Annotated in this window: 62 protein-coding genes and 1 pseudogene (2 of these 63 running past the window's edge); 22 read left to right on the forward strand and 41 right to left on the reverse strand. The window is 30.3% G+C overall.

The window, feature by feature from the left end:
- The 20 genes from N508_RS03185 to N508_RS03275 form a co-directional block, all read right to left on the reverse strand.
- Nucleotides 1-509, reverse strand: partial view of a tetratricopeptide repeat protein gene (locus N508_RS03185; RefSeq protein WP_023274955.1) — the 5' portion only. Its footprint begins 211 nt before the window's first position; only the first 509 of its 720 coding nucleotides appear in the window; its start codon is at nucleotides 507-509; its stop codon lies off the left edge, out of view.
- Between the two features lie 15 nt (nucleotides 510-524).
- A complete protein-coding gene (locus N508_RS03190) occupies nucleotides 525-782 on the reverse strand; it encodes a YHS domain-containing protein (protein ID WP_023274956.1) in 258 nt (85 codons plus the stop codon).
- On the reverse strand, nucleotides 782-1,474 hold the full coding sequence (jag, locus tag N508_RS03195; RefSeq protein WP_023274957.1) for an RNA-binding cell elongation regulator Jag/EloR: 693 nt from the start codon (nucleotides 1,472-1,474) through the stop codon (nucleotides 782-784). Before jag ends, N508_RS03190 begins: the two co-directional genes overlap by 1 nt.
- 33 nt (nucleotides 1,475-1,507) lie before the next feature.
- Entirely contained in the window at nucleotides 1,508-3,040 is a 1,533-nt protein-coding gene (yidC, locus tag N508_RS03200; RefSeq protein WP_023274958.1) for a membrane protein insertase YidC, read from the reverse strand.
- Nucleotides 3,041-3,071: 31 nt separating this feature from the next.
- Entirely contained in the window at nucleotides 3,072-3,263 is a 192-nt protein-coding gene (yidD, locus tag N508_RS03205) for a membrane protein insertion efficiency factor YidD (RefSeq protein WP_040636497.1), read from the reverse strand.
- Nucleotides 3,253-3,591, reverse strand: coding sequence for a ribonuclease P protein component (gene rnpA, locus N508_RS03210; RefSeq protein WP_076654225.1), 339 nt, complete (start codon nucleotides 3,589-3,591; stop codon nucleotides 3,253-3,255). The genes yidD and rnpA overlap by 11 nt, the downstream gene beginning before the upstream one ends.
- 22 nt (nucleotides 3,592-3,613) lie before the next feature.
- Nucleotides 3,614-3,754, reverse strand: a complete 141-nt coding sequence (rpmH, locus tag N508_RS03215) for a 50S ribosomal protein L34 (protein WP_023274960.1) — start codon at nucleotides 3,752-3,754, stop codon at nucleotides 3,614-3,616.
- Between the two features lie 144 nt (nucleotides 3,755-3,898).
- Complete coding sequence (locus N508_RS03220) at nucleotides 3,899-5,539, reverse strand: hypothetical protein (protein ID WP_023274961.1); 1,641 nt, start codon at nucleotides 5,537-5,539, stop codon at nucleotides 3,899-3,901.
- Nucleotides 5,540-6,029: 490 nt separating this feature from the next.
- Nucleotides 6,030-6,794, reverse strand: coding sequence for an enoyl-ACP reductase FabI (locus N508_RS03225; RefSeq protein WP_023274962.1), 765 nt, complete (start codon nucleotides 6,792-6,794; stop codon nucleotides 6,030-6,032).
- A 94-nt stretch (nucleotides 6,795-6,888) separates the two neighbouring features.
- Nucleotides 6,889-9,900: a type I restriction endonuclease subunit R gene (locus N508_RS03230; RefSeq protein ID WP_023274963.1), complete on the reverse strand. Its 3,012-nt coding sequence runs from the start codon at nucleotides 9,898-9,900 to the stop codon at nucleotides 6,889-6,891.
- Nucleotides 9,901-10,021: 121 nt separating this feature from the next.
- Complete coding sequence (locus N508_RS03235) at nucleotides 10,022-10,573, reverse strand: restriction endonuclease subunit S (RefSeq protein ID WP_433962229.1); 552 nt, start codon at nucleotides 10,571-10,573, stop codon at nucleotides 10,022-10,024.
- 26 nt (nucleotides 10,574-10,599) lie between these two features.
- Nucleotides 10,600-11,220: a restriction endonuclease subunit S gene (locus N508_RS03240; protein ID WP_251930658.1), complete on the reverse strand. Its 621-nt coding sequence runs from the start codon at nucleotides 11,218-11,220 to the stop codon at nucleotides 10,600-10,602.
- 3 nt (nucleotides 11,221-11,223) lie between these two features.
- The gene (locus tag N508_RS03245) at nucleotides 11,224-12,243 is read right to left on the reverse strand and encodes a virulence RhuM family protein (protein WP_023274965.1); all 1,020 of its coding nucleotides are present in this window, start codon (nucleotides 12,241-12,243) and stop codon (nucleotides 11,224-11,226) included.
- A gap of 147 nt (nucleotides 12,244-12,390) precedes the next feature.
- Nucleotides 12,391-12,516 (reverse strand): hypothetical protein, encoded by a 126-nt coding sequence (locus tag N508_RS10910; RefSeq protein WP_023274966.1) that lies wholly within the window; start codon nucleotides 12,514-12,516, stop codon nucleotides 12,391-12,393.
- Nucleotides 12,517-14,082 (reverse strand): type I restriction-modification system subunit M, encoded by a 1,566-nt coding sequence (locus N508_RS03250; protein WP_023274967.1) that lies wholly within the window; start codon nucleotides 14,080-14,082, stop codon nucleotides 12,517-12,519. It lies immediately after the preceding gene.
- Between the two features lie 14 nt (nucleotides 14,083-14,096).
- Nucleotides 14,097-15,440, reverse strand: coding sequence for a DNA repair protein RadA (gene radA, locus N508_RS03255; RefSeq protein WP_023274968.1), 1,344 nt, complete (start codon nucleotides 15,438-15,440; stop codon nucleotides 14,097-14,099).
- Nucleotides 15,440-16,468 (reverse strand): Holliday junction branch migration DNA helicase RuvB, encoded by a 1,029-nt coding sequence (gene ruvB / locus N508_RS03260; protein WP_023274969.1) that lies wholly within the window; start codon nucleotides 16,466-16,468, stop codon nucleotides 15,440-15,442. The genes radA and ruvB overlap by 1 nt, the downstream gene beginning before the upstream one ends.
- On the reverse strand, nucleotides 16,468-17,040 hold the full coding sequence (ruvA, locus tag N508_RS03265; protein ID WP_023274970.1) for a Holliday junction branch migration protein RuvA: 573 nt from the start codon (nucleotides 17,038-17,040) through the stop codon (nucleotides 16,468-16,470). Before ruvA ends, ruvB begins: the two co-directional genes overlap by 1 nt.
- Nucleotides 17,041-17,062: 22 nt before the next feature.
- Nucleotides 17,063-17,551 (reverse strand): crossover junction endodeoxyribonuclease RuvC, encoded by a 489-nt coding sequence (ruvC, locus tag N508_RS03270; protein WP_023274971.1) that lies wholly within the window; start codon nucleotides 17,549-17,551, stop codon nucleotides 17,063-17,065.
- Nucleotides 17,552-17,557: 6 nt separating this feature from the next.
- Nucleotides 17,558-18,301, reverse strand: a complete 744-nt coding sequence (locus N508_RS03275) for a YebC/PmpR family DNA-binding transcriptional regulator (protein ID WP_023274972.1) — start codon at nucleotides 18,299-18,301, stop codon at nucleotides 17,558-17,560.
- Between the two features lie 531 nt (nucleotides 18,302-18,832).
- Between N508_RS03275 and N508_RS03280 the strand changes: the two genes are divergently transcribed.
- The 11 genes from N508_RS03280 to N508_RS03330 all read left to right on the forward strand — a co-directional run bounded on the left by N508_RS03280 (nucleotide 18,833) and on the right by N508_RS03330 (nucleotide 24,536).
- Nucleotides 18,833-19,132, forward strand: coding sequence for an HNH endonuclease (locus tag N508_RS03280; protein ID WP_023274973.1), 300 nt, complete (start codon nucleotides 18,833-18,835; stop codon nucleotides 19,130-19,132).
- Nucleotides 19,133-19,210: 78 nt separating this feature from the next.
- Nucleotides 19,211-19,660 (forward strand): hypothetical protein, encoded by a 450-nt coding sequence (locus N508_RS03285; RefSeq protein ID WP_023274974.1) that lies wholly within the window; start codon nucleotides 19,211-19,213, stop codon nucleotides 19,658-19,660.
- Between the two features lie 5 nt (nucleotides 19,661-19,665).
- Entirely contained in the window at nucleotides 19,666-20,262 is a 597-nt protein-coding gene (locus N508_RS03290) for a hypothetical protein (RefSeq protein ID WP_023274975.1), read from the forward strand.
- 20 nt (nucleotides 20,263-20,282) lie between these two features.
- The gene (locus N508_RS03295) at nucleotides 20,283-20,777 is read left to right on the forward strand and encodes a hypothetical protein (RefSeq protein ID WP_023274976.1); all 495 of its coding nucleotides are present in this window, start codon (nucleotides 20,283-20,285) and stop codon (nucleotides 20,775-20,777) included.
- Between the two features lie 24 nt (nucleotides 20,778-20,801).
- Nucleotides 20,802-21,311, forward strand: a complete 510-nt coding sequence (locus tag N508_RS03300) for a hypothetical protein (RefSeq protein WP_023274977.1) — start codon at nucleotides 20,802-20,804, stop codon at nucleotides 21,309-21,311.
- Between the two features lie 15 nt (nucleotides 21,312-21,326).
- Nucleotides 21,327-21,848, forward strand: coding sequence for a hypothetical protein (locus N508_RS03305; protein WP_023274978.1), 522 nt, complete (start codon nucleotides 21,327-21,329; stop codon nucleotides 21,846-21,848).
- An 86-nt stretch (nucleotides 21,849-21,934) separates the two neighbouring features.
- The gene (locus N508_RS03310) at nucleotides 21,935-22,537 is read left to right on the forward strand and encodes a hypothetical protein (protein ID WP_023274979.1); all 603 of its coding nucleotides are present in this window, start codon (nucleotides 21,935-21,937) and stop codon (nucleotides 22,535-22,537) included.
- Nucleotides 22,518-23,027 (forward strand): hypothetical protein, encoded by a 510-nt coding sequence (locus tag N508_RS03315; RefSeq protein ID WP_023274980.1) that lies wholly within the window; start codon nucleotides 22,518-22,520, stop codon nucleotides 23,025-23,027. Before N508_RS03310 ends, N508_RS03315 begins: the two co-directional genes overlap by 20 nt.
- A gap of 13 nt (nucleotides 23,028-23,040) precedes the next feature.
- The gene (locus N508_RS03320; RefSeq protein ID WP_023274981.1) at nucleotides 23,041-23,544 is read left to right on the forward strand and encodes a hypothetical protein; all 504 of its coding nucleotides are present in this window, start codon (nucleotides 23,041-23,043) and stop codon (nucleotides 23,542-23,544) included.
- Nucleotide 23,545: 1 nt separating this feature from the next.
- The gene (locus N508_RS03325) at nucleotides 23,546-24,088 is read left to right on the forward strand and encodes a hypothetical protein (protein ID WP_023274982.1); all 543 of its coding nucleotides are present in this window, start codon (nucleotides 23,546-23,548) and stop codon (nucleotides 24,086-24,088) included.
- Between the two features lie 76 nt (nucleotides 24,089-24,164).
- On the forward strand, nucleotides 24,165-24,536 hold the full coding sequence (locus N508_RS03330; RefSeq protein WP_023274983.1) for a class II SORL domain-containing protein: 372 nt from the start codon (nucleotides 24,165-24,167) through the stop codon (nucleotides 24,534-24,536).
- A gap of 283 nt (nucleotides 24,537-24,819) precedes the next feature.
- Here the strand turns inward: N508_RS03330 and N508_RS03335 are convergent, their stop codons facing one another.
- The 4 genes from N508_RS03335 to N508_RS03350 all read right to left on the reverse strand — a co-directional run bounded on the left by N508_RS03335 (nucleotide 24,820) and on the right by N508_RS03350 (nucleotide 29,152).
- On the reverse strand, nucleotides 24,820-25,716 hold the full coding sequence (locus N508_RS03335) for an IS3 family transposase (RefSeq protein WP_143815552.1): 897 nt from the start codon (nucleotides 25,714-25,716) through the stop codon (nucleotides 24,820-24,822).
- A complete protein-coding gene (locus N508_RS03340) occupies nucleotides 25,647-26,204 on the reverse strand; it encodes a hypothetical protein (RefSeq protein WP_023274985.1) in 558 nt (185 codons plus the stop codon). The genes N508_RS03335 and N508_RS03340 overlap by 70 nt, the downstream gene beginning before the upstream one ends.
- A 241-nt stretch (nucleotides 26,205-26,445) precedes the next feature.
- Entirely contained in the window at nucleotides 26,446-27,759 is a 1,314-nt protein-coding gene (locus N508_RS03345) for a hypothetical protein (protein WP_023274986.1), read from the reverse strand.
- 193 nt (nucleotides 27,760-27,952) lie between these two features.
- A complete protein-coding gene (locus N508_RS03350) occupies nucleotides 27,953-29,152 on the reverse strand; it encodes an ABC transporter substrate-binding protein (RefSeq protein ID WP_023274987.1) in 1,200 nt (399 codons plus the stop codon).
- 133 nt (nucleotides 29,153-29,285) lie between these two features.
- On the opposite strand from N508_RS03350, the gene N508_RS03355 reads away from it, so the two are divergent.
- The 8 genes from N508_RS03355 to N508_RS03390 all read left to right on the forward strand — a co-directional run bounded on the left by N508_RS03355 (nucleotide 29,286) and on the right by N508_RS03390 (nucleotide 34,505).
- Complete coding sequence (locus N508_RS03355; protein ID WP_023274988.1) at nucleotides 29,286-29,876, forward strand: epoxyqueuosine reductase QueH; 591 nt, start codon at nucleotides 29,286-29,288, stop codon at nucleotides 29,874-29,876.
- Nucleotides 29,877-29,956: 80 nt separating this feature from the next.
- Nucleotides 29,957-30,745 carry a cytochrome b5 domain-containing protein gene (locus N508_RS03360; RefSeq protein WP_023274989.1) on the forward strand — a complete coding sequence of 263 codons (789 nt, stop codon included), beginning with the start codon at nucleotides 29,957-29,959 and terminating at the stop codon, nucleotides 30,743-30,745.
- Nucleotides 30,746-30,754: 9 nt separating this feature from the next.
- A complete protein-coding gene (locus N508_RS03365) occupies nucleotides 30,755-31,606 on the forward strand; it encodes a DHH family phosphoesterase (protein ID WP_023274990.1) in 852 nt (283 codons plus the stop codon).
- Nucleotides 31,607-32,182 carry a ribosome biogenesis GTP-binding protein YihA/YsxC gene (gene yihA / locus N508_RS03370; RefSeq protein WP_023274991.1) on the forward strand — a complete coding sequence of 192 codons (576 nt, stop codon included), beginning with the start codon at nucleotides 31,607-31,609 and terminating at the stop codon, nucleotides 32,180-32,182.
- Entirely contained in the window at nucleotides 32,149-32,742 is a 594-nt protein-coding gene (locus N508_RS03375; protein WP_023274992.1) for a phospholipase D-like domain-containing protein, read from the forward strand. Before yihA ends, N508_RS03375 begins: the two co-directional genes overlap by 34 nt.
- Before the next feature lie 50 nt (nucleotides 32,743-32,792).
- Complete coding sequence (locus tag N508_RS03380) at nucleotides 32,793-33,335, forward strand: hypothetical protein (RefSeq protein ID WP_023274993.1); 543 nt, start codon at nucleotides 32,793-32,795, stop codon at nucleotides 33,333-33,335.
- A gap of 1 nt (nucleotide 33,336) precedes the next feature.
- Entirely contained in the window at nucleotides 33,337-33,870 is a 534-nt protein-coding gene (locus tag N508_RS03385) for a hypothetical protein (RefSeq protein ID WP_023274994.1), read from the forward strand.
- 134 nt (nucleotides 33,871-34,004) lie between these two features.
- The gene (locus N508_RS03390; RefSeq protein ID WP_023274995.1) at nucleotides 34,005-34,505 is read left to right on the forward strand and encodes a DUF1269 domain-containing protein; all 501 of its coding nucleotides are present in this window, start codon (nucleotides 34,005-34,007) and stop codon (nucleotides 34,503-34,505) included.
- A 627-nt stretch (nucleotides 34,506-35,132) separates the two neighbouring features.
- On the opposite strand, the gene N508_RS03395 is transcribed toward N508_RS03390, so the two are convergent.
- The 4 genes from N508_RS03395 to N508_RS03410 all read right to left on the reverse strand — a co-directional run bounded on the left by N508_RS03395 (nucleotide 35,133) and on the right by N508_RS03410 (nucleotide 40,247).
- Nucleotides 35,133-36,131: a hypothetical protein gene (locus N508_RS03395; protein ID WP_023274996.1), complete on the reverse strand. Its 999-nt coding sequence runs from the start codon at nucleotides 36,129-36,131 to the stop codon at nucleotides 35,133-35,135.
- 15 nt (nucleotides 36,132-36,146) lie between these two features.
- The gene (locus N508_RS03400; RefSeq protein ID WP_040636501.1) at nucleotides 36,147-37,661 is read right to left on the reverse strand and encodes a hypothetical protein; all 1,515 of its coding nucleotides are present in this window, start codon (nucleotides 37,659-37,661) and stop codon (nucleotides 36,147-36,149) included.
- Between the two features lie 76 nt (nucleotides 37,662-37,737).
- A complete protein-coding gene (locus tag N508_RS03405) occupies nucleotides 37,738-38,226 on the reverse strand; it encodes a hypothetical protein (RefSeq protein ID WP_023274998.1) in 489 nt (162 codons plus the stop codon).
- A 221-nt stretch (nucleotides 38,227-38,447) separates the two neighbouring features.
- Entirely contained in the window at nucleotides 38,448-40,247 is a 1,800-nt protein-coding gene (locus N508_RS03410; protein WP_251930660.1) for a polymorphic toxin type 44 domain-containing protein, read from the reverse strand.
- 278 nt (nucleotides 40,248-40,525) lie between these two features.
- On the opposite strand from N508_RS03410, the pseudogene N508_RS03415 reads away from it, so the two are divergent.
- Nucleotides 40,526-41,026 (forward strand): annotated as a pseudogene (locus N508_RS03415) (IS3 family transposase); the annotation flags it as partial.
- Between the two features lie 532 nt (nucleotides 41,027-41,558).
- Here N508_RS03415 and atpC read toward each other — a convergent pair.
- The 9 genes from atpC to gap all read right to left on the reverse strand — a co-directional run bounded on the left by atpC (nucleotide 41,559) and on the right by gap (nucleotide 50,692).
- Nucleotides 41,559-41,954, reverse strand: a complete 396-nt coding sequence (atpC, locus tag N508_RS03420) for an ATP synthase F1 subunit epsilon (RefSeq protein ID WP_023275002.1) — start codon at nucleotides 41,952-41,954, stop codon at nucleotides 41,559-41,561.
- A gap of 2 nt (nucleotides 41,955-41,956) precedes the next feature.
- Entirely contained in the window at nucleotides 41,957-43,363 is a 1,407-nt protein-coding gene (gene atpD / locus N508_RS03425; protein WP_023275003.1) for a F0F1 ATP synthase subunit beta, read from the reverse strand.
- Nucleotides 43,364-43,377: 14 nt separating this feature from the next.
- Nucleotides 43,378-44,235 carry an ATP synthase F1 subunit gamma gene (atpG, locus tag N508_RS03430; protein WP_023275004.1) on the reverse strand — a complete coding sequence of 286 codons (858 nt, stop codon included), beginning with the start codon at nucleotides 44,233-44,235 and terminating at the stop codon, nucleotides 43,378-43,380.
- A 62-nt stretch (nucleotides 44,236-44,297) separates the two neighbouring features.
- Complete coding sequence (gene atpA, locus N508_RS03435; RefSeq protein WP_023275005.1) at nucleotides 44,298-45,806, reverse strand: F0F1 ATP synthase subunit alpha; 1,509 nt, start codon at nucleotides 45,804-45,806, stop codon at nucleotides 44,298-44,300.
- A 57-nt stretch (nucleotides 45,807-45,863) separates the two neighbouring features.
- Nucleotides 45,864-46,406, reverse strand: coding sequence for an ATP synthase F1 subunit delta (gene atpH / locus N508_RS03440; RefSeq protein WP_023275006.1), 543 nt, complete (start codon nucleotides 46,404-46,406; stop codon nucleotides 45,864-45,866).
- A 3-nt stretch (nucleotides 46,407-46,409) separates the two neighbouring features.
- Entirely contained in the window at nucleotides 46,410-46,952 is a 543-nt protein-coding gene (locus tag N508_RS03445) for a F0F1 ATP synthase subunit B (protein WP_023275007.1), read from the reverse strand.
- Nucleotides 46,953-46,964: 12 nt separating this feature from the next.
- Entirely contained in the window at nucleotides 46,965-47,396 is a 432-nt protein-coding gene (locus tag N508_RS03450) for a F0F1 ATP synthase subunit B (RefSeq protein WP_023275008.1), read from the reverse strand.
- Nucleotides 47,397-48,440: 1,044 nt separating this feature from the next.
- Nucleotides 48,441-49,610 carry a phosphoglycerate kinase gene (locus N508_RS03455; RefSeq protein WP_023275009.1) on the reverse strand — a complete coding sequence of 390 codons (1,170 nt, stop codon included), beginning with the start codon at nucleotides 49,608-49,610 and terminating at the stop codon, nucleotides 48,441-48,443.
- An 83-nt stretch (nucleotides 49,611-49,693) separates the two neighbouring features.
- Nucleotides 49,694-50,692 carry a type I glyceraldehyde-3-phosphate dehydrogenase gene (gene gap, locus N508_RS03460; RefSeq protein ID WP_023275010.1) on the reverse strand — a complete coding sequence of 333 codons (999 nt, stop codon included), beginning with the start codon at nucleotides 50,690-50,692 and terminating at the stop codon, nucleotides 49,694-49,696.
- 218 nt (nucleotides 50,693-50,910) lie between these two features.
- Between gap and N508_RS03465 the strand changes: the two genes are divergently transcribed.
- Complete coding sequence (locus N508_RS03465; RefSeq protein WP_023275011.1) at nucleotides 50,911-51,603, forward strand: DUF2461 domain-containing protein; 693 nt, start codon at nucleotides 50,911-50,913, stop codon at nucleotides 51,601-51,603.
- Between the two features lie 82 nt (nucleotides 51,604-51,685).
- Complete coding sequence (locus tag N508_RS03470) at nucleotides 51,686-52,897, forward strand: ankyrin repeat domain-containing protein (protein ID WP_023275012.1); 1,212 nt, start codon at nucleotides 51,686-51,688, stop codon at nucleotides 52,895-52,897.
- Between the two features lie 562 nt (nucleotides 52,898-53,459).
- On the opposite strand, the gene N508_RS03475 is transcribed toward N508_RS03470, so the two are convergent.
- From N508_RS03475 to dapF, 4 genes are all read right to left on the reverse strand, one after another.
- Complete coding sequence (locus tag N508_RS03475) at nucleotides 53,460-54,947, reverse strand: methyl-accepting chemotaxis protein (protein WP_023275013.1); 1,488 nt, start codon at nucleotides 54,945-54,947, stop codon at nucleotides 53,460-53,462.
- Nucleotides 54,948-55,429: 482 nt separating this feature from the next.
- The gene (gene dapB, locus N508_RS03480; protein WP_023275014.1) at nucleotides 55,430-56,233 is read right to left on the reverse strand and encodes a 4-hydroxy-tetrahydrodipicolinate reductase; all 804 of its coding nucleotides are present in this window, start codon (nucleotides 56,231-56,233) and stop codon (nucleotides 55,430-55,432) included.
- Between the two features lie 14 nt (nucleotides 56,234-56,247).
- On the reverse strand, nucleotides 56,248-57,132 hold the full coding sequence (gene dapA, locus N508_RS03485) for a 4-hydroxy-tetrahydrodipicolinate synthase (RefSeq protein ID WP_023275015.1): 885 nt from the start codon (nucleotides 57,130-57,132) through the stop codon (nucleotides 56,248-56,250).
- Nucleotides 57,133-57,144: 12 nt separating this feature from the next.
- Nucleotides 57,145-57,671, reverse strand: partial view of a diaminopimelate epimerase gene (gene dapF / locus N508_RS03490; RefSeq protein WP_023275016.1) — the 3' portion only. Its footprint extends 286 nt past the window's final position; 527 of the gene's 813 nt are visible here — the last part of the coding sequence; its start codon lies off the right edge, out of view — the gene reads right to left on this strand; it ends in the stop codon at nucleotides 57,145-57,147.

A 57,671-nucleotide genomic window follows, 5' to 3' on the forward strand; every position in this document is an offset into this window, starting at 1 on the left:
ACATCCCCAGTTTCTGATAAGAAATAAGCATAAAGACACTGAGTAAAGCTGTCTTTTTTATTAGCCTTTGAAGCTTTTTCCATAACAGCTTTCATATTTGCATAATCTTTTTGACGATAATAATATGCAGCAAGCATACTCATTGCCATCCAGTTGCTTTTAAGTGATTTTTTAAGGTAAGGCAGAGCCTCATCAAACCTTTTATTAGCATATAATATTATACCTATTTGCGAATCTATCTGCTCTTTCACCAAAAACTGCCATTTAGAATATTTATAGCCTGTTTTCAATTTTTCTATTGCAATATCTGCTTTGCCTGCTTTAATATCTTTTTCTATTGAATTAAATACTTCAGTTAATTTTTTCATAAAATAGCGTCCCATGAAAAAATTAAACAATAATACACCTGCAATAAATGTTAAGCTTGCAAGCACATAACTTGGATATATTAAAAAACCTAAATAACCAGTGATGACACCAAATAATAATCCTATCAATAATGTATACATTATATCTCCTAAATCCTAATGATTTGTATTCTCATCTATAAATTGATTTTTGCATTCTTCTGAACAGAAATAATATATTTTATCATGCAGTCTTACTTTATATTTAGTAGTTTCTTCCACATAAGAGCCGCATACAGCATCCTGTTTCATTTCAACAGCTTTTACTTCCTCATTATCTGCATACTTCTGCTCGTCCTGCTTTTTATCTTTTATTTTAAAAAAGAAATAAATACCAGCAAGTATTGCGACCAGCACAAATATTTTCATAATCATTAGTTTTCTTCTCTATTATATCTATAATTTCTTCTCTTATTGTTAAATCTGCCCTTACCATTTCTTGGCTTATCTGGCACTATTGATACCTGTTTTAATGGACCTTCACCTGTAGAAATAGTTGTAATTCCCGGCACATTTTTCAATGCAATATGTATTTCTTTTCTTAATATGCTGCTCATTGGTGCCAGTTTAAATGGTCTGCCTGATTTTTTAACTTTTTCTGCCATTGCAAGTGATTTAGCAACATTTTCTTCTACTCTGCGTTTTCTGTAAGAGCCAACATCTACAATAATGCTTATTTCACTATCTTCTGATAAGTTTATCATTTTATCAAATATATACTGTAATGCATCAAGTGTTTGAGCAGATTTACCAATTAATAATTCTGGTGTTTCAGTTTCTATATTTAATAAAAGTCTTTTATCGTTTTCTTCTACACTGACATGAGCATCTGTAAAGCCTGCTTTTTCCAAAAGTTCATTAAGTATAAGTTTTGCTTTTTTCTTTACACACTCTGCTTCATTGTAAGTAATTTTTACTTTTGTATTTTTTTTGCCAATACCAAAAAGCCCTTTAGAGCCCTGCTCAATAACTTCATAGCTGATGTAATCAGCAGGAATATTCTGCTGTTTTGTAAACTGAGAGATAATCTCTTCTACACTATCTCCTTCCACTTCAAAAATTCTCATAATATAACCTCGTATTAAATACCAGTTTGTTCTTTATTTTCTTTTATTAATTACATACTGCTGAATAATAGACAGCACATTGTTTGTAAGCCAGTAAAGCACAAGACCAGACTGGAAGTTTATAAACAAAAATGTAAATATAACAGGCATAGCTAAAAATATTTTCTGCTGCATAGGGTCTGCTGTTGTTGGGGTCATTTTCTGCTGAAGAAACATAGTGATACCCATAACAATAGGTGTAATATAGTATGGGTCTTTTGCAGATAAATCTACTATCCAGCCAAAGAAAGGTGCACCTTTTAATTCTAATGATAAAAGTAATGCTTTATATAATGCAAAAAATATTGGTATTTGTAAAAGCAGTGGGAAACACCCGCTTAAAGGGTTTACTTTATGCTCTTTGTATAAATCCATTGTAGCCTGATTAAGTTTTGCAGGGTCATTTTTAAACTTTTCCCTTAATTCTAAAACTTTTGGCTGAATTTTTGTCATCTCTTTCATTGATACCATACTTTTCAATGTAAGTGGTAATGTTAACACTTTTACAATAATAGTAAGTATAATGATGGCTATACCATAGTTATGAAATATATCATTTAAAAAGTTCAAAACATAAAGCATAGGAATAGCTATAAAATAAAACCAGCCATAGTCCATACTTTTTTGCAGAGAAAGCCCTAAATCTTTTAACTGGTCATAATATTTAGGACCAACATAAAAATCAAAAGATGCCTGATGTCTGCTGCCCGGGTTTACTATAAAATCAGTATTAATAGAAGCAATGGCAGACTTATTTTCAGGAAATATTTCTGCTTTTTTAAATAAATCATTACTTGCTGCTGCAAATAAGAAATATTTTGATGTATAACCAGCCCATACTGCATTGTCTAAAACTTCGCTGTCAGTATCATTCATTTTCACTCTGTATGTTTTGCCACCATTAGTTATAACAGCTCCTTCAAATACATAAGATGATTCTTCAAAACCAGACCCAAGTTTTGGTCCAATATTTATTTTAACAGGAATATTTAATGAATTACTGCCTGTATTTGTAACATCTATTGTAGACTTTATTAAATATGAATTATCAAATAATTGATATGATTTATTAATTATTAAAGAGCCGCTTTGAGCTGTAAAAGTAATCAATTTACTGTCCTGCAGATTTATCACTTTTTTTGTATAGCCACTTGATACTGGTGTTAAAATTTTAGCATAATCTGATACACCATTTTTATTAAAAGTAACAAATCCGCCTTCTGTATCTTCCCATGCTGGAAGAGCAACACTTCTTATATCACCTGTTGCAGTATTAAAAGTTACTTCCATTAGTTTAGATTTTTCAGTAGTTAATTCTTCTGGAGCTGATACCTGTAATTCCTTATTTATATTAACAGGTGTTACATTATCAACTGCTGCATTTTCAACTGGTGCCTGTGGTATTTTTGAAACTGTTGTATTATCTGCAGCTGGCTGAACAGGTGAAAACATAGGTGCTATAAAGTAAGTCCAGCCTATCAATACTACAAAACTAAGCACAAAAGCTATAACGGTTCTTTTATCCATATATAAAAAATCCTTAAATATTTAATATTCCCTACTTAACAGGGTCATAACCACCCTTACAGAATGGATTGCAACGCAGAATACGCCATACAGTCAATAGAAACCCTTTAATAAAACCTTTTTTCTGAAAAGCCTCTATAGCATAACTTGAACAGCTTGGATAAAAACGGCAGTGGTTACCAAGGTATGGAGAAATACAGTATTTATAACATTTAACTAACATTACTGCTGTGTTCTTTGGATGCAATAACTTTAAAAAGCGAAAGAACTTCATTTTTAATTTCATTAAAATCAGCTCCCGCAGCTTGTGGCAGCACTCGTATAATTATAGATACACCTGCAGGCAGTAAATTTCTATTTTGCCTGTATATTTCCCTTAATCTTCTTTTAAGCTTATTACGCTTAACTGCTGATTTACTAACTTTTTTACTGACTGTAAAACCTGCTTTGCCTATACTGCCCAATATATTATAATAGATTATAAACATTGAGCCTGAAACTCGTTTCCCCGTATATATTGCCGTAAAATCTCTTGATTTACAAATATGCATGCTACGGGGAAAACATTCAGGTTTAAACTGCAAGGCGTTTACGACCTTTTGCGCGTCTTCTTTTAATAACAAGCCTGCCACCTTTGGTAGCCATTCTTGCACGAAAACCTTGTTTGCGAACTTTTTTTAAGTTGGTACGCTTTGCCAGAGTAAGCTGTGCCATCTTTTGCCTCCATAAATTTATAAGAGAATGTCTGATATACCAGACCCACTTTTTATACAATGAAAAATGATAATAAGAATTTTATGTAAAATTGTCAAACAAAATTTTAAATGTTTTTAAAATTTCTATCAAATTTTTCTTTTTCTATATAAACTCTACACCTATTTTTCCGTTTGGAAATATGGTAAATCTGCCTGCTTTATTATCATATCTGTATTTTGCATCATCAAATATAACTTGAATACTGCTTAATATATTTTCTACTATATCATTACCGTTATCAAGCACTTCTTCACCACTTAAAGATAAGCCTTTAACTTGACTGCATAATTTTATTTCATCATTATAAGATATATCAAAAGTTATATACATTAATGGTTTAGCAGTAAATTCCTGCTCAAAGGCATCTGCTGCTGCCATTAAAGCAACAGCTTCTGCACTTTCATATCCATCTTCTACTGCACAAAAAATATCAAAGACAAATTCTTTATAATAAAGTGTTGCAGCATCTACCTGATTTTCACCATTATTTTTAAAGTAAAATAATACTGAAAATAAATTAAGCTCATCTACTTTTTCTCCAAAGTAGTCATACATTGCAGGATAATATTTACCATACTGAGAACCTAATTCTTCCATATAGCTTTCATCGTTTATATCTTTATCAGTATCTTCTAAAATATTTATTTCTATAAATGGGTTAGCAGAAGTATTATAATAAGGATAAACCATTGTAAAATTTTCTGTATTTTGAATAAGCACCATACCATTATCCCATTTATCTACTGGGCTTAATATATCAGAGTGCAGGTTATTCATATAATTTAAAGCATATTCTTTTTCATTGCCATATTCAGGAAAATAGTCATTATCTTCATCATCATAATAATGCTCATGATTACAGTTTTCATCATGAATATGCTCATGTTCTCCATGAAATTCATCTTCTTCTATTGGATAATATGTTATACCATATCTGCCGTCTTTAAAAAGTGTAACTGTAAAACCTGAAATATCATAAGCAGAAATATTAGACAGAAGCTCCGCAATTTCATTTATAAATGATTTATCTTCTTTATATATTTCTGAAAAATCCATTTCTTTCACACCATTTTCAGAAAGCACTAAAAAAGATGTTTCCTGTTTTATATCAAGACTGCCATCAATAACCGAAAATGTGCAGTTTAATATCTGCCAGTTTATATCATAATCTACCATTAATTTTGCTGATAATTTTCTTAAAAGTTCTATTTCTTTATCCTGCGATTTACCTTTATTAATTGATGCAGGCACATCTTTTCTGTAAAATAGTCTGCTTGCTCCAGTCAGCTTTTCAAAAACAAACTCTACTTCATCATCACCAAACCCAGTAATCACATATCCATCTTTATTATCAGAAAGATAAAGACCATAAAAAATATCATATTTATTATCGTCTGTTTCATTACCACCAAGCACTTCAAGTCCATACATATCATCTATAATAACATCTCTTGCAGCATAAAGCTCAGATGATGAATTATCAAAAAGACTGTCAAAAATAACTTCCAGTTTGTTATGTATTTCATACTGAGAGCAGCTCTCTGCTTCCATAACTGCCATTAAATACTTGTTTGCATTATCTACCCATGAAAAACAAATACCATTTTCTGCCGCAGCTTCTATGGTTAAATACGCATCATCAATATTTTCTATTAAACTAAATTTCAAGTTAGTTTTATTTATATTTTCTTTTTTTAATGCAGGAAATGCTTTTTGTATTGCAGACAGCCATTTATTTGTCATATTATCAAATCCTTATATATTTTTTTTAAAAATTTTATCCATAAAATTTTTAAACTACGCTTGGTCGCAGTAAATGCTCCCATCACTTACGCTATGCGACGGCACTTCCTGTGCCTTATATATTTTTTTTAAAAATTTTGTCCATAAAATTTTTAAACTACGCTTGGTCGCAGTAAATGCTCCCATCGCTTACGCTATGCGACGGCACTTCCTGTGCCTTATATATTTTTTTAAAAATTTTGTCACACAAGTCATTTTGAGCCTGATTTTAATGGCGAAAAATCTATATTATTTATATTACAGCAGTGCATAATATATTTAAAGTATATTCTTTTTTAGATACTTCGCCTTGCAGGCTCAGTATGACCTAGCATAAATGCTAAATATAACATAATTTATTTAAATACTCTTGCTGCATTCATTGACAGTAATTGCTTTTAATAATACTAAAAAAGGCGATTAAATAATCGCCTTAAAATACTGATTAATTTTACATTGCTGTAATATTAAAGCCGCCATCTACATAGATAACTGAGCCTGTAATATTTTTAGCCTTTGGACTTAAAAGAAATGCTGCTAAATTACCGCAGTCTTCAATATCCACATTTCTGCCAAGTGGAATGCGCTGTTCATTTGATGATAGCAGAGATTTAAAGCCAGAGATACCAGCAGCAGACAATGTCTTAATAGGTCCAGCAGAAACTGCATTTATTCTTTTGCCATTTTTGCCTAAATCTACAGCTAAATAACGAACAGCTGCTTCAAGGGCTGCTTTTGCCACACCCATAACATTATAGTTAGGCACAACTTTTTCACTGCCATAGTATGATAATGTAACAACACTTGCATCATCACTCATAATTCTTTCAAACTTTTTCACTACTGCTATGAGAGTATATACGCTAATATCCATAGCAACACGAAAATCATCTCTTGTAACTTCCATAAATCTGCCAGAAAGAGCTTCTCTTGAAGCAAATGCAACAGAGTGGACTATAATATCAATTTTACCAAATTTTTCTTCATATTTATTTACAAGATTATCTATTTCATCATCGTTTGATAAATCACATTCTTCAACAAATGTGGAGCCTAATTCTTCTGCAATAGATTTTATTCTTTTTTCATGAACTGCAGCATAAGATAATGCAACGACTGCACCTTCTGCCTTTAACTGTTTTGCAATGCCGTAAGCAATACTTAAATTACTTGCAATACCAAAAACTAAAGCTTTTTTACCTTCTAAAATACCCATAGGATGCACCTTTATATATTAAATTAAAATTTCTTATTAGCAATATACCTGTAATCTGTAAAATATCAATAGTTTTTTTATATATATCTATTATTCAACTGATATTATAAAACTTTTCAAAAAATCTTATTAATTTATCTGCAATACTGTTTTTCTTTTCCTGCCTGTTTTCTTCCCTGCTGAATCTGGAAATCGGCGGAAGAAGCTTATCAAAATCAACTCCAAATGTTTTAATTTCTCCATCGCGAAAAGCATTATTAATATAACTTAAAGTATCTTTTTCTTTTAAATTTTCTGCTTTTATTATATCTGTAATTTCTTTTTCTTTTGTTTTATCTATATAATGCTCCCATTCTCTATAACCATCTTCTTCTTTATTAATATTTGTAATATTAATAAATTCTTCTATTAATTCTTTTTTATTTCTTAACATAATACTTGAATCAATTGATTTATATATTTTTAAAGCAAGTTCTTCATCTTGTTTATTTTTAAGTAAATATTCCATAACAAGTTTAAGAATATAGTCAATATTTACTTCAACCTGTTTTATAAGCTCAATTTCAAAAACAATATCATCAATTATACTTTCTTTTTCACTATTTGCTTTTTTTACTATTTTATTATACAAATCAATATATTTACTTTGATAGTCCTGCAAGTCTCTTTCTTTATTTTCTTTTTTAAATGGGTCATCATTATCAAATTGTTCAAAAGTAGATAAAATATTTCTTAACTTTAAAATAATTCCGTATAATGCAATAAAATCTTTTTCATTATGTTCCCCTGTAATTTCTTCATTAATAGGAAATTTACTATAAAGCTCTTCAATATAATCAATATATCCTTTTTCATGGTGTCCGTTTTTATCATATCCGTAAAAATAACTGTTATAATCTTTTAAAAGCACTATATTTTCAGCATCTTTATTGCCAAATAAAGCAACAGCATCTTCTACATCCTTTACTAAATTTCTAAAACAAACAATATTTCCAAAAGTTTTTACAGAGTTTAATATTCTGTTAGTCCTTGAAAAAGCCTGTATCAATGAATGATATTTTAAATTTTTATCTACCCATAATGTATTTACAGTTTTAGCATCAAAGCCGGTTAAAAACATATTTACAACAATCAATAAATCAATCTCTTTATTTTTTACTCTTTGGGATATATCTTTATAATAATTTTCAAACTTATCACTGCTTGTATCAAATGCTGTATTAAACATTTTATTATAGTCATTTACTGCATATTCTAAAAAATCACGGCTGCTTTTGTCTAAATCTGCTGTATCAAAACTTTCATCATCTATATATCCATTTTCTTCTTCATTAGGGTTATAAGTAAAGATGACAGCAATTCTTAATGGATTTGTATTTTTCTCTAATAATTTTTTAAAAGCCTTGTAATATTTAACAGCTGCAGGAATAGAGCTTACAGCTAAAATAGAATTAAAACCATTTACTCTTTTGCCATCTATGCTGTAACTGCTGTTTCTTTTAGTTTTTATATCAAAATTTTCTAAAATATATTTTACTATCAGCTCTATTCTTTTATCATTTATAAAAACTTCTTCTTTATTTATACCGGATACTTTTTTATCATCAATATTATCTTTATTTTTAAAAGTATCATGATATTCTATTTTAAATGGCAGCACGGTTTCATCATGTATAGCATCAACTATTGTATAAGTATGCAGTTTTTCACCAAAAACCTGCGGTGTTGTTTTGCCCTGTATTTTATTTATGCTTGATGCATTTTCTTTAAAAATAGGTGTGCCGGTAAATCCAAAAATACTGTATTTTTTAAAATACTTTATTATATTTGTATGCATTTCACCAAACTGAGACCTGTGGCATTCATCAAATATTAATACAACTTTTTTATTATAAATATTATGAAATTTATTTTTCTTTATAAAAGTAGAAAGTTTTTGAATAGTTGTAACTATTATTTTACTATCACCCTCTATCTGCTGCTGCAATATACGAGTGCTTTTATTAGATGATACACATCCTTTTTGATATTTTTCATACTCTTTAATAGTCTGATAATCTAAATCTTTCCTGTCTACCACAAAAAACACTTTATCTATATAATCTGTTTTAGAAGCAAGCAGTGATGTTTTAAATGAAGTTAAAGTTTTGCCGCTTCCTGTTGTATGCCATATATAGCCGCCTGCATCTATCCCGCCATATATATTTTTATTTTCCGCATACTTTATTTTATTTAATATCCTTTCACAAGCTGCTATTTGATAAGGTCTCATGATTAAAAGATTACTATCTTCTGTTAAAACACAGTATCTTATAATGATATTTAAAATTGTATGGCGGGCAAAAAAGTAGTTTGTAAAATTTACAAGGTCAGCTATTCTTCTGTTTTCTGCATCAGCCCAAAAAATTGTAAATTCAAACGAATTATTTGTTTTTTTAGCATTTCTTTTTACATGATTATATCTTGTAGTATTAGAATAATATTTAGTATGAGTGCCGTTTGATATTACAAATATTTGTATAAATTCAAAAAGAGAGCTTCCAGCCCAAAAGCTGTCCCGCTGGTATCTATTTATCTGACTAAAAGCAGTCTGTAAAGCAACACCCCGCCTTTTAAGTTCAATATGTATAAATGGCAGTCCGTTAATTAAAACAGTAACATCATATATGGATTTATATTTTCCATCATATTCTTTATACTGGTTTATAACCTGTAATTTATTATTATGTATATTATTTTTATCTATAAGATTTATATTTTTAATAACACCTTTGCTGTTTATAGTATTTGTGATACAGTCATCATTATGTATTATTTTTGCTTTTTCTAAAATACCTTCTTTCTGTATTTCTTTTTTTAAAAATATTTCCCATTCATCTTGTTCAAATTTATAATCATTTAACTTTTCAAGCTGTATTTTAAGGTTAGCTGTTAATTCTTTTTCATTTTTTATATTAATATATTCATATCCCAAATTTGTAAGATTATGGATAAATTCATTTTCCAACTCTTTTTCTGACTGATATGATTTATTATTTTTTCTTTTATCTTCATACCTTGCAACAACAGTATCATAATCTGTTTCGTATAAAATGTTATAATCCATTACTACACCTTTAAATATTGTTTTATGTATTATTTATCAGTCTGTTATACAGGCGAAGAATTTTATATTATGTTAATCAGTAAAATTTATACTATCTTATCTTTGCTCTGATAGACAAGTTTTAAAAACTCAATAATTTATCTCTGTAATATTCATACTGCTTTTTTCTTGCTGCTATCTCTGACGGAAGTCCTTCCGTTAAACTGTTACACATTCGCTCAAATTTATCAAGTATATTTACTATTTCTTCCTGCACTTCAAGGGGCGGGATAGAGATAAGAATATTGTTTAATTTATTAGGTGTTATTTCTATAACTTTTGTTCCGTGTGCTATTTTTATTTTTTGCTTTCTAAAATGTTCTGATGAAAACCAATAATTTATATATTTTCCATTTTGCTTTGTCTTGATTATTGCTGTATGCCCACCCGTAACAATTTTTTCATTACCTAACCATACTACACTTTTGCCTACATCATCAATATTTTCACTTGTTACTGCCATTATTATATCATTATAATATACTTTTTGTAATTTTGAAGCAATTTCATTATCAGTAAATGATATTGTCCTATCTGCATTTAATTTATAATAAGTATAAATTTGTCCATAATGTATGCAAGGAATACCTTTTTCTACAAACTCTGATTTTGATAAACCTTGCCCCCTAATAATATTTGCTACTTCACCTAATTTCTTAACTACCCCCCCCGTTTTAAAATATTGTCAAATGACAATAACTTATCTCTATAATATTCATACTGCTTTTTTCTAGCTTGTAGTTCAGCTTGTAAATTAGTTGATAATTCTACACAAGTATCTAATATACTAACTATTTCTGCTTGTATTTCTAATGGTGGAACAGGAATAAGAATAGAATTCCATCTATTAAAATCAAATCGGAATCTAGCACCTGATTCTGTTAAAGAAATAATTTTATTTAAAACAACAGATGATTGAAGTAAATATAATAAAAATTGTTGCATTAGCTTTGTAGTATCAATCTCAAAAACAACATACATAGGAGAAACTAATGCTTGATTATCTTTCAAATATGCAATAGAACCTATATTTAGCCGTGCAGGATTATAGGCAAACATACCTTTATACATAATAGTATAATTTGAAGTATCTTGACTATGAATTATATGTTCACGATATTCATCAGCAGGAATTAATCCTTCATTTTTACTAACACTATAAACTTTTATATCTGTAATATTTTTAGCTTTTTTGTTATAGCGTTTTATTAAGCTACCAATACTTCTAAACTCTATACCATCAGGACATAATTCTTTTACCATTTTTTCTATTTTATTCATATATTATATATCCTGTTTTTTACTTTTCAATATTTTCCTGCTGAATTTATCAAAATCAGAATTAATTTTTTGTGTTTTATTAAAAACATTATATTCCTGCTCTGCTTTATCTTTTGCCATATTCATTGAAATACTGCCTTTATTAGATAATATTTCGTATCTTCTAAAATTTAAAAATTCATTTATACTTGCAGAAAATTCTTCCATTGTAAAAGTATTTTCTCTCTCTATTAAATCTTCAATATAATCAAAATAGCCAGTTACTGCCCTTTCAAGCTGTCTTATTTCTTTTTCTGATAAATAATTTTTTGCAACTAATACATCAGATTTTAATATTCTTCCCAAAGGTGCATTCTTCCAAGTTGTTAAACCCATACTTTTTTTACTGCTGTCAGCACTTTTATATATTATCTCTGCAGCTGTTTGATGAGTAATTGCATAATGAAATTTGTTTTGAATAGCAGCAAAAAAATCTTTTGTTACAGAAGAATTTTTATTATAATCAATAGAGCATTCTGCAAAAATATCTGTTATCTGCTGCCATATTCTTCTTTCACTTGCTCTAATTGAGCGAACTCGTTCTAACAGCTCTTTAAAATAATCTTTGCCAAAAGTAGTTTTTCCCTGCTTTAATCTTTCATCATCTAAAACAAAACCTTTTTGTATAAATTCTTTTAAAACACCAGTAGCCCATATTCTAAATTTAGTAGCTTTTGTAGAGTTAACACGATAACCAACTGAAATAATTGCATCTAAATTATAAAAATTTACTTCTCTTATTTGCTCTTTTCCTGATATTGCTCCATGTTGAGTGGCTATTTCCATTTTGGAAATAACCACTTTTTCTGCCAATTCACCTTCTGCAAATATATTATTTAAATGTTTATTTATTGCTGGAACATTAACCCCAAAAAGTTCTGCCATAGATTTTTGAGTAAGCCATATTGTTTCGTCTTTTACTACAACATTTACAGATATATTTTCAGATATATCACTGTATAGCATAAATTCAACTGGTGTCATTTTATTATACCTACTCTCTTTATTAATAATTAATTGTTTTTACCATTCATTAATATAAACCAATAAAAATAGAAATCACACTTTCTATTTTTATTTCCTATGAAAATATTTTGTGGTGAACAAAATATTTTTGCATTCAGGGGAAAGCTAGAAAGGGGAAAAATTCCCCTTTCTAAATAGTTTAGTAAGCCATATTGTTTCATCTTTTACTACAACATTTACAGATATATTTTCAGATATATCGCTGTATAGCATAAATTCTACTGGCAGCATTTATATATCCCCTAACTCATTTATAATTTTATTAATATTATCTCTTAAAACCTGCTGTTTTTTTACTATTGCTTCTATTTCAGCATTAAGGACATTAACATCTATCTTCTCTCTTGTATCTTCAAGCTCTACATAAGTGTTTACTGATAAATTATAATTTTCTTCAACTACCTTTTCATACTTTATAAAAGATGAAATATATTCTATATTTTTTCTTTCTTCATAATATTTTAAAATATTATCAATATTTTTATCTGTAAGCTTATTATTATTTGTTACTTTTACATATTCTTTTGAAGCATTAATAAATAAAATGCTGTTATCTGATTTATTCTTTTTTAATACCATTATACATGTTGCAATAGATGTGCCGTAAAAAAGATTTTCTGGAAGCTGTATAATGCAGTCTATAAAGTTATTATCTACTAAATATTTGCGGATTTTCTGCTCTGCACCACCCCTGTAAAAAATACCGGGAAAACATACTATCGCTGCTGTGCCGCTGCTTGCAAGCCATGAAAGAGAGTGCATAATAAAAGCAAAATCTGCTTTTGATTTAGGTGCAAGCACACCGGCAGGGGAATATCTAGGGTCATTAATTAAGACAGGGTCTTCATCACCTTTCCATTTTGTAGAATATGGCGGGTTTGAAACTATTGCTTCAAAAGGCTCATCATCATAATGATATGGTTTTATTAATGTATCACCATGAGCTATGCTGAATTTATCATAAGGAATATTATGTAAAAACATATTAATACGGCATAAGTTGTATGTAGTAATATTTGTTTCCTGTCCAAAAAAACCTATTCGCACATTGTTATGTCCTAATATTTTAGCATATTTCAATAAAAGGGAGCCGCTGCCACATGCAGGGTCATACACTTTATTTACTTCCTTTTTACCTGATAATGTAAGCCTTGTTAAAAGCTCAGATACTTCCTGCGGTGTATAATATTCCCCTCCACTTTTGCCTGCATTTGATGCATACATTCCCATTAAAAACTCATAAGCATCACCAAAAACATCTATTGTGTTATCTCCATAGCTTAAAAGGTTCATAGAAGCTGTGCCGCTCATCAATTTTCTTAATTTTTCCACCCTTTCTTTTATTGATGCTCCCAGCTTTTTGCTGTTTACATCAAAATCATCAAACAAGCCTTTAAAGTTATCTTCGCTTTGCCTGCTGACAGCAGAATTTTCTATACTTCTAAATATATTATGAAGTGTTTCATTTAGATTTTCATCACTACCAGCCCGTTTATACACATTATAAAAAAGCTGACTTGGATATATAAAATAACCTTTTGTATCAATAAGTTCATCTTTTATATCATCAGTTATGCTGCTGTCATCCAGCTCTTGATAATTAAAACTGATATTGCCTGCTTCATGCTCGTTTTTATTAATATAGTCAGTAATATTTTCAGATATATACCTGTAAAAAAGCATACCTAATACATACTGCTTAAAATCCCAGCCGTCTACAGTCCCCCTTAAATCATCAGCTATATTCCATATTATTTTATGAAGTTCTGCTCTTTCCCGCTCTTTTTTATTATCCATATACTTCCTGCAAATTATAGTTTTAATAAATCATTTATGTTTTTCACATTAACTAATTTTATATTTTTACTTTTTTCATGTTTATTATTAGTATATAAAGTTTCCACTCCAAATTTAGAACATTCATTTATTCTGCCTTGTATATTGGAAACAGAGCGGATTTCTCCAGTCAAGCCAACTTCCCCTGCAAAAGCCATTGTATATGGCACTGGCTTATCTTTAAATGATGAAATAAGGGCAGCACATACTGCTAAATCTGCACTTGGCTCATTGATTTTAATTCCACCTGCAATATTTAAATAAACATCTGCACCAGATAAGTTTAAGCCGCCCTTTTTTTCTAAAATAGCAATAAGCATTGCAAGCCTGTTGTTGTCATAGCCTGTGGCATTTCTTTTAGGGTATTGAAAAAATGTTGGTGCAACAAGTGCCTGTATTTCTATTAAAAAAGGTCTTGTGCCCTCTAACACAGGGCATATTACTTTGCCGCTTGCCTGACTGCTGTCTTTATCAAAAAAGGCTCTGTCCCCTGCTTCTATTAAACCAGACTGGCTCATTTCAAAAATACCCACTTCATCAGTTGAGCCAAACCTGTTTTTAACAGAGCGGATTATGCGGACTCCCCTTGAATAATCGCCCTCAAAATAAAGAACAGTATCAACTAAATGTTCTAATACTTTCGGACCTGCAATATTGCCGTCTTTTGTTACCTGCCCTATAATAAAGACAGTAAGACCAGTGCTTTTTGCAAGCTCTACAAGCCTGTATGTAACATGGCGAATCTGCCCTACTGCACCGCCGCCTGAAATAATTTCTTCACTTGTAATTGTCTGTATAGAATCTATTATTAAATAATCATACTGTTTAATAGCTGTAGCAGAAAGCACATCTTCAAAAGAAGTAGTTGTTAAAAGCTCTAAATTATCAGCTGTAACATTTAGTCTGTCTGCCCGCATACGGATTTGTGATGGTGATTCTTCACCTGATACATAAAGCACTTTTTTATTTTTCTTATTTAATATGCCTGCAACCTGCAATATAACAGTAGATTTGCCAATACCCGGCTCGCCGCCTATTAAAACAACAGAACCTTTAACTATACCGCCACCTAATACCTGATCCAGCTCTTTTATGCCTGTTTCAAAGCGGTGAGTTTCTATACCTGCCACATTTGATAAAATAACAGGTGTGTTTTTAGGAATATAGTTTTGATTATAAGATGATTTTGATGATGACTGCTTTTCAATAACTTCTTCTACCAGCGAATTCCACTGATTACATTCTGGACATTTTCCCATCCATTTAGACTGGACTGCTCCACAGTTCTGGCATACATAAGTTGTTTTTAATTTTGCCATTATTCATCTTCCAAAAATTCTTCAATAGAAGTTTTATGATTATAACGGATACCTAAATGGTCATAAGTTATTTTTGATGCCACTCTGCCCCTTGGAGTTTTTTGAATAAACCCTTTATATATTAAAAATGGCTCTATAACATCTTCTATGGTATCTTTTTCTTCGCTTGTTGCTGCAGCTAATGTTTCTAAACCAACAGGGCCGCCATCATATTTTTCTATAATAGTCATTAAAAGCCGTCTGTCGTTTGCATCAAGCCCCGCATTATCTATTTCTAGCCGTTTCAGTCCGTCGTAAGCAATATCAAGAGATATTATGCCCTTATTAAATACATGGGCAAAATCTCTCATTCTTCTAAGTATTCTATGGGCTATCCTTGGAGTGCCGCGGCTGCATTTAGCTATTTCTAAAGCTGCTTTTTTTTCTATGGGAGTGTTTAAAAGACCAGCACCGCGGGTAATAATCTGGGCAAGTTCTTCATCTTGATAAAATTCAAGGCGGATAATCATACCAAACCTGTCTCTAAGTGGAGATGTTAAAAGCCCTGCACGAGTAGTTGCCCCAACAAGAGTAAATTTTGGCAAATCTATACGCATACTTCTTGCGCCCGGTCCCTGACCTATTAATAAATCAAGCTTAAAATCTTCCATAGCTGGATATAATATTTCTTCCACACTTGAATGCAGCCTGTGTATTTCATCTATAAAAAGCACCTGTCTAGGTGTCAGGTTAGTTAAAAGTGCTGCTAAATCACCAGATTTTTCTATGGCAGGTCCGCTTGTTACAGTAATATTTACACCTAACTCATGAGCTATTATATTTGCAAGAGTAGTTTTTCCAAGACCGGGTGGACCATAAAAAAGGCAGTGGTCAAGGCTGTCCCCCCTTTCCTTTGCTGCTTTTACATAGACTTTTAAGTTTTCTATGACTTTTTTCTGCCCTGTATAATCATCAAAACATTCAGGACGAAGTGCACCAAGCTTATCTTCATTTGTTTCTGATATGCTGTAAATATCTGTTTCTTTCATTATTTTTTACCTGATAAAAACTGCAGAGCATTTTTTAAAACTGTTTCAAAATCATCATTTGGACTGCATTTTTCAACAGCTTTTCTGCTTTCAGGCACTTTATAGCCTAAGTTCACTAATGCACCAACAACTTCTTCTCTTATATCCTGCGGTGCATAAACAACCTGCTGGTTTTCAAATTTATCTTTTAATTCCACAACTATTCTTTCAGCTGTTTTTTTACCAATACCCGGAATAGTTGAAAGCATTTGATGGTCTGATGATGATATGGCAGCAATAAGGCTTTCACATCCTATGCCACCAAGAATTTTTACTGCCATTTTAGGACCAATACTAGAAACTGATATAAGCATTAAAAATAACCGTTTTTCTTCTTTTGTTGCAAAGCCGTATAAATATATGCCGTCTTCTCTGACAGCCATATAAGTATAAAGCTCACATATTTCCCCCAAACTTCCAACAGATGAATATGTTGCAAGTGAACATACAGCTTCATAAGCTATGCCACCAGTATCTACAACAATCATATTCGTATCTTTTTCTAGTATTACCCCTTTTATTTTATAAATCAAAAGGAATACCCCCTTTATAAGACTATATTACAATGCTTCTCGTTTCATTATATGCAAGACATAAGGCACATGCAAGTGCATCTGTAACATCTAACGGCATTCCGCCTTTTACAACAATATTTAACTGCAATTCAACAAGTTTTTTTACCTGCTCTTTTTCTGCCTTGCCATAGCCTGTAACAGCTTTTTTTATCTGCAATGCAGTAAACTCTTTAACAGGTATATCGTGTGCTATCATAGCAGCAATTAAAGCACCGCGAGCCTGCCCTAAAAGCAATGCACTTTTTGCATTAACTGAATGGAAAATATCTTCTACTGCACCCATATCTGGCTTATATTCTAAAATAAGCTCTACCACACCACTGATTAATGCTCCAAGACGAAATGGCAGCGGGTCACTGGCTTTTGTTTTTATAAGACGATGGGCAATATATTCCACCTTTCCAATATCAGCATATACAATGCCCACACCTGTCTTATTAAGCCCCGGGTCTATTCCCATAAAAATCATATTATATTAAAGCTCATCAAATACAGAATCATCTATTTTATAATTGCCATATACTTCCTGAACATCATCTAAATCTTCTAATGCTTCAACAAGTGCAATTAATTTTTTAGCTGCTTCGCCTTCCACATCTATTGTAGTTTTAGGTTTCATAGAAAGCTCTGCAAAATCTATTTGAATATTGTTTTCTTCTAAATGTTTTTTTACATTTTCAAATTCAGCAGGCTCTGTGGTGATAGAATAAATATCCCCGTCTGTTACCACATCTTCTGCACCTGCTTCTAATACATAGTTCATAATATCATCTTCAGAGCATGCAGTAACTGGCACTTCTATAATACCTTTATTTTCAAACTGCCATGCAACTGAGCCGGCTTCTGCCATAGAGCCGCCCCTTTTTGTAATAACAGTGCGCACTTCCATAATAGTTCTGTTTCTGTTATCTGTAAGAGTTTTTACTAAAATACCAACACCACCGGGAGCGTATCCTTCATAAGTAATGTCTTCAAATATCTGGTCATTACCCTCACCTGTGCCTTTTTTGACAGCTCTTTCCACATTATCTTTTGGCATATTTGATGCTCGTGCTTTATCAAGAGCTAAGCGAAGACGAGAGTTAGAAGCAGGGTCGCCACCGCCAATTTTTGCAGCAACAGTCAACTCTCTTGCTATTTTAGTAAAAATTTTACCTTTTTTATTATCCTGTGCTTCTTTTCTATGCTTAATATTTGCCCATTTACTATGTCCTGCCATAGTGATATTCCTCCACTTTATATTAACTTTTTTTGCATTATAGACTATAAAAGATAACCTATATAGAAATTAAAATCAATAATATTATTTTAAGTTTATCATATTTTTTTTATGGCAGTGTATAATAAATTAAAGCTGCAGATTTACTTAGATACTTCGCCTTATAAGACTCAGGATGGCAGTGCAGCTTTCACATTTCAGTAAGACATGGAAGCATTTCCCGACCAAATAGGGAGGAAACAGAAATGCATAGTTGGACTTAATTTGAAAATAAAGGATAAATTTAGACACTTCGCTTAAAAATCAAGCTCAGTATAAACTTATGAATTTTAAAATCTCCTGCTATACTTATTATATGGCTTAGTTCAAAATTTTTGGGTAAGTCCACATATACATATAACTATTGACGATAACTCATATATTCTGTTATAACCAGTATCATATCTAGAAATCTCTTTTTAAGAGTTTCTATTTTCTATAACTTTTAAGTAAAAAAGAAAACTTTTTTCATAATTTAATGGTGGAACATCTATGCAGGATTTTTTTATACCTCAGGCAACTGAAAACGAAATAGCAAAAGAAAAAGCAAAGGCTAGAAAATTAAGAAAAACTAACTGGTGGCATGAAAAAATATCTCATGGAGAATGCTATTACTGTGGTAAAAATTTTAATCCAAAAGACTTAACAATGGACCATGTAGTGCCATTAATAAGAGGCGGTAAATCAACTAAAAATAATATTGTTCCTGCCTGTAAAGAGTGCAACAATGTTAAAAAACATAAACTGCCTGTTGAATGGACAGAATATTTAGAAAATATAAAGAAACAATGATTTTTATATATATTTGTGTTGTAAAAATTTTATGCTGCTGTTAAAATAACTATTAATTAATATATGAGAGTATTACTTATGAAAAAAATATCATTGTTAGCTTTTCTTTTGATTTTCACTTTTTCTTATGCTTATGCTGGAGAAAAAGAGTTCTTTCAAGAATCAATGCGGACTATTTTAGAAACTGGTGGTAAAATAAAAAATATTACAGATATTCTTAAACCAAATACAAGGCTTTATATATACAAACAGCTTCCAGCTATGAAAGAAACATTATCTACAAGTATAGAAACTATTAATAAAATTAGAACTCAAGCATTAGATGAAATCAATAATACAACTTTACAGACAGTGCTGCAGGACACTGCTTCTATACAAATTTTAACAATCAATGTTGCAACAGAATTACTTGAAATATATGAAAATAATGGAGCTATTACAGAAAGAGAATATAGAAGTGTAGTTTCAAAATATGAAAAAGAAGCAAAAAGACTGCAACGCTCATTAGAAAAATATAAAAATATGTGATAAAAATGAACGAACAGGAATTTAATCTATCTAAAATAATAGCAGAAGCTGGTGCTAAAAATGCAACAGGTGAAATTAAAAACTTTGCTGATGATATAGACCTTTTAAGCTCTGGGCTTGAAGCCCGCTTTGAAGATATTAATGACCAGATAGATAAAGTTGTTAAAATGCTTGATATTACAAAATATCAGCTTACAAGAAACGATGTTTTTAAAATGCGTAATACTTTAAAAAATCTTGAGCATAACTTGACTATTTTAAAAGCAAACTTTGCAGGGCTTAAAACATATAAAATGCGTGTTTTTATTAACCTTTTAGACAAACAAAACCGTTTTAAAATAGCAAAAGGATATGAAATTATTAAACGATTTTCAGAAAATGAAGCACTTACTTTTCAAGAGTATAAAGGCATTGTTACAAAATATGAAAAAATAGATGAAAAACTAGGCGAAGAAATTATGGACTGCCTTTACAACCAGTTAAGCAAAGAAGAATATAGAATGATTTTAAATAAATATGATGATAAAGAACAGACAGTAGGAAAACAGTTTATTAAAACCACTATGCTTGTGCTTGCTCTTGCAGGTGGAATGCAGGAATAGAGTCTTTGCAGGGAGAAAATATGAAAAAGTATATATATTTTTTACTTTTTATAATGCTGTCTTTTGGAACTGCTTATGCAGATAATAAGAAAGATTTGTTTGATGATTATGGCATATATACTAAAGAAATGGATGAGCAGATAATAACTGTAAAAAAAGAAGTATATACAGAAATATATAATATAAAAAAACTGATGCTTGAAAATAATCAAAAATCAGTTAATGAAAAGCTTAATATTATTCGCAGTAAAATTCAGCAGCTTGATAACTATATAAAAGACAGCAGTAAAACACTAAAAACAGAAAATATGAAACAAGCTCTTACATATCCTGTATATGAGCTTTCTTTTTATGAAAAAGTAATAAAAGAAACTGCAGGATATTATTATAAAAAAGGGTCAATTACAAAAAAAGAAATAAAAGAAATTGAAAAAAAATATAAAGACGAAGAAACAGCTGTAAAAAAACAGGCAGAAATTATACGAAATGATTTTTTTAAAGCTGTTTTTGAGTGATGTAATAAAAATTTAGGTAAAATAATGAAACGATTTTTAATACTTTTTATATTTTTATTTTCAGTATCAGGAATTTGTTCTGCAGCATCAGCAAAGTATGATGATATTGTTGCAGAATATATTGTTTACAGAGAAATAGAACAAAAAATTGAAGATGCACTTACAAAAATTGAGAAAATAATGATAAAAATAGATAGTGCATCAGAAAGTAAAAACAATAAAGATATAAAAGCAAATATCAAAACAGTTGAAAGTCAAATGAAAGTTGTTGAGAAACAAATAAAAGCACAAATAATGAAAATCAAAACAACAGAAGTAAAACAGTATTACGATGTAAAGTTTAGATATTTTCAGCTTTTTAATAACTTTGTAAAAGATACAGCAGATGTTTTTATTAAAAAAGGAAAAATCAGCGACATTGATAAAGAGACTTTAATAAAAAAATATACTCCACAATTTGATAAACTTAATAAAGAAGATTTAGAAATATCAGAAGTATTAATGGATATAATACGACCTGAACAATGTGAATAGAATAAGGAGAAAATAATGAAAAAAATTTTAATGTATTTACTTTTAGTATTTATTACAGCAGGATTATGTTTTGCTGCCTCATCAAAAGAAGAAATAACACAAGACCTTAATTTATATAACAGCGACATAAACCCAAAAATCGTAGATGCTCTTTCTAAAATAGAGCAGGAAATGGTAGAAATTGATAATATCATTGAAGGCAAAAGCAAAAAAGATATTAAAACCATCATAAAAATTGTTGATAACCAAGTGCAGACTATTGAAAAGCACATGAATGCTCAAGCTCCAAAAATTAAAACTCCAGAAGTTAAAAAATATCATAATGTAACCCTTGCCTACATTAAACTCCGCAATAATTTCCTAAAAGATGTTGCAGATGTGTTTACAAAAAAAGGCAAAGTAGATGAAAAAGATAAAGAAATTTTAACAAATAAATATGCAGGAGAATTTGACAGACTTAATAAAGAAAATGCAGAAGCATTAAAAGTTTTAATGGAAGTTATTCACCCTGCCCCTGCTGGAAATACTGCAAAATAAATGTAACCAGTTAATATTATGGCTTGAATATTTATTATTCAAGCCATATTCTTTATATAGTAATACTTAAACTATGTGAGGTTGATATGAAGAAAGCAACTGTTGGTATCATAATTTTATTAATTACAGTTATTTGTATTGCTGTCGCTGTTATTTTAACACCAAAAGAAGAAACTGCTGCTAACACTGAAAACTCTCAGCAAAATACTAATTATGATGAAGCATATTTAGAATTTAAAAGATATATTACATCTTCTAAAGAATTACAACAAGACACCAAATATTATATAAATCAAATAAGATATGATATTGTAAATACTTTTGATACATTAAACCATGAGACAGATGAACTGCTTGATATTATATTTGATAACAAAACTGCTGATATAGAAGAAAAATTAAAATCTATTAAAAAAGGTGACGCAGAATTATCTGAAAAAATAGATGCAGCAATTAATCAATTTGTAACTGATGATTATAAATCTGCTTTTGCTGCCCTGCAAAAATATATGAGCCTGCAAAATCAAATGATTTATAATATTGCAGATATTTATAAAAAAGAAAAAAGTGTAAGCTATGAAATGTTTACTGGCATGCTGCATACAACTCATCAGGATATGAGCCAGCAGGAAATAGATTATATAAACTTCTTATCAAGTGTTGATTATTATGCTGATAAAGAAAAATAGTATAACACTATTAACTTTACTGCTGATATTTACCATTTCTGCCTGTGCAAAAACTGATAAAATTATGCTGCAGAAAGATATAAGCAGATACTCTGCAATTGAAGAAGAATTAAATATTAAAATTAAGCTGATTAATACACAGATGACTTCTACTATTGCAAAATATAAAAGAACGAATGATTTTACACAATTTGAGCTGGATAACAAGCAGATTAATGACGAACTTTTAAGGCTTCTGCAACTTGCAAAAGAAGTAAATATATATATATCATCAAAGGAAATGAAAAATTATCATAAAATCACGGTTAAACTTATAGAAATACAAGCTGAATATGTAAAAGTTACTATTGAACAGTTTAAAACATTAGGTGAGCATGGTAATAATGATGCAAAATCTACACAGCTTAAATATAACAGAAAAATAAGAGCACTGCAAAAACAACAGGATAAACTTTTAGAAGAAATTATAGAAAAAATTTATGAAAAATAAATGGAGCTTGTTAATGAAAAAAGTATTATTTTTATTTTTAATATTATTACTTGCAGCTGCATGCAGTAAAAAATTAAACACAATTGAGCAGGATTATTATATAATCATACATGATATTGTTCCATTGCAGGAGCATTTTGCAAATAAATCTTCAGAGCCTGTATATAAATTAAAAGATGCTCTTGAACAGGGTGCAGAATTTGATGTAGATAAAGCGATAAATGATATAGAAAAAGTGCAGGCTGATACTAAAAATACTGTTACAGAAAAATCAAAAAATATAAAATCAGATATTGGCAAAAAATATATAAGTATAAAAATGGAATATATTGACAGTGTATGTAATTTTTCAAAAGGTATGCTTACTAATTTTAAAAACCTGCAGGATAAGTCTATGAAAACATTTATAGAAATCCTTGCAAATGATGTGGCAGTATCTGGAGAAAAAATAGATAATCTTCTAAAAGAAGAAGCAAGAGTTTTAGACGAAATTAAAAATATGATTGAAAAGAAATAATATGAAATATTTATCTGTTTCTGCCTGTTTTATTGTTTTATCATCATGTGCTGCTAAAAATAATACAGCATCTTTTTTGCAGCATGAAAGCAAAAGCACTGATATAAAAGCAGAATATACAGAAACAGAGAATAATATTGAAAAATACAAATATCAGTTAGAAGATAAGCTGTTTTTAATAACTAAAAATATTATGGAAGATGAAAAAGAAATTACAAAAGCCCTTTCATATAAAAGAATGGTGCGGTTTATAGGCTATATTAAAAAAGAGCTGGATAAATCATTAGAAATTATTGATGAATATCAGAAAAAAAGCGACAATGCAGAATATCAAAGTCATATAGAATATGTAAAATGCACATACCTTGTAACAAAATCATCATATCTTTATATGGAATCAGTCATTAAAAGTGAGCAGGAAAACCAGTATATAAAATATCTTGATAAATTTAAAGAGAAACTTAGAAATAATACTGCTGCCATATTCCTAAAAGATATGGAAAAATGCGAACAAATTAAAAATATCTACACAAAAAACAGATAATTTTAATATAAAATACTTGCATAAATAAGATAAAATAAGTATATTTTAAAGATAAAACATAAAACAGGAGGCAAATATGTCTATATCTAACTCTATAAAAACAGCTGATTTTAAAGCAGAAAAACATGTACCAGTTATAAAAGTAGTAAGCCGTGATGGCGATACTGCAGTTATTGAAGTATCTGTTGGTGCTGAAATTGCACACCCAAATACTACTGAGCATTTTATTGCTTATATTGATTTATATTATAAAGGCGAAGCAGCTATTCAGCATATTGGCAGAGCAGAGTTTTTAGCTCATGGCGAATCTGCAAAAGGTGCAAATCAAGGTGCACTTCATACTGAACCTGTTGCATTATTTAAATGCAAACTTACTGCTTCTGGCGTTCTCCATGCTGTAAGCTACTGCAATATCCATGGCTTATGGGAATCAGAATTAGCAATCTAATTTAAATATACAAACTTATTGGTTTTTTAAGCCTTTGGGGTTATTCTTATGAATAACCCTTTTTTTATTATTCAAAAGAATTGTAATGTATTTAATACTTCGCCTTTGACTCAGTAAGACATATAGCTTTCACATTATAAGTCATTTTGAGCCTGATTTTATAGGCGAAAAATCTAGATTATTATATTACAGCAGTGTATAATATTTTTAAAATATCTTGGTTTTAGATACTTCGCTATATTTCAAGCTCAATATGACCTTGAACTTACCCAAAAATTTTGAACTAAGCCACTAAATAAATTTCTTTTTCCTGTAAAGGTGTAAGTCCATTAGCTTTTATTCTGTAATTATTATAGAAATCAATATATTTTTCAAGTTCATATTTAAACTGTTCTATATTTTTGAATTTGTTAATATAAACCAATTCACATTTTAAAGTAGCAAAGAAACTTTCCATAACAGCATTATCATAGCAGTTGCCACGCCTTGACATACTCTGCTCTATATTATTTTCCTTTAATAACTTTCTAAATTGATTAGCCTGATATAATATACCCTGGTCTGAATGTATCATTAACCCTGTTGTATCTTTTGTTTTATCTATTGCCTGTTTTAAATTATCTATTACCATTTCTTCATTATTATATTTGCTTACACTGTATGCTGTTATTTCTCTGTTATACAAATCCATTATTGCTGATAAATACACCTTTTCATTATTAATTTTTATCTCTGCCACATCTGTTACCCATTTTAAACATGGTCTCTCACTTGTAAAGGCTCTGTTTAATTTATTGCTGCATATATGACTTACTCTGCCTTGTTTATACCTTTTCTTAACCCTGATTAGTGATGAAATTTTTAGTTCTTTCATCAATTTATACACTGTCTTCCTGTCATAAGTATAACCCAGTTTCTCTAATACCTTTGATATTCTTGGATAACCATAAGTCTTGTTAGATTTTTCATATATTTCTAATATAGATGTCTTGACTTCTGCATATTTATCTAATGCAGCAGGCTTTTTAACATTATAATAGTAAGTGCTTCTTTTCATATTACTCACAGACAACAGGATATCCAAACTGTAATACAGCCTTAATGCAGTTATTATTTGTGCTTTTTCTGTTGAACTCTCTGTTCCTTTGACTGCATTAAGGCTTCCAGCTTTTTTAAATATGCATTCTCCGCTGACTTGTAATAAAGCTCTTTTTCAAGCTCTGATATTCTCTCTTTTAATTGTCTTACTTCTTCACTATCATCTGATTTAGTGAGTTTAATATCAGTAGAGTTTGAGTGTTTACTCTTTTTACTGTTCGGGATATTCTTATCTGACATATTATCTCCAATAAACTTACTGCAAAACTTATTCCAGTCATATATTACTGATGCTGATGGTATATTAAAATATAGTGCTGTCTGCTCATAACTTAAATTATTTGATGCCTTATAAGTTAACACATTTAATTTAAAATCTCTACTATATTCATTGCGGGTAAAGCTATGATGTAAACTTGATTCGCCTGAATGCTTATATCTGTTATAGATATTACATATTACTCCTTTATGAATTTTACAGCATCTTGATAATTCACTGGCACTCATTATTCCATTTTCTATGACTGTTACTAGATATTTCTTAAACTCATAGCTGTATTTTCTTGCCATATACACTCCTTATATGGCTAGTACAACTTTTTCGGGTAAGTTCACCTAGAGTTTCCACATTGCAGTCATTTTGAGCCTGATTTTTTAAAGGCGAAAAATCTAGATTATTATATTACAGCAGTGTATAATATATTTAAATTATATGGTTTTTATATACTGTTCCTTTAAATCTCTGTATAATCTGAACTTTTTAAAACACTATCAATATTTTATCAATTCTTTCATAAAATTAGAAAAAATTTTATTTTTCAGAGCTCTCTAAATCATTTTCTACTTCTTCTGCCAGATTTTCACCTGCTAATTCTTTATTTTCTGACAAAAATTTATCAAGTTCTTTTTGTGTAACTCTAACAGCAAGACCCACAATTTCATCCATTTTCTCACCATTTTCTTGTGCATTCTCAATAGCTTTTGTCATAATTTTCCAGAAAAAAGTATCTAAATTTTTAACACCGTTAATAAATGAATCATTTACTTCCCCTTTTGTTTGGTTCATATAAGGTATAAGCACTGCCTGTGCAGTATGAGTGAAAAATTTAAATTCTTCATCTGATGGGCTGATACCTTTTGAAAATTCATCAATAACAGAATGCATACCGTCCCTAAATGATGTAATTTGAGAAGCAATATCCCAAAAAGCTTTTGCAGGGTCTTTTGGACGGTTTCCACCAAGTTTTGTATCAAGCTCTGCAACAGTCTGTCTGATAGGAAACATTACATTATCATACTTATCAACAATCGTCTGCACAGGTATAACACTGCCTTTTCTAACATTTCCAGTAACAACTGTAAGCACAGCATTATATTTGACATATACCCTTGTGCCGTTTTCCATAGCAACATCTGCTAAGGCTTTTATCATTTTGCCAAAAGCAGATGCATCAATTGCTTCAAAAAACTTACGCATACGCAGAAGTGCCAGTTTTGTATCTTTCATAAATGGAATAATTTCTTTAACATACTCTCTTTGCAGTTTATTAATAGATTTACCCATTATATATTCAAAATGATGCAGTTTATCTCTAAAATCATTAAGTTTTATATAAATAATTTTAGCTTTTGCATTTACAGAATACTGCTGCATTAAGAAAAACCATTTATCAAGATAGTTTTTAATAGTTTTTAATGTAGTTCTAGGAACAATGGATTTTGCTTCCTGGTCTTCAGAAACATACATTGCAAACTTTTCTTTATGCATAGGAAAATAGTTTGTTTTAGATTCTAAACAGGTTTGACCTATGCGTTCCATATATATAGCAGAAACAGTTGTGAGTTTATGAGCAAGTGCACCTTCTTCAGCATCCCCTAGTTTATTAAAAGCATCATCCATAAGTTTGGATATGTCACCTAAATCATCAAGAAAATTACGCTTTGATTCTGTTTTTTTATCAGCTGGGTCAATACCAGTAAAACCATCTATCAGCTTTTCATAGTTAGGGTTGTCTTTTAAAAATGCAACAAGAGACATTCTTAAACCTTTTCTAACATTTCCATATTTAGTTTCCAGTTCTTTACACTTCTCAGCCTTTAATACTTCATCTGCTATCATTGCCATAAGTCATAACCCCTGATTAATGATATAAATACTACTACTTTTTAGATTATCAAGTTTTTTATATCTATGCAATAAAAATATAATATTTTTATACATTATTTAAATAACAAATTTTTATTTATTTTAGTATAAACTTATAGTGAAAAAGCCTCCGATAGAGCGGAGGCTTTACAGTATAAATATTTATAATTAATTAATTTAAGTTTTGAGTGCCAAATGAGCCGTCTGCTTTTTTAACCACTTCTAAAAGAAATGGCTCTTTTACAGCACTGCCTGTTGCATCAATAGACATTTTACCAGTGATGCCTTCAAAATCTTTTATTTCCATAAGTTTTGCTCTTATTGCATCTCTTTGAGAAGCATCTGAACAGTCTGTAACATTAGCAGCTTTCATTGCTTCAACAAGCAAGTATGCAGCATCATAACCTTGTGCAGAAAATGTATCTGCTTCTTTGCCTTTTGCAAGCATTTTAGCTTTAAAAGACTGGATATTAGGGCTGTCTATTTCAGCAAAAAAAGCAGTAAAAAACATAGCACCAACTGCTGCATCTCCTGCAATATTCCACAAATCTGGTGACTGGAAACCATCTCCACCAACAAGCGGAGCTTTTAAACCTTGAGTCTGCTTAGCTAAAAGAAGTCGTGCAGCTTCCTGATAATATCCTGTAAATATTACTGCATCCACATCACTGTTTTTGATAGAAGTGATTTGTGCAGAAACATCAGTATCACCGTCATTAATTGACTGTTCAATTACAACTGTGCCACCTGCATTTTTAACTGCATCTCTAAAAAAGTTTGAAAGACCGACAGAATATTCATTATTAGTAGATGTAATAAGGGCAATTTTTTTAAAACCTTTATTATGCACTAAATATTTTGTCAAACTCAATGCACCGTCAGAATCTTGCAATGTGTTACGAAAAGCAAACGGAATATGCTCATAACCATCTCCAGTTCTTCTTTCTGTAACATGCTCTGCTGTTGCACCAGTAGAAATTGCAACTGTGCCACCGTCACTTGCAAGCTCTCTCATTGCAAGAAAACTGCCTGATGTAATTTCTCCAATAATAGCACAAGAATTTTCTTTTAAAAGACGCCTTGTTAAGTTTACAGCATCAGTTTTTTCACCACGGCTGTCGTAATGAGCAAATTTAATCTTTTTGCCATTTACACCGCCATCAGCATTAATTTCTTCAAAAGCAATTTGTGCTCCTAAAACAGTTTTAGAGCCGTAATCAGCAATAGGTCCTGTTTCAGGATTTTGACCGCCTATTATTAACACATCAGCATCTGATGAAGCATTATTATTACCCGCTTTTTTACAGCCTGCAAGAGATAATACTGCAAATACAGATAAAGCTGTTATTAATAAAAGTTTTTTAAAAGACATAATATTCCTCCATTTATCTTATCCTGTAATAGCTTAATATAATAAATTGCTTATAAAATAAATACAAGTAAAAAATTTATTTTTTTAAATATTTTATATTGAAATAGATAAAATTATATAGTAAATACTTTCAATGAATATATTATTACATCAATGCTGCGGGCCATGCTCTATATATCCTGTTATTACCATGCAGGCTCAAGGGCATAATATTACAACTTATTTTTTTAACCATAATATACATCCTGTTCAGGAATATTATAAGCGTATGGAAGGAGCTGTGCTTGTTTCAAGACATTACAATATTAAATGTATAGTAGAAGATTATTATGGATTAGTAGAATTTTTACGCCAAAATGTTTATCATGAAAATGAACGCTGCAAATACTGTTATGAAAGAAGACTTTTAAAAACTGCAGAAAAAGCAAAAGAATTAAGAATGGACGCATTTTCATCAAGTCTTTTATACAGTAAAATGCAAAATCATGAAGTTATAAAAGAAACAGCAGAAAAAGCAGCAAAAAAATATAATATACCTTTTTATTATTATGATTTTAGAGAAGGCTGGCAGAATGGCATAGATATTTCAAAAGAACTTGAAATATACAGACAAAACTACTGTGGCTGTATATACAGCGAAGAAGACAGGTTTTTAAGCCAGCTTTCAAAAAAATATGCTAAAAAATATGAAGAAATTAATGAATATTATGAAAGTATTAAATAAAAATAATAACTATTACTATTTTCCTTGCAAAATAATTTATAATAATATATAAAGCAAGTATCAAATATTAGGAGAACAAAATGACAAAAGAACAATTAAAAGAATTTAACGGTGAAAATGGTAAACCTGCATATATTGGATATAAAGGCAAAGTATATGACTTATCAAAAAGTGATTTCTGGACAGGCGGCAGACATATGGGTAGATTTCAAGCAGGAGAAGATTTAACAAACAGTATTGATATGAGCCCACATGGAGAACAAAATATTTTTCGTTTTGAAGAAGTTGACATATTAGAAGATGGCACAACTCAGGAAACAAATACTGAAACAGTTGTTCCTGATTCAGAAAGTATGCTTTCTGATATGGATAAAAAAATGATGGCAAAAAGACAGTGGTATAAAAAGAACCACCCACACCCAAAAATTATCCACTTCTCTATTGGTATGTTTGGTATGGCATTTTTTGTGCAGGTTCTTGCTGCTGTTCTAGGCGGCAAATCAGGCAGTTTCCTTGCAGCTACATCACTTGTGGCAACAGCATTTGGAACACTGTTTTTAATTCCTGCAATAGCTTCTGGTGCATTAAGTTTTTATATTAACTATAATGGCTTTGCAAACTCTATTCTGAAAAAGAAAATGATTGGCTCAGTAGTTTTATTAATCACTGGTGTTGCAGCAGTATTAATTGGTAAAATGGAGCTTACAGCTGCAGGTCATATTTTAGGTGCTGGGGATACACTTGTTTCATTTTTAAAATATAACCCATTAAAATCAATCTATTCTATTTTTACAGTTATAAATATGGCAGTTGTTACTTTTATTGCATCTAATGGTGGTAAAATAACTTGGCCGCAGGATAAAAAATAAGGATAATAGATGCAGACATTACATATTTCTCACAACGATTTAGACGGCTTAGGCTGTGGAATATTAATTAAAAAATTTATGTCTGGAAATATTAAAACAGCATATCTTGGCTATGATGATATAGACAGATATATTGAAGATAATTATCAATACTATGACAGGATTATAATAACAGATGTATCCCCGCAGTATGGCACTGTAGAAATGCTGGCTGGTGAGAAAGATGTATTAATTATTGACCATCATGCAAGCAGTGAAGCATTAAAAGATTTTCATTTTACATACCACAATATTACAAAATGTGCAACACTACTTACTTATGAATACCTTTTAAAAGAAGGTTATAAAGCAGAAGAATATGAAGAATTTGCCCGCTGTGTTAATGATGTTGATATGTGGTTTTTAAAGCGGGAAGACAGTTTAAAAATGAGTGTTCTTTTCAACCTTATGGGTATTACAAGGATGGAAGAACGCTTTTTATCTACTCCCTATAAATGCTTTACCGATACAGAAAAACTTCTTATTAAATTAGAAGAAGAAAGACGAGACAACTATATTAAAAAAGCTATGAGAAATATTGAAACTTTAAAAGATAAGGATGGTTTAACTTTTACAGTAGTTTTTGCAGAAAGTTATGCTTCAGAGCTTGGAAACTATATCATAAGTGAAGATATTTCTGATTATGTAATGCTTATAAATGCTCAGTCAAAAAAAATATCTCTCCGTTCAAGAAAAGATGTTGATATTCGCCATATTGCAGAAAGAAATGGCGGTGGCGGCCATAAAAATGCAGCTGCTTTTTCTATAAAAAATGAAACATTTGATTTAGATAATCTGCTGAAAAATACAGGTGTTATATAGATGAATGCATCATTTATCTTATCTGCAGCAAAACCTGAGCAGTTTATAAAAAGTGATTTACCTGAAATATGCTTTGCAGGCAGAAGTAATGTAGGGAAATCATCAATGATTAATAAAATATTAAGCCGTAAAAATCTTGTAAAAGTAGGCAATACTCCGGGGAAAACAAGACTTGTAAATTTTTTTAATATTGGTGAAAAATATATTTTCACAGATTTACCGGGCTATGGATATGCTGCTGTTTCTAAATCAGAGCGAGCATCATGGGGAAAAGTAATAGAATATTATTTTGCTAATAGAAAAAACTTAGCCTTATGTGTGCTTCTTCTTGATATAAGGCGTGTTCCTAATGATGATGATATGAAAATGATAGCTGCTATGCAGTCAAGAAATGTTCCATTAATTGCAGTGCTGACAAAATCTGATAAACTATCAAATAATGAAAAAACAAAGCAGATAAAAATAATATCTGAAAAAACACTTATTTCAAAAGAAAATCTGATTGTTTTTTCCGCTGTTACAGGCACAGGGAAAGAGCAGATATGGCAAGAGATAGAAAAAATTACAGCTATTTAATTAGTATATTAAAAATTATCTCCCCTGTTCTTTTTGCACTTTTTATCCTTATTGCAAATATTATTTCAAAATCTGATTTGCAGGAAGGTTCTTTTAAAATATTAAATGATAATGAATACATCGCTTCTTTCATATCAGATACAGCAAAAGCAGAAAAAAGTATTATATGTGCTTTATTTATGTATAAAATAGATAACTATAATATTAACAATTTGGAAGAGCCTGTGCCACTGATTACTTCTGCATTTATTAATGCAGCAAAAAGAAATGTAAATGTTACTATAATTTTTGAAAAATCAAGTGATAAAGATGACTTGTCAAACAAATATAACACAAATACTGCAGCATATTTAGAAAAATATGGTATAAAAGTCTTATTTGATAATGAAAGTAAAAAACTGCATGCAAAACTATGCTTAATTGATGATAAAATTATTTATACAGGCAGTCATAATTTTACATACAGTGCTATGAAAAGAAACAGTGAAAATTCTGTTAGAATAGTATCTTATGATGAAGCAGAAAAAATAAAAGAATATTTTACAAAAATACAAGAATAGTGTAACTTTTTTTTATTATAAACGACTATATATCATAATGGAGTAACAATATGAAAAAATTAATATTATCCAGCCTTTTAATAATAATCTTTTGTTCTGCTGGATTTGCACAAAAAAGCAGATATGCAGGAGTTCCTGTGCCTATATCATTAACAAACCCATTAAGCTTTAACGGCACTTATAAAGTAGAAAGGTTAATTATTAGAAACAGCGATAATACACTGCTTGATTCCAGCAACAGTTATGATGTATATGATGATAAAGGTATTGCAACAATCAATATGAAAATAAGCCAGAATAATGTTGCTGTTGATTTAATATATAAAATGCAGATGGTAGGTCCTGCTTTTAAACGGGCAGAAATATCTAATTATTCTTTTTTGTATGACAGCCAGACTTTTACAGCACAAAGACCATCTGGCACATCACTTTCCAGTGCTCTTTCCTCAATAGGTATGACAATATATGACCATGAAGACTTAATATGGGAAATGCCGTTTGAAAAAGGATATACTCTTATTTTAAAACTGGAAAAGAAAAACGATATTTCTACTATAATAGATAAAAAGCCTTTTATAATTATTGAGGAATAATATGCATGTTATTTTAATACTTCTTGTAATGCTGGCAAACTATACTTTTGCTTTTGCAGAAATTTCTGAGCCTATGACAATAAATATTATAGAAAATCCTGTAAGTCTTAACGGCACTTATGAAATAGAAAGGTTTGTCATATTAAAAGATAAGCGAATATTTATAGATTCAGATGATAAAAACTCTATTACAGGCAGCAAAGGTCAAGTAACTATTGATTTAAATATTACAGGCAATATTATTAATTCCACATTAAAAATGCAGATGAAAGGCAATATTTTTGAAGAAGGCTCAGCTTTTGCAGGATATGACTTTATTTACTCCACAAGAGTTATACCAATGCCTGCAGATAATAAAAAAAATAAAGTAAATTTAGAAGATAAAATTTCTGCCATAGGTCTGCATTATTATAAAAATGAAAACAGGGTTATATGGGAAATACCTTTTGAGCAGGATAAAATTATTATTATGATACTTGATAAAACAAGTAATAAAATAAAAAATCTTTCTCATTCAAAATATATGTTTTTATAAATAATATTGTTTATAAGTAATATAAACACTGCTATAAAATAAATAAGTATAAAAAAAGTATAATTTTTATATATATTGACACTATATATTATAATTTGTCAAATTTTATATCAAATAATACAAAGGAGTAGAATATGAGTAAATTAATAGTTGTTTCTTATGATGATGAATTAAAAGCTGAACAGGTCAGGCTTGATTTTTTGAAAATGCAGAAAAGTTATCTTGTAGAATTAGAAGATGCTGTTGTTGCTGTAAAAAAACAAGATGGTAAAGTAAAACTTCGCCAGATGAATAATTTAACTGCATTTGGTGCATTAGGTGGTGGTTTCTGGGGTATGCTTATTGGTGCAATCTTTTTAAATCCACTGCTTGGGTTTGCAATAGGTGGTGCAGCTGGAGCAGTAAGCGGTGCATTAAGCGACATAGGTATAGATGATAATTTTATGAAACAGCTGGCAGAGCAAATGAAACCCGGCACATCTACACTTTTTATTCTTCTTCACTCTGATTTAAGCGATAAAGCATTAGCAGAGTTAAAAGGAACTGGTGGCACAATTATTCAAACATCTCTTGCAAGTGAAGATGAAGAAAAACTACAAAAAGCTATTTCAGAAACAGGAACTGAAATAAAATAATAAATTAACTTTATAATGTGGAAAATATTTTTCCACATTATATAAGTGCAGCAAATATATATATTTTACATAATTGGTCTTATCCAAAAATTTTGTGTAAGTCCACCAGTATTGACATACAGTTTTCACGCTATAAGTCATTTTGAGCTTGATTTTAAAGGCGAAAAATTTAAATTATATATAACAGCAGTGCATAATATATTTAAAATATCTAATCTTTTAGATACTTCGCCTTATCACTCTCAGTAAGACCTAATTTAGTTTAAATTTTCTCTTTTTGTATTCATTATGAGCAAAGGTATAACTGAAAACTGTTCGTTTAACTGATTAGTTTAATACTAAGCATATTATATTTAAATTAAACAGTGAAAACAATGGAATAATATCTATAACTATAAGTGGGTGAGATAAGCATGTTGCAGGACTATGCAACAACTATACAATGGCTATGCAATTTTCAAAAACTTAAAACAATTTTAACTTTTTTTCACGATTTTTATGTTTCCTTATCTCATCATTTGACTAAAAAATATCTTATCACGATATAAATAAAAGAATGCTCTGCCATTGCTTATTTTGCTCTCAAATATCTCGCATGTTTTATTTACATACATATAATATGGTTTATCATTTAGATATTTGTTTATATTTTTCTGTATATTTTAAGTATTTTTTGTTCATTAATATATCATACCATTCTTCTGGAACTTCATAATCCGTTAATTTTAAAAACTCTTTCGCTTTTTCTATGCTTAATTTATCAAATTCATTAAAGAAATTTAATACATATTCTTTCCATCTTTCATATCCTGCTTTATCTAATTCACAAAATAATTCTTCTATTGTCTGATATTTTAGTTTATATAATTCATCACTTTCTTCATCTTTTATTTCTACATAATCAGGATCCCATGGCAGTGGAACTTCATATAAAAATATTGATGATAATTTTAACTCTTTTACAGCATGTAACAACTCATTATTATTGGTTATTATTTCATATACTTGCTGCATTTCATAAGTTCTTTCTATATCTCCATAACCATAAAGCTGATATACTGCTAAAAACAAGACTGTATCTTGATTTTCAAACTTTAACTGCATTTTACCTCGTTCTATGCCTGCATCTTTATTCACACGCTTTTTATAATTAATATTTATATACGATAAAACATTAGATAATGACTTATCATTCGCTTCAGGAATATATGTTTTTATTATATTTACTATATTTATGCCTGTATCTAAAAACTTATCTGTTATGATAATTCTATTATATCTATATAAGCATGCTACCTTAAAAAGATATACTTTTGGATATTCATCAATGTCAGTATATATATATGGTTTATACTTTCTACCTTTTTTTATACCATATATTTTTATATCTTTTATATAGCTCCTTATATCAATATCATCAAGTTTACCCAGTATTATACTACTTGTAAGCAAAACAATTAAAATTATAAATCCAAAAACCAATTGTCCTTTTGCAGTTCTTAATGACGGAAATATTTCAGCTGAAATATATAATAAAGATAATAAAATGCATATTCTTATTACACTCTTGATGCCAGATTTAACTTTATATACTATATTGTTTAATTTAAAATGTTGATTTTCCACCAATCCTCCTTTTTATCAATCTATAAAAAGCTCTGTTCCATAGTAACCCCATAATCCACCAATGAAAGAACCAACTATTCCTCCTATTACTGTTCCAGCAAATGGTATGCCTGATCCTATAGATGCTCCAATTTTTGCACCAATCCATGCACAGCCCCAACCGCTTACTTGCTTTGTTAATTCTTTTGTAAGTGGATTTACAGAATTAGTTTCTATAGATTGTTTTGTCGCCGTTGCTAATTCTTGTATTGTTATGATGATGGCAACTGGATATAACATGTTCTTTGCAACCATACCTGTCTTATACTGATATGGTCTCATAACTGCATCTATGGATTTTTTATCTGCACCCTTAACAAGCACTTCTTGGTCAACTATTGCTTTATGTCTTGCGTCGTTATTTCGTATAACAGCATGTATATCAACTTTATTTTTATTCATTAACTTTTTATTAGCATCAATAAAAGCTTCTGAAATTTCTTCTGTAGAAATAAGTGTTGCTCCTGACTGTTTTAATTTATTAATATCAATATATAATTTTTTGCTACTGCCATTTATATTAAATCTCTCTGCACCGTTTGATAATGTTGATGCAGAAACATATTGACTATTTTTAGTGGTTCCCCTTACATGACTAACAATACTATTGCCAGATTCTGGACTAACTGCATATAAACCATATTTCTCAGGAAATACTTTCAAATCTGCTTTAAAGCCTATTAATTCTCCATTTGAATGATAACTTATGGCATATTCTACTGTTTTGTATGTATATCTTACTAGAAACCCATTTTTACCAAATTCATCAACTACAATATAAAAATTTAATGGCAAATCTATTTGTTCTATTTTATTATCACTAATTTTTATACCATTTATATTATTATTAAAATTTCTAATATCTATATAATTAATATTAAAATATGGGATAGGAACAAATACATAATTATTGTTCTCTATTTGTTTTACTTCATCTTTGGATAATATTTTATTTGGAATTATTGATATTATCTCTCCAGTCTCTGATAGTTGGTGAAATTTCTCATAAAGCTTAATTGAGGGTTTTAAAACTGTAATATTTGATAAAGATTTTAATTCCCTGTTATTTAATAACATATAGCCCCATTTTATTTTATTTGTATCTTCTACATTACTATATGCTTTAAATTTATGCTCTAAACTTAATCTATTAACTTTACTTGCTGCTATTTCTTCTATATTATATAATTCAATTCCAGATATTATATCTTGTGGTATATCTCCCTTATTTTTATTAAAAGTTCTTTCTGCTTTTTTATTTTTCCTGTCTGTCTTATTTATCAGCATAAAATCTAAACTTTTACTGTTAGCTGCCTTTTTACTTGCAAAATCTGCCTTATTAAAAGAAAACAATACTTTCTGGTTACTGTTTGTTTCTTCTGGGTTATAATAAAAGGATGCTCTGCCATTGCTTATTTTGCTCTCAAATATTTCTCCTGTTTTATTTACATACATATAGTATAATCTATCATTTATATATTCTTCATTCAATGTTTCATCTAAACTTGTTAAGGTTATATCTAACTGATTAAAAATTTCATTTCATCTAACTAATTTAATAAAAGATTTATTTATTTGTTCTTATTATCGTTGCACTAAAGGGATTAGTTCTTGATATTTCTTCATCTATACATAATGCCTTATTTGACTCTTTATTATATGATATTTCATAATATCTTGTGCAGTTATCTATTGTATCATAGTAAAATTTTATAGAAGAAACATCAACATACTTTGAAAAAATACCTTTATATGTAATGTAAGCAATAGCTTTATTTTGAAATAAATCAAAATTATAATAACAACCTGATTTATTTTGATTATCACAAAATACTAAATGAAATCTATTATCTTTAAAATTTGAATTACCTGTTATTGCTAAATTAGATAAATTATCACATAAGCTTAACACTGTTTGTTCAGAAAGTTGCGGACTTATAGTAATATTTGTATGAGTTACAAAAGATGTAATTATAAGAAACCAAAAAAAAAGTGATGGAGGACCTGTGATAATTAAAAATAAAATTTTTTTTAAAGTTTTTTTGTTGTTATTCATATTTTATTCCTACTTAGTATAATATTATAAAAGAGTAACATATGTGAATTATACTAACAAAATATACTGCAATATAAGGGTCTAATAAACCAACGATAAATCCTTTTACATCGGTATAGAAAAATAGTAATATACCTATATATAAGACATCAGATGTAATAATGAATATAAATAGAATATAGTATATCTGAAATAACATTGAACGAAAAAAATTTTTTATTTTATTCATCTGGACACTCTCCATTTTGAAAATAATATTTCAAAAGATCATTACCAACTATATATGATAATATATCATAAGCATTTATAAAACTGCCTTTTACATATTTATCATATATAGAAAAACCTATTTTAATAGCTGCTTTATCACATTGCGTATCACCTTTTGTGAAAGAATGATTAGATTCTTTCTGAGCTAAATCTGCTCCATCTAACAATGTATTTTCACTAAATCTACAATATTTACCTGCCACACCAAAATCTATATTTGACCATACATCATATGGGATTTCTTTATCTATATATACATGATGATAACGCCTTGATAAGCCCATACTTGGAAACAAGGCTGATAACTGCCACTTATGGTCCCAAAAACTATCTGTTTTAACTGCTTCATAAAATAAAAAATATGGTTGAGCTGTTCCATATAACGGTATCATATCATAAAATGGATTTGAGAACCTTATAATATCTTGAGCAACACTGCTTTTTAAATTATTTTCAATTTCCCCTGCCATATAATTTGCTACATCAACTGCATCAAAACCAAGCTGAATATATTTACCTTGTTCTAATACTGCCCTTTCTACAAATGGACATAAGATAACTGCACATTCCTGCTCGCTATTATTTAGCACATAATAATAAATATTTTTTACTTTATTGTAAATAATCTTTCTTTGATATGCTTCTTTTATTTCTGAAACAGATTTAGAGATATACTCTGTTGCTGCTATAACACTCACATTACCTGTAACTTCTATTTTATCTGTGCTAAAGGATGCAAAATCTATATCTAATGGATTATTTTTATATTTATCTATTATTTCTTTGCAGGCTTCTTTTAACGATAATTCCCATATTTCTCTATTATTATCATCTTCTTTCTTGTAATTTGATTTTAAATCTGTTCGTATAGTGATTTTTAACCATTTCAAACCTGCTATACCATATGAAAAATGGTTGAAATTATTATCATAATTGTCGGCTTCTATTTTTATGCCAAAAGTATATAGTTTTTTAATATTATCATCTTTTGGATTACCTTTCAAGCATAATTCTGGGTCTTTATTGTATAAATATTCTGCTTCATTTTCAACATTGATAACATACAATGACCTGCCATAATAGGATGTATATTTTTCTGATAAGTAAAGCTTATTAAATATCGGTTTTTTATCAGGAAAGATTATATAAAAATTATATCCTTTCAAACCTTTAAGAAATATTAATGATTTATTATATATTGCAGCTACTATTACTATCTCTTGATTTTGATGCAGCTGTTTTCTTTTTTCTTCATTAAATATACTGCTTGGTGTAAAATGAAAATAATCTCCTGTATTGATATATTCTATTTCTTTACAATTTAATATTTTATCTTTATCATACAGTATATTTAATTGATTGAGTGGTATAGTAAAATATCCCCATTGGATTTTATCTATATACTCTGAAGATGTATGAACATTAAAATGATGTTCACAGATAAAAAAATCATCTTTTGCAGATAACTCATCTATATTAACAAGTTCTATTTTATCTATAACATTATGAAACACATCCATTAAATTTATATTAAAAGTTCTTTCTGCTTTTTTATTTTTCCTGTCTGTCTTATTTATCAGCATAAAATCTAAACTTTTGCTGTTAGCTGCTTTTTTACTTGCAAAATCTGCCTTATTAAAAGAAAACAATACTTTCTGGTTACTGTTTGTTTCCTCTGGGTTATAATAAAAGGATGCTCTGCCATTGCTTATTTTGCTCTCAAATATTTCTCCTGTTTTATTTACATACATATAGTATGGTTTATCATTTATATTTATTCATTTAATGTTTCATCTAAACTTGTTAAGATTATATCTAATTTAAAGTCACTGATTAAAAATTTCATTTCATCTAACTAATTTAATAAAAGATTTATTTATTTGTCATTATTATCTTTGCACTAAAGGGGTTTCTTCTTGATATTTGTCCATCTATACACAATGCCTTATTTAACTTTGGATTATATGATATTTCGTAATATTTAGTGCAATTATCTATTGTATCATGTATATGTTAGAATAAATTAAATAGAGAATTTACAAGTGATAGACCAGCATTAAAATGGGTAACAGATGTAACAGAGATAAAAATAAATAATGAGAAGTTGAACTTATCAGTCATAATGGATTTATATAACAGAGAAATCAAAGCATACAGCATAAGTAAATATAATAATGAAGAAATGGTAATAGATAATTTAAAACAGGCAATAGATAAAACAAAAGATACAACAGGGTTAATGATATATTCAGACCAGGGCATATTATATCATGCTAATGAGTTTAGAAATTTATTAAAGTCCTATAATATAGAGCAGAGTATGTCAAGGCGTGGCAACTGCTATGATAATGCTGTTATGGAAAGTTTCTTTGCTACTTTAAAATGTGAATTTGTTTATATTAACAAATTCAAAAATATAGAACAGTTTAAATATGAACTTGAAAAATATATTGATTTCTATAATAATTACAGAATAAAAGCTAATGGACTTACACCTTTACAGGATAATAAATTTATTAAGGTGGCTTAGTTCAAAATTTTTGGGTAAGTTCATATCTAAAAATGTAATAATTTAAATATATTATACACTATTGCAATATATGCAATTTAGATTTTTTGCCTTTAAATTCAGGCTCAAAATGAATTATATTGTTAGAAATAATATAATCTTATTTAATAGATGAAATATATATACAATAATCATAAAAAATATTTATTGATTATTTTTTCTATACTTATAAAATTATCACGAATACTTGCTTTAAATAAATCTGCCATTTCTATTATTTTTTAATTACATCAATATTACATAAATTAATACTTTAATCATAAACTAATGCTCTTAATACTTCTTTGCATGAAAGGTTATACTTCGTTTTTATTTTTATTGTATATTTGCTATTAGTATTATTAATTTCTAAAATATTTTTTAAAACCTTAAAAGCAATATAATTAATAAAAAATAATATAGTATTGATAATGTATATTTTCATAAACTTAAACATTTTACTAAAAAAAGGGTGCTTAAAAAGCACCCTTTTATATATCAAATATAATGAATATTAATTATTTAAAGCTGTTTCGCAGAATTTTAATGCAGTTTCTTTTTCCCTGCGGATATCATTGTCAGCTATTTCACCAGCTAACTCTGCACTTAATACATCATACTCAGCTTTAATTTTTGCAGCATCAATGTCTTTCACATATACTGCTTTTTCAACTAATACATTAACTTTATTATCTGCTACTGCAAGAAACCCTTTAGATACTATAACCTTAAATGTTTCTTGACCTATTGCATAGGTAAGCACACAAGGCACTAACTCTGTGCAAAATGGGGAGTGATCTGGATATAAACCAAATGCACCGCATAACCCAACAGCAAAAACATTATCTACCTCTGATGATACAAGTAACTTTTCAGGTGAAACAAGTTCAAGAAACAATTTATCAGCCATAATTATTTTCCTTGTTTAGACTGCTCAAAAGCAGTTAAAACTTCATCAATTCCGCCTTTCATAAGGAATAACTGCTCAGGTATTTCATCGCATTTTCCTTCTAATATCATTTTAAAGCCATTAATAGTGTCTTTTAATGATACATATTTACCAGGTGCACCAGTAAACTGTTCTGCAACATGGAAAGGCTGAGATAAAAATCTTTGGATTTTTCTTGCTCTTGCAACAGTTAATTTATCATCATCAGATAATTCTTCCATACCTAATATTGCAATAATATCCTGCAACTCTTTATAACGCTGCAATACTGCCTGAACACCACGAGCAACATGATAATGTTCTTCACCAACATAGGCAGGGTCCAATATTCTTGATGTAGAATCAAGTGGGTCAACTGCTGGATAAATACCGATTTCTGCAATAGCACGGGAAAGAACTGTTTTTGCATCAAGGTGAGCAAATGTTGTTGCTGGTGCTGGGTCAGTCAAGTCATCAGCAGGCACATATACAGCTTGAACTGATGTAATGGAGCCTTTTTTAGTTGATGTAATACGCTCTTGTAATTCACCCATTTCTGTTCCTAATGTTGGCTGATAACCAACAGCAGACGGCATACGACCTAAAAGAGCAGAAACTTCACTACCTGCTTGAGAGAAACGGAAAATGTTATCTACAAATAATAATACATCCTGACCTTCATCTCTAAAATGCTCTGCAATAGAAAGTGCAGAAAGTGCAACCCTCATACGAGCACCAGGTGATTCATTCATCTGACCATATACAAGAGAAACTTTATCTATAACATTTGATTCTGTCATTTCTAAAAAAAGGTCATTACCTTCACGAGTTCTTTCACCAACACCCGCAAATACTGAGTAACCACCATGACCATGAGCAATATTATGGATAAGCTCCATAATAATAACTGTTTTACCAACACCTGCACCACCAAAAAGACCAGTTTTACCACCTTTAGTATATGGCTCAAGTAAGTCAATTACTTTAATACCAGTTTCAAGGATAGCAACACTTGTTTCCTGATCTTCAAGTGCTGGAGTAGGCTGGTGAATAGCTCTTGTAGCACCAGCATTGATTGGACCTCTGTTATCAACAGGTTCTCCAACAACATTTAATATACGACCAAGAACTTCTTTACCAACTGGAACAGATATAGGTTTGCCAGTATTAGAAACTTCCATACCTCTAACTAAACCATCAGTAGAAGCCATCGCAACAGCACGAACCATATCTTCACCAAGGTGCTGTGCTACTTCACATATAACACTTCTTTTTTGAGCTTTATCTTCAATTACAAGAGCGTTGTAGATTTCCGGCAGTTTGCCAGTAGAAAATTGAACATCTACAACAGGTCCGATAATTTGAAGGATTTTGCCTGTATTTTCAGCCATGAATGTTCTCCTAATTATTTTAATGCTTCAGCACCGTTGACAATGTCTAACAGCTCTGTAGTAATAGCAGCTTGTCTTGTTTTATTATAGTTAAGAACAAGCTTTTTAATCATTTCACCGGCACTTCTAGTTGCATTATCCATAGCAACCATTCTTGCACCATGTTCTCCGGCAACTGATTCAAGCATACTTTGGAATATACTTGTATTTATAAATTGAGGCAGTAAACTGTCTAACAGAACATTTACATCAGGTTCATATTCAAAATCTGGATATTTTGGCTCTGAACCACTCTCAACTGCAAGAGGTAATAATTTTTTAATTCTAACTAACTGGGAAGAAGTAGATTTAAATTCATTATATATAAGATGAACTTCATCAGCGTTACCATTAATGAAGGACTTAGAAATAAGCCTGCCTGCATCAACAGCATCATTAAAACTATATTTACCGCCAAAACCAATCCACTTCTCAACAATTTCAAAACCACGCTTAGCAAAAAAATCAAATGCACGCTTGCCAACAGGAACTATTTTTATAGTTTTGTCTTTATTTTCTTTTGCAAAGTTATATGCCGCTTTTAATACATTTGAGTTAAAAGCACCACATAAGCCTTTATCACTTGTTACAACAACAAGATATATTGTATGCACTTCTTTTGCTTCAAAAAAAGCATGTTCTGTATTGCCGCCTGCACGGTTAGAAATTTCTTGTATCAGTTCTGCCAGTTTATCTGTATAAGGGCGTGCTGACTGCATAGCCTCAATAGCTTTACGCATTTTAGCAGCAGAAACCATTTTCATAGTTTTTGTTATCTTTTGCGTATTGCTGACAGAATTTATTTTTCGTTTAATATCGCGTGCACTAGCCATTAAAAGCTCCTAATCTCCTAAAATTATCAGTGAGCATACTTACAGATTGCTCTGTGGTCATTTTATGCAGTAAATTGTTTTTTAAATGTTTCTAAAGCAGATTTCATTTTATTAGTTAAATCATCAGAAATAGCTTTTTTCTCTGCAATTTCTTCCAGTATGCCTAAACCACTAGATTTAAGATATGATAGATAGTCCTGTTCAAACTTTCTAACATCTTTAACTTCTATATCATCTAAGTAGCCATTAATTGCTGCAAATATAACAGCAACTTGTTCTTCAACTGGGAATGGTTTGTTTTTATTTTGTTTCAAAAGCTCCATTAAACGACTTCCGCGAGTAAGCTGTTTCTGAGTAGCTGGGTCTAAGTCACTGCCAAACTGAGCAAATGCTGCCATTTCTCTGTATTGAGCAAGCTCAAGACGAAGTTTACCAGCAACTTGTTTCATTGCTTTAATTTGAGCAGAACCACCAACACGAGAAACTGAAATACCTGCATTAACAGCTGGACGGAAACCAGAGTTAAAAAGGTCTGTCTCTAAGAATATCTGCCCATCTGTGATAGAAATAACATTTGTTGGGATATATGCAGAAACATCCCCTGCTTGTGTTTCAATAATTGGCAGTGCTGTTAATGAGCCAGCACCTAAATCATCATTTAATTTAGCAGCTCTTTCTAATAATCTAGAATGTAAGTAGAATACATCACCAGGATATGCTTCACGACCCGGTGGGCGGCGAAGTAATAATGACATCTGTCTGTAAGCTGTAGCATGCTTAGATAAATCATCATAGATTAAAAGAGCATGTTTGCCATTATCTCTGAAATATTCACCCATTGTGCATCCTGCAAGAGGAGCAATAAATTGAAGTGGAGCAGGGTCAGAAGCTGTTGCTGCCACAACAATTGTATAATCCATAGCACCATGCTCTTCTAATGTTTGAACAACTTGTGCAACTGTTGAGCGTTTTTGACCTATTGCAACATAAACACAAATCATATTCTGCCCTTTTTGGTTGATAATAGTATCAAGAGCAATTGCAGTTTTACCAGTCTGGCGGTCACCAATGATAAGCTCCCTTTGACCTCTGCCTATAGGTATCATTGAGTCAATCGCTTTAACACCTGTTTGAACTGGTTCATGAACTGGTTTTCTTAATACGATACCAGGAGCAACTTTCTCAATAACATCTGTTTTTTTAGCATTGATAGGACCTTTGCCGTCAATTGGCTGACCAAGGGCATTTACAACCCTGCCTACAAGTTCCTCACCAACAGGAACAGATGCAATTTTACCTGTGCGTTTTACAGTATCACCTTCTTTAATACCAAGATAATCACCCATAACAACAACACCGACATTGTCTTCCTCTAAGTTCAATGTCATACCATAAATACCGCCAGGAAACTCAACTAATTCCCCAGCCATAACATTGTCAAGCCCGTAAATTTTTGCAATACCATCGCCTGCGCTGATTACGGTGCCAACTTCCTCCATAGCAACCTTTTTATCAAAATCTTTGATTTGGTCGCGTATGATCTGGCTTATTTCTTCCGCTTTTATGTGCATAAAGCCATGCTCCTTGAATATATTCTTTTACTTATGAAACCATAAGTTTAACAAATCTTATATTAATGATGCTTTTAATTTGTCAAGCTGACCTTTGATTGTAGCATCATAAAGTCTGCTTCCAAGCTTCACTTTCACACCACCAATAACTGATGGGTCAATCTTGTCTTTTAATACAATAGTTTTGCCTGTTAAATGCTCTAATCTTTTAACAAGTTCTTTTTTAACTGCATCATTTGCAGCCTCAGCAAATACTGCCTCTGCTTCAACTTTGTTTTCTGCTTCCATGATAAACTGTTGAACAGATTTCTCAATATCAGCAAATAATGTAAGACGCTTTTTCTCAATTAAAACAGCTATAAATTTATACAGCTCATCAGATATTCTGCCTGACTTTTTTAATGCTGAAAATATAGCAAGTTTTTCATCATTAGAGATAGTTGGGTTTTTTATCACATTAGCAAAATCACTGCTTGTGCTGCAAAGAGACGCAAGAGCAGAAAACTCTTCCCATATTTTTGCTGCACTTGATGCATGGTTTTGGTTAATGTATGAGAAAAAAGCACCTGCATAACGACGCGCAATAGTATTGTTACTCACCTGCTACTCCCCTATACGCTTAACGTATTCATCTAATATTTTAGCAGCTTTACCGCCGCTTATTTCTTTAATAAGTTTTTGCTCTGCCTGATTTGCTGCCAACTCTACAGCTTCATGGTGCAGCTCTTGTATAGCACGCTCTTTTTCTGACTCTATCATATTAATAGCAAACTGTTTCATTTGTTCAACATGCTTTTTAGCATCAGCAATCATATATTCTCTTTCTGATTCTGCTGCTTTTTTAGCATTTGCTTTCATTTCTTCAAGCTCTTTTTCAAGCTCTGCCATTTTAGCTTCATACTGCTTTACTTTAGCCATAGCCTCATCTTTTGCAGTTTCAGCCTCAGCAAGTGCTGCTTTAATATCTTCAGTTCTTTGGATAAGCATAGCTTTGATTCTTTTAGCTGTAAGAAAATATAAAAGTGCTGCGAAAATAACAAACATTGCAACACGCCAGCCAAATGTTTTCCAGTCAAGCTCACCACCAGCAGCAAATGCAGTTAATGGAAAAGAAAGCAAAGCTGTTAATAAAAATGCTTTTTTCACCTGCTCCCCCTTTTATGCCACATTACCAGAAATGGTTTTGTATATTATTTCACTAATATCTTTTACTTCTTTTTGTAATGTCTGTTTAGCAGCTTCATAAGACTGTTTTAACTCATTACGGGAAACATCTGTAGATTTTGCAATTTCTGCTTTTGCTTCTGCAATAATAGCTTCAACTTCCTTTGCTGCTTCATCTTTCATTTTAATTTGATAAGCAGACATTTCTGCCCTGACAGCAACAAGTTTTTCTTCGTAAGCTTTTTTAGAATCTTCAACAGATGCAAGCCCTGAATCTGCTGTTAATTTAAGCTGTTTAATCTTTTCATCTCTAGATTCAATAGTAGCTTTTACTGGGTTAAGGTATAAAAACTTAGCCATAATAATGACTACAATAAGAAGGAAAAGTTGGATAAAAAGAGTTTCATCTAAACCGATAGAAATCATCAGCCACGCTCCTTATTAGATTTGGTAGTATATTTTGCTAGAATAACACAAAATATATCTGAGATAAAATATGCTGATACCTAAGCATAATTTTACTAACAATATACTCTATCAGTAATCTTTTAATGTGTCAAGATTAAAACAGCTTTGTATTCTTATTTTTTGTTAATACAGTAACAGTTGTTTATCAAAAATGCGAGCATCATTATTTATTCTTACAAAGTAAAAATTTTTATAAAAAAATGTTCTAGTCTACAAACATAGCAAAACATCACAGTTCAGTATAATCTATATATATTTGCTTTTTTATTATAATTATTTTTTAGTATCTAATACTATAAATCCTGTCTTTTGTTTTTTCCAGCTTCCTTATTGTTTTTACTATTATTTTGAATTCATCATATATCATACTAAATACTGTCTTATTATTACTTTTATTTTTAAAAATATTTACATTCTGCTTATCAGAGCAATATTTATAAACATCACATACAATGTCTTTTAACTTCAATTTATTATTAAAATAAACAAACTGTTTTTTTAGATACTTCACTTATACATTAAGCTAAGTATTAACATACGATTTCACAATATAAGTCATTTTGAGCCTGATTTTTTAAAGGCGAAAAATCTGCATTATATATATTACAGCAGTGCATAAATATTTAAATTATTTGTATTTTTAGATACTTCGCCTTTCAGGCTCAGTATGACCTGAAGCTTTTGCATTGCAGTAAGACATGTAAGCAAGTTCTGTAAGACAATGCAGGGACAGGAAATCCCGTATGAAAGAATAATAAATAAACTACTTCGTTTTTCAGTCTCATTATTTCTGCTTTTACTTTCAATATTCTTGCTATATATTGCTCCTTTCTACTTTCTACTTTATATCTATATTAATAAAAACATCCGCACTTTCTTTTCCACAGGCATTATACTAAGTATCTATAAATAAAAAATATATATGTTTTCTTTATAAAACAACGGAGCTGAAAAATTATCCATTAATCAGCTCCGCTCATATAATACAGCAATACTATTTTACTATCTTAAAATATCAATACCCGGAAGTGTGCCAAATTCAACATATTCTAAAGATGCACCACCGCCTGTTGAAATGTGAGATATATTAGCAGCAACACCTGCTTTTTTAACAGCAGAAACAGAATCACCACCGCCAACAATAACTGTAACACCAAGAGAAGCAAGTTTATTTGCAATAGCAAAAGTGCCTTCTGCATAAGCAGGCTGTTCAAATACACCCATAGGACCATTCCAAAGAACAGTTTTGCAAGGCTCTAATGCCTTTGTATATTCTTCTCTTGATTTTGGACCAATATCAAGCCCCATGTAACCATCAGGGATTGCCTGCTCATTGCAGACACTAGGCTCACCGCCAAATTTATCAGAAATAATGTGGTCGCATGGAAGCAGTATTTTAATACCTGATTTATCTGCCTGAGAAAGAACATCTCTAACTGTATCCATCTGCTCATCTTCTACTAATGATGTGCCTGTTGAAATACCTTTATATTTTAAGAAAGTGTAAGCCATAGCACCACCAATTAAAATTACATCAGCAATTTTTAAAAGACTTTTAATAACCCCTATCTTATCGCTTACTTTTGCACCACCAATTATTGCAGCTAATGGTTTTTCAGGGTTTTTAATGAGTTTATCAAAATATTTTGCTTCTTTTTCAACTAAAAATCCAGCTGCTTTATCATTGATTAACTCTGCTGCACCATAAACTGAAGCATGTTTTCTGTGGCATGTGCCAAATGCATCGTTTACATATACTTCAAATGGTTTTGCAAGTTCTTTTGTAAATTCTGGGTCATTTTTTTCTTCCCCTTTATAAAAACGGACATTTTCAAGTAAAATAACTTCACCGTCTTTCATATTATTAACTGCATCTTCTACAACTTTGCCAACACAGTCTTCTACAAATTTAACAGGGAAAATATTTTTTGCATTAATATAGTCTGCAACAGGTTTTAAAGAAAACTCCATTTTCTTTTCGCCTTTTGGTCTTCCTAAGTGGCTGCATAAAGCAACACGAGCACCCTGCTCCATTGCATATCTAATAGTTTTTGCTGCTTCCTGAATACGAGTATCATCACCAACAACACCATCTTTTATAGGCACATTAAAATCAACCCTGATAAATGTTTTTTTACCTTTTAAGTTTAAATCTTTGATGCTTTTAACCATATTGTTCTCCAAATTTAAAAATATGAAATGATAAAAAAATGGGGGAGCATAAAACTCCCCGCAGAATATATATTATAATCAGATTATAATACTTTAGTAAGCAGTTGTGCTGCTCTTGTAGAATAGCCCCATTCGTTATCATACCAAGAGATAACTTTAACCATGTTGCCTTCCATAACTTTTGTAAGTTTTGAATCAAAAGAAGAAGAATTGTCATTGCCATTAAAGTCAATAGAAACAAGTTCTTCATCATAGTATCCAAGAATACCTTTTAATGGACCTTCTGCAGCTTCTTTAACAGCAGCATTGATTTCTTCTGCTGTAACATTTTTCTTAACTTTGCATACTAAATCCACAACAGAAACATTTGGTGTTGGGACACGGATAGCAAAACCATCTAATTTACCTTTTAACTCTGGTAAAACTAAACCAACAGCTTTAGCAGCACCAGTAGATGTAGGTATCATAGATACAGCTGCAGCTCTTGCTCTTCTTAAATCTTTATGAGGAAGGTCTAAAATTCTTTGGTCGTTAGTGTAAGAGTGAACTGTAGTCATAAGACCATGTTCAATGCCAAATTTGTCATTAATAACTTTTGCAACTGGTGCAAGACAGTTAGTTGTGCAAGAAGCATTGGAAATGATGTTATGTTGAGACTTATCATATTTATCAAAGTTAACGCCTAAAACAACTGTAATGTCTGGGTCTGTTGCTGGTGCAGAAATAATAACTTTTTTAGCACCTGCCTGCAAATGTTTTTCAGCATCTGGGCGTTTAGTGAAAAGACCAGTTGATTCTAAAACAACTTCAACACCTAATTTAGCCCAAGGAAGATTAGCAGGGTCTTTTTCTTTTGTGATTTGGATTTTTTTGCCATCTATAGCGATATAATCTTCACCATAAGTGATTTCATTTTTTAAGTTACCATGAACAGAGTCATATTTTAATAAATGAGCAAGTGTTTTAGGGTCTGTTAAATCGTTAATAGATACGAAATCAATATCTAATTTGTGTTCTAAAGCAGAAAGAAGTACGCATCTACCTATGCGTCCGAAACCATTAATACCAACTTTTACAGCCATTTTTGCCTCCGATAAATTGCCACTGTGGGCTTCTAATTGTAGTATGCTATATGGTATAATTTTAAATCAATATTGTCAAATAAAAAAACTAAAAATATCTTAAAATTTATCATTTTTTTTCAATATGTATTTATGAATATAAATAGTTATTTTTTCTTGCATTAAGGTTGTGATTTATATAACATATAAAATAAATAATATTTTTAAAGGTATTTATTATGAATAAAATATATTTTACAAAAGAAATGATTGATTTTTATGAAACACTTGCAAGAAACAATAATAAAGAATGGTTTGCAGAAAACAGACATATATATGATAATAAAATAATTCCTGCTGCAAAAGAATATGTTATAGACATGGGTGAAAAATTAAAAACTATTGTGCCAGATATTTCCTATGCTCCAAAAATAGACGGCTCTATTTTCCGCATACATAAAGATGTGAGAATAAATAAAGGCAAACCGCCTTTTAAAACTCACCTTGGCATAATATTCTGGTCTGGTGCATCAAGGCTTGAAAGCCCGTGCTTTTATCTGCATATTGAGCCGCCTTTTTACTATACAGGAGCAGGCATTGCAAAGTTCTCTCCAGAAATGCTTGCTGCATACAGGATTATGGTAAACAGTAAAAAATATCAGGATATTCTTATAAATATTAAAAATACAGCACAGGAAAATTATTTTAAAATACTTGGAGAAAAACTTAAAAATGTGCCAAAAGGTATTGAGCCTTTAAATGAAAATGCAGCCGACTTTTTAAAATACAAGCACATATATATTAATGATGAAATGCCTTTAAATAAAGACTTTTTTAGTGAAGATTTTTTTGCCTATACCTTTAATATATTTAGCAAGATGAAAGATTTTTTCATTTTTATATCAGATGTAGTAAAAAATTCTAAATCTTAATATCTGTTTTGGCATACAGCTTGCTATATAGTTCAGTAAGTGAATGAAAAAAGTGAATTTATTGATTATAAGGAAGTGAAGTATGGGTTTAGGTATTGAAGAAAGATATGATGAATTTTTAAAAGCATGTCAGGCAAATGATTTAGAATTAGTAGAAGATTTAATTTTTGACAGAAAATTCAGACTTGATGTAAACCGTCCATTAAAAGATGGAACAAATGCAATAATTATTGCTGCTCAGGAAGATAAATATCAGCTTGTTAAACTATTACTTTTAAACGGAGCTGATGCAAACTCTAAAATACCAAATGGCTGGAATGTATTAATGCTTGCTATTAGAACAGGCAATTATGATACATGCAAACTTTTAATTGATAAAGGTGCAAATATCAATGAAAAAAGCCCTGAAGGTATAACTCCATTAACTCTTGCTGCTTTTTGTAATAACTTTGAAATAGTAAAACTGCTTGTACAAAAAGGTGCAGATGTTAATGCTGTAACAGAAGATAAAAAAACACCTTTAAATCAGGCAAAATCTAAAGAAATTAAAGAGTTCTTAATAGAAAATGGTGCTGTTGATACATCAACAGATACTACTAACTATAAATATACAGCAAAAGTTTTAAAATCAGCTCAGGAAAACTTTGAATTTGGTCAAGAACTGCAAATGCATAACCTTTATAATGAATCTATTATTTATTTTGACAAAGCAATAGAAATGGATAAAAAATTTGCAAGAGCATACACCGGTAAAGGATTATCACTATTAATGACTGGTAAATATTATGAAGCTATTGCATACTGTGCAAGAGCAGCTTACATGAACCCTTATGATTCAGAAGCCTTTTTATATAAAGGTGATGCTCTTACAAAAATTGATAAAAACTTAGAAGCATTAAGCTCTTACGATAAAGCATTAAAAATAAACCCATCATCAGCTATATGCTACATAAACAAAGCAGACTGCCTTGCTGCTATGAATAAAATTGACGCAGCATTAAAAGTATATGAATCTGCAGCAATTTTAAAACCAGATTTAAGAGAGATTTATACGAAAAAAGCAGCTCTGTTAAACAAAATACATAGATATGAAGATGCAGTTGTTAATTATGACAAAGCAATAGAATTAAATCCATATATTGCAGTTACTTATAATAATAAAGGTGTTGCAATGCATAAATGTGGCAAACTTGCAGAAGCCATAAAATGCTTTGAACAGGCTATTGAAATAGACCCTGAATATGAAAAAGCTATTGCAAATAAAGAATTTTCCTTAAAAGAAATGGCAGGCTGATTTTAGTTTACTGGGAAGCTGTGTTAGTATATGGCAGTTTTTTCCTGTAAGGGAACTGATTTGCTATAATACAACTTCCCATATTTATTAATACATAGTAATAAAAATTTTAAAATTTTCCTTTTATACTGTATATGTATATTATATATGAGTATCTATCAAATCTAGAAGTGCTTTATAATATTCAATAAATGTAATTTTAAATAAATCGTATTATAATAATTAATAATATCAGGCTCAGAATTAGGAAAAACAAAGTTCCACAAAATACCTGCTTTATACATTTTATAAAATATGTCAAATAAGGTGAAGTAGCTAAAAATCAGATACTTTAAATATATTATGCACTTATGCAGTATAAATAATTTAGATTTTCTGACTGTAAAATTCAGGCTTTAAATGACTATAATAAAAATTTTTGGGTATATCCATAGCTTTTCATTAAAGTTATGCAAAGGAAGTATTATCAGGGCTGACATCTAAACTGCTAAAAAAATACATTTTTCCGCAGTTTAGCTGCCAGTTTCAAATAGTGATTATTTGTTTTATATTAATTTTAAGTTTAACTGTATCTAAGAATGAGTTTGTCTAATATAGATACTAAATCTTCAACATCTTTTTCAAGTTCTTCAACAAGTTTTTTGTTTTCATTAAATTTATTGTTTTCTATATTACTCATAACTTGAATACCTAAATCATGAACTTTTTTATGTATTGGCTCAATTGCTCTGAAATCTTTATCATCGCTATATTTTTCCATACCATCGCTGTAATAAAATTTACCAAAAGAACAAGTCTGATGGTTAGGAAGCTGTATAACATTTTTCATATAATTATTAACAAGCAGTCTTCTCATAAATGCAACATGGGCTGTTTTTGCAGCGATAAATGAACCTGCTTTGGATGCATATTTAATATTAGTAAATTTAGTTTCAAGAGTATTTAATGATAATGCCATATCATTAAATGCCTTAAAAAGCTCAGCAAGATTATTTATAGACAGCTCTGATGCATCACTCATTTCTTTTAAGTTTGAGCTTATTTCATAAATAACTGCATTTTGTTCTTCAGATGCTGCCATAATTTCACTAATAGACTGGTTTAAATCAAGGCTGGAATTATATATATCTTGAAAGTTGTTAAATGAAGAATCAATACCTGCTCTTTGTTCCATAAGCATTTTTGTAATAACATCCATTCTTTGTGTAACTGTTGAAATACTTTTCTGCATATCACTTACTGTTTCACCAATCTGTTTAGTAGAGTGAGATGTTTTTTCTGCTAAATTTCTAACTTCATCTGCAACAACTGCAAACCCGCGTCCTGCTTCACCTGCACGAGCAGCCTCAATTGCAGCATTTAATGCTAAAAGGTTAGTCTGGTCAGAAATTTCATTAATAACAGCAATAACTATCGCAATTTGGTCTGCATTATCATTTAATACACTTACTTCACTATTTAACTCTTTTATAGTGCTGTCAATATTGTCACTAACATCTCTTGCCTTTTCTATCATTGCCCGTCCTTCGTTAGTGAGTTCAACTGTTATATTTGATTTTTCATTGATAGTGTTGGTATTTACTGTAATATTTTCTGTTGCAATAAGCATTTCTTTTGAAACAGTGTTAATAGACTGAGAAATTTCATTATTTTTTTGAACTAAATCATTTGTTATCATAAGGTTTTGGGTAACAAACAGCCCCTGCTTTCCAGTAGTGGCAACAGTATCCAATGTGCTTAAATAATCATTTTCTGTATTACACATATACTTATTAATACTATTGTAAAACTTTTCCATATCAGGATTCTGTTTTATATCTTTTGAAGAAATACGGACTGAAATATCATTAGTTTGATTTGCAATGTTATTCATTAGTCTATCAGCTGAAATAAATCCTTTTGTCTGAAAATGATAAACTAAAAAATATCCTAATATGATGACTGCACTCATTAATGCATCAACTATAACAGGCAGATTTAAAAAGATTATCAATGGAAATAAAATTAAAGAAAGAATTGTTACAACTAGATATAAATATTTAACTTTCATAAAAGACTCCTATGCTACACATTATTTAGTATATACATAATATAATGACTTTTGTAAATAATTTTTTTTGACTAATGTAAAAAAACAATATTATCCTTAACACTTGCTATCTTTTTTTAAAAAAAATAAAGTATAAAACTAATTTTTTAATCAAAGATATAAATAGTGCTGCAAAATATATAAAGCAATCATATAAAGGGCATACTGAGAGTGATTTTTAAGCATTGAATATATTATACAATACTGTAATATGTATAATTTAGATTTTCGCATGTAAAATCAGGCTTTAAATGACTATAATAAAAATTTTTGGGTAAGTCCATATAGAGCTATTGATAAAATAAAAATTCTTAATACTATATTTAAGATAAAAAATATAATAACCTGCATTATTAAACATTAGCAGTATTTACTATAATATTTTAAAAATATATAAAAAAATGGGGAAGTTTGCTCCCCAAAAATATATTAAATATAAATAATTAAACAAGTCCTAATACATTTTGCATATTATACATTCCCTTTGGCTTATCAGCAAGCCATAAAGCTGCAGTAACTGCACCGCCTGCAAATGTCTTTCTTGAATGTGCTCTGTGAGTTATCTCTATCCTTTCTCCATTTCCAAAGAAAAATACAGTGTGGTCACCAGCTACATCACCGCCCCTTAAAGTCTGTATCCCTATTTCATTTGGTTTACGCTCACCAATAATGCCATGTCTTGCATATACTGCATTTTCTGCTAAATTTAAACCTGCACCTTTTGCAGCAGCTTCTGCCATAGCCATAGCTGTGCCGCTTGGAGCATCTTTTTTCATATTATGGTGAGTTTCCACAAGCTCTATATCATAACCTTTTAAAAGTCTTGCTGCTTCTTTTATTAATTCTAATGCGACATTAACACCAAGGCTCATATTTGGTGCAAGCACAACAGGCACTTTTTCTGATAATTTTTCTACTGCTTTTTTCTGCTCATCAGAAAAACCTGTGCTGCCAATAACTATTGGTTTGCCTGCTTTTTCATAAATAGAAAGGTTATTATATGTAGGTTCTGCACCTGTAAAATCTATTATCACATCTGCATTTTTTGCACTTTCAAGTATGTCATCAGTAATAACTGGACCACCTTTGCCGCATCCAGCAGTTTCATATAAATTCTGACCTAAAACATCACTTCCTTTTCTATCAACTGCACCTGCTGCATCAGCATTTTCATTATTATACACTGCCTCTGCAATATTTTTGCCCATTCTGCCTGCTGCACCTATAATACATATTTTTACAGCCATTTATATTCTCCTTACTAATCTCTGACTATTTTAATATTAAGTTTTTCCATAATGGATTTTAATTTTTGAGTATTTTCTTTTGTCATTTCCACAAGCGGCAGGCGTATTTCATTTTCTGCAAGCCCCATCATATAAGCTGCTTTTTTAGCAGGTATAGGATTTGTTTCAAAAAACATTCCTTTACATAGGTCTAAAAGCTCATAATGGAGTTTTCTTCCAAGCAGCATATCATTATTTAACATGGCTTTACACATTTGAGCCATTTTTTTAGGTGCAGCATTTGCAACAACAGAAATAACACCCTTTGCTCCCATTGCCATCATAGGAAAAGTAAGAGAATCTTCTCCAGAAATTACATCAAAACTATCATCAGTATGCTGCAATACAGCCCCTGCCTGGTCAAGAGAGCCGCTTGCTTCTTTAATACCTACTATATTTTTAATTTTAGAAAGGCTGATAACTGTATCTGGCAGCATATTAACACCTGTTCTACTTGGCACATTATATAAAATTATAGGTATATCTACATGTTCAGCAATAGTTTTAAAATGCTGATATAAACCCGCCTGTGTAGGTTTATTATAGTATGGAGTAATGGAAAGCACAGCATCTGCACCTGATTTTTTAGCATGCTCTGTGAGAAATACAGATTCCTTTGTGCTGTTTGAACCTGCCCCTGCAATTACAGGTATTCTTTTTTTAGCCTGCTCAATAACTATTTCTATAACATGGCAGTGCTCTTCATGGGAAAGTGTTGCAGACTCTCCTGTTGTGCCGCATGGAACAATAGCATCAGTGCCTTCTGCAATATGAAACTCTACAAGTTCTCTTAATGCTTTTTCATCAACTTCATTATTTTTAAATGGTGTAATAAGTGCAACTATACTGCCTTGAAACATAATATCCTCCGCTTAATAATTATATGCTTCTTCCTTTAACTCTGCTGTATATATCCTGCGTCCTTCTCCTTGAAGATACACAGTGTTATCATCATAATATACCGTAAGGGTTTTTCCTCCATAAGTCAATAGGTGGACAGGTCCTTTTACAAGCCCCTTTTTAATGGCAACAATGGCAGAAGCAGCACATCCTGTTCCGCATGCCAAAGTCTCACCTTCCACCCCTCTTTCATAAGTCCTTATTTTTAAAGAATTTTCTCCAGTTACTTCTATAAAATTAACATTGGTGCCATTTACTGCAAAATCTTTATTATATCTTATATCTCTGCCTAGTGAAAATACATCTGTTTCTGCAATATTATCACAAACCAAAACAGCATGTGGAACGCCAGTATTAACTGAATGAATATTATATTTTTTTCCACATGCAGTAATTTTTTTATCAAGCTCTAAACTATGTGGAGAAGTAAGCATTGTTTTTACTTCATTATTTTCCATAATTTCAGCTTTAATAATGCCTGCAAGAGTTTCAAATGCCA

The organism is Mucispirillum schaedleri ASF457 (genome assembly GCF_000487995.2).
Lineage (GTDB): Bacteria > Chrysiogenota > Deferribacteres > Deferribacterales > Mucispirillaceae > Mucispirillum > Mucispirillum schaedleri.

What these genes read in the sequence shown, in the direction of transcription:
- atpA (WP_023275005.1), bottom strand. Translation starts at nt 45,806, where the DNA reads ATGCACATAAAAGCGGAAGAAATAAGCCAGATCATACGCGACCAAATC.
- N508_RS03330 (WP_023274983.1), top strand. Translation starts at nt 24,165, where the DNA reads ATGTCTATATCTAACTCTATAAAAACAGCTGATTTTAAAGCAGAAAAA.
- N508_RS03295 (WP_023274976.1), top strand. Translation starts at nt 20,283, where the DNA reads ATGAAAAAGTATATATATTTTTTACTTTTTATAATGCTGTCTTTTGGA.
- N508_RS03390 (WP_023274995.1), top strand. Translation starts at nt 34,005, where the DNA reads ATGAGTAAATTAATAGTTGTTTCTTATGATGATGAATTAAAAGCTGAA.
- yidD (WP_040636497.1), bottom strand. Translation starts at nt 3,263, where the DNA reads ATGTTAGTTAAATGTTATAAATACTGTATTTCTCCATACCTTGGTAAC.
- N508_RS03315 (WP_023274980.1), top strand. Translation starts at nt 22,518, where the DNA reads ATGCTGATAAAGAAAAATAGTATAACACTATTAACTTTACTGCTGATA.
- N508_RS03475 (WP_023275013.1), bottom strand. Translation starts at nt 54,947, where the DNA reads ATGAAAGTTAAATATTTATATCTAGTTGTAACAATTCTTTCTTTAATT.
- N508_RS03450 (WP_023275008.1), bottom strand. Translation starts at nt 47,396, where the DNA reads ATGATTTCTATCGGTTTAGATGAAACTCTTTTTATCCAACTTTTCCTT.
- N508_RS03340 (WP_023274985.1), bottom strand. Translation starts at nt 26,204, where the DNA reads ATGGCAAGAAAATACAGCTATGAGTTTAAGAAATATCTAGTAACAGTC.
- N508_RS03405 (WP_023274998.1), bottom strand. Translation starts at nt 38,226, where the DNA reads ATGAATAACAACAAAAAAACTTTAAAAAAAATTTTATTTTTAATTATC.
- radA (WP_023274968.1), bottom strand. Translation starts at nt 15,440, where the DNA reads ATGGCAAAATTAAAAACAACTTATGTATGCCAGAACTGTGGAGCAGTC.
- atpC (WP_023275002.1), bottom strand. Translation starts at nt 41,954, where the DNA reads ATGGCTGATAAATTGTTTCTTGAACTTGTTTCACCTGAAAAGTTACTT.
- N508_RS10910 (WP_023274966.1), bottom strand. Translation starts at nt 12,516, where the DNA reads ATGCTGCCAGTAGAATTTATGCTATACAGCGATATATCTGAAAATATA.
- N508_RS03300 (WP_023274977.1), top strand. Translation starts at nt 20,802, where the DNA reads ATGAAACGATTTTTAATACTTTTTATATTTTTATTTTCAGTATCAGGA.
- N508_RS03365 (WP_023274990.1), top strand. Translation starts at nt 30,755, where the DNA reads ATGCAGACATTACATATTTCTCACAACGATTTAGACGGCTTAGGCTGT.
- N508_RS03280 (WP_023274973.1), top strand. Translation starts at nt 18,833, where the DNA reads ATGCAGGATTTTTTTATACCTCAGGCAACTGAAAACGAAATAGCAAAA.
- dapB (WP_023275014.1), bottom strand. Translation starts at nt 56,233, where the DNA reads ATGGCTGTAAAAATATGTATTATAGGTGCAGCAGGCAGAATGGGCAAA.
- dapA (WP_023275015.1), bottom strand. Translation starts at nt 57,132, where the DNA reads ATGTTTCAAGGCAGTATAGTTGCACTTATTACACCATTTAAAAATAAT.
- atpG (WP_023275004.1), bottom strand. Translation starts at nt 44,235, where the DNA reads ATGGCTAGTGCACGCGATATTAAACGAAAAATAAATTCTGTCAGCAAT.
- ruvB (WP_023274969.1), bottom strand. Translation starts at nt 16,468, where the DNA reads ATGAAAGAAACAGATATTTACAGCATATCAGAAACAAATGAAGATAAG.
- N508_RS03470 (WP_023275012.1), top strand. Translation starts at nt 51,686, where the DNA reads ATGGGTTTAGGTATTGAAGAAAGATATGATGAATTTTTAAAAGCATGT.
- yidC (WP_023274958.1), bottom strand. Translation starts at nt 3,040, where the DNA reads ATGGATAAAAGAACCGTTATAGCTTTTGTGCTTAGTTTTGTAGTATTG.
- N508_RS03220 (WP_023274961.1), bottom strand. Translation starts at nt 5,539, where the DNA reads ATGACAAATAAATGGCTGTCTGCAATACAAAAAGCATTTCCTGCATTA.
- N508_RS03285 (WP_023274974.1), top strand. Translation starts at nt 19,211, where the DNA reads ATGAAAAAAATATCATTGTTAGCTTTTCTTTTGATTTTCACTTTTTCT.
- atpD (WP_023275003.1), bottom strand. Translation starts at nt 43,363, where the DNA reads ATGGCTGAAAATACAGGCAAAATCCTTCAAATTATCGGACCTGTTGTA.
- N508_RS03245 (WP_023274965.1), bottom strand. Translation starts at nt 12,243, where the DNA reads ATGACACCAGTTGAATTTATGCTATACAGTGATATATCTGAAAATATA.
- N508_RS03380 (WP_023274993.1), top strand. Translation starts at nt 32,793, where the DNA reads ATGAAAAAATTAATATTATCCAGCCTTTTAATAATAATCTTTTGTTCT.
- gap (WP_023275010.1), bottom strand. Translation starts at nt 50,692, where the DNA reads ATGGCTGTAAAAGTTGGTATTAATGGTTTCGGACGCATAGGTAGATGC.
- N508_RS03190 (WP_023274956.1), bottom strand. Translation starts at nt 782, where the DNA reads ATGATTATGAAAATATTTGTGCTGGTCGCAATACTTGCTGGTATTTAT.
- N508_RS03250 (WP_023274967.1), bottom strand. Translation starts at nt 14,082, where the DNA reads ATGGATAATAAAAAAGAGCGGGAAAGAGCAGAACTTCATAAAATAATA.
- N508_RS03320 (WP_023274981.1), top strand. Translation starts at nt 23,041, where the DNA reads ATGAAAAAAGTATTATTTTTATTTTTAATATTATTACTTGCAGCTGCA.
- N508_RS03310 (WP_023274979.1), top strand. Translation starts at nt 21,935, where the DNA reads ATGAAGAAAGCAACTGTTGGTATCATAATTTTATTAATTACAGTTATT.
- N508_RS03465 (WP_023275011.1), top strand. Translation starts at nt 50,911, where the DNA reads ATGAATAAAATATATTTTACAAAAGAAATGATTGATTTTTATGAAACA.
- N508_RS03225 (WP_023274962.1), bottom strand. Translation starts at nt 6,794, where the DNA reads ATGGGTATTTTAGAAGGTAAAAAAGCTTTAGTTTTTGGTATTGCAAGT.
- yihA (WP_023274991.1), top strand. Translation starts at nt 31,607, where the DNA reads ATGAATGCATCATTTATCTTATCTGCAGCAAAACCTGAGCAGTTTATA.
- N508_RS03275 (WP_023274972.1), bottom strand. Translation starts at nt 18,301, where the DNA reads ATGGCAGGACATAGTAAATGGGCAAATATTAAGCATAGAAAAGAAGCA.
- N508_RS03240 (WP_251930658.1), bottom strand. Translation starts at nt 11,220, where the DNA reads ATGAATAAAATAGAAAAAATGGTAAAAGAATTATGTCCTGATGGTATA.
- N508_RS03230 (WP_023274963.1), bottom strand. Translation starts at nt 9,900, where the DNA reads ATGGATTATAACATTTTATACGAAACAGATTATGATACTGTTGTTGCA.
- N508_RS03345 (WP_023274986.1), bottom strand. Translation starts at nt 27,759, where the DNA reads ATGGCAATGATAGCAGATGAAGTATTAAAGGCTGAGAAGTGTAAAGAA.
- N508_RS03325 (WP_023274982.1), top strand. Translation starts at nt 23,546, where the DNA reads ATGAAATATTTATCTGTTTCTGCCTGTTTTATTGTTTTATCATCATGT.
- N508_RS03410 (WP_251930660.1), bottom strand. Translation starts at nt 40,247, where the DNA reads ATGTATGTAAATAAAACAGGAGAAATATTTGAGAGCAAAATAAGCAAT.
- rnpA (WP_076654225.1), bottom strand. Translation starts at nt 3,591, where the DNA reads ATGCATATTTGTAAATCAAGAGATTTTACGGCAATATATACGGGGAAA.
- N508_RS03385 (WP_023274994.1), top strand. Translation starts at nt 33,337, where the DNA reads ATGCATGTTATTTTAATACTTCTTGTAATGCTGGCAAACTATACTTTT.
- N508_RS03455 (WP_023275009.1), bottom strand. Translation starts at nt 49,610, where the DNA reads ATGGTTAAAAGCATCAAAGATTTAAACTTAAAAGGTAAAAAAACATTT.
- N508_RS03355 (WP_023274988.1), top strand. Translation starts at nt 29,286, where the DNA reads ATGAATATATTATTACATCAATGCTGCGGGCCATGCTCTATATATCCT.
- rpmH (WP_023274960.1), bottom strand. Translation starts at nt 3,754, where the DNA reads ATGGCACAGCTTACTCTGGCAAAGCGTACCAACTTAAAAAAAGTTCGC.
- N508_RS03350 (WP_023274987.1), bottom strand. Translation starts at nt 29,152, where the DNA reads ATGTCTTTTAAAAAACTTTTATTAATAACAGCTTTATCTGTATTTGCA.
- N508_RS03360 (WP_023274989.1), top strand. Translation starts at nt 29,957, where the DNA reads ATGACAAAAGAACAATTAAAAGAATTTAACGGTGAAAATGGTAAACCT.
- N508_RS03290 (WP_023274975.1), top strand. Translation starts at nt 19,666, where the DNA reads ATGAACGAACAGGAATTTAATCTATCTAAAATAATAGCAGAAGCTGGT.
- N508_RS03375 (WP_023274992.1), top strand. Translation starts at nt 32,149, where the DNA reads ATGGCAAGAGATAGAAAAAATTACAGCTATTTAATTAGTATATTAAAA.
- ruvC (WP_023274971.1), bottom strand. Translation starts at nt 17,551, where the DNA reads ATGATTTTTATGGGAATAGACCCGGGGCTTAATAAGACAGGTGTGGGC.
- N508_RS03305 (WP_023274978.1), top strand. Translation starts at nt 21,327, where the DNA reads ATGAAAAAAATTTTAATGTATTTACTTTTAGTATTTATTACAGCAGGA.
- jag (WP_023274957.1), bottom strand. Translation starts at nt 1,474, where the DNA reads ATGAGAATTTTTGAAGTGGAAGGAGATAGTGTAGAAGAGATTATCTCT.